Here is a 55,217-nt window from a genome sequence, read left to right on the forward strand (position 1 = left end):
GGCTTCATCGGCAACCGCATGATCGAGCAGTACTCGCGCCAGGCGGGCTTCCTGCTGGACGAAGGCGCGACCCCGCAGCAGGTCGACAAGGCGATCGAGAAGTTCGGCTTCGCGATGGGCCCGTTCCGCATGGGCGACCTCGCGGGCAACGACATCGGCTGGGCGATCCGCAAGCGCCGCGCCACCGAGATCGCCGACATGAAGTACAGCCGCACGGCCGACAAGCTGTGCGAGCTGGGCCGCTTCGGCCAGAAGACCGGGGCAGGGTGGTACGACTACCAGGCCGGAAAGCGCGACGCGATCCCTTCGGACCTCGTGAACAAGATGATCGAGGACCATCGCAAGGAAATCGGCATCACGCCGCGCAAGATCTCCGACGAGGAAATCGTGCAGCGACTGGTGTATGCGCTGGTCAACGAAGGCGCGCACATCCTCGAAGACGGCATTGCATCGAAGTCCGGCGACATCGACATGGTGTACCTGACGGGCTATGGCTTCCCGATCTGGCGTGGCGGACCGATGCACTACGCATCGCAGGTGGGCCTGTACAACGTGGCCGAATCGATGAAGCGTTTTGCGAAGAACCCGCATGACGACGCGAAGTTCTGGCAGCCTGCGGCGCTGATCCAGAAGCTGGTGGCCGAAGGCAAGTCTTTCAGCTGATGAAGGCCACCCCCGTTGCTCGATGGCTTCCATGCTGAAACGTGTGTTCCTTGCGTTGGTGCTGGTGCTCGCCGCACTGGTGGCAGCGGTAGCGTTCAATACCTGGCGCACGCCGTCGCGGCAGATTGCCGTGGCGCCGGCGCCGGCGTTGCCGATCGACTTGCCCGCAGCCGCCAAGCGGCTTTCCAGCGCGATCCAGTTCCGCACAGTGTCCAGCTTGGACGATCCCGCCGGCAACGCGGCTGAATTCGACAAGCTGCACGCCTATCTCGAACAGCAATACCCCAAGGTCCATGCCACCCTGAAGAAGGAAGTCGTGGGCCAGCATGCGCTGCTGTATACATGGACGGGCTCCGACCCCGCGGCCAAGCCCGTCGCGCTGATGGCGCACCAGGACATGGTGCCCATCGCACCCGGCACCGAGAAGGCGTGGTCGGTCGACCCGTTCAGCGGCGAGATCAAGGACGGCTTCGTCTGGGGCCGTGGCGCGCTCGACAACAAAGGCAATCTGTTCGCGCAGATGGAAGCCATCGAGATGCTGATCGGCAGCGGCTTCAAGCCACGCCAGACGATCTATCTGGTGATGGGCGACGACGAGGAAGTCAGCGGCTTGCGCGGCGCGCTCCCCGTCGCGGAGCTGCTCAAGTCGCGCGGCGTGCGGCTCGACTGGGTGCTCGACGAAGGCTTGCTGGTGCTCGACGGCGTGCTGCCCGGCTTGTCGAAGCCGGCGGCGCTGATCGGTCTTGCCGAAAAGGGCTATGGCACTTTCTTCCTTTCGCTGGACACGGCGCCGGGCCACTCGTCGATGCCTCCAACGCACAGTGCCATTGGCATGATGAGCACGGCCTTGTCCAAGCTGGAAGCCTCTCCGATGCCCGGCGGCATCAAAGGCGTGGCGGGCCAGATGTTCGGCACGCTCGCGCCGGAGATGAGCGGCATCAATCGCGTCATGCTGTCCAACCTGTGGCTCACCGGACCGCTGGTCGAAAGCCAGCTCGAAAAAAGCCCGAGCAGCAATGCGATGCTGCGCACCACCACGGCGCTGACCATCGTGCGGGCCGGCAACAAGGACAACGTGCTGCCCGGCCGCGCCGAAGCGGCCGTGAACTTCCGCATCCTTCCGGGCGACACCATCGACAGTGTCGAAGCGCATCTGAAGAAAGCGCTCGGCAATGACGCGATCCAGGTCAAGCGTTATCCCGGCAACTCGGAGCCATCGCCCGTCTCGCCGACCAACGGCGACGGTTACCGCTCCATCGAACAAGCAGTGCGGCAGACCTTCCCCGATGCGATCGTCGCACCGGGCCTGATGACTGCCGCCACCGATTCGCGCCACTTCAGCCTCGTAAGCGATTCGGTCTATCGTTTCTCCCCGTTTCGCGTGAAGAGCGAAGACCTCGCGCGCTTCCACGGCACCAACGAGCGCATCGCAATCGCCAACTATGGCGAAGCGATCCAGTTCTATCACCAGCTGCTGCAGAACACGGCACAGCCCCAGTAATCGTCCCAGTAATCGTCATTCCTCTTTTTCAAAGGACCACATCATGACCAGCGCCGTCATCGTTTCCACCGCCCGCACGCCGCTCGCCAAGAGCTGGAAGGGTGCCTTCAACATGACGCACGGCGCCACGCTCGGCGGGCATGCGGTGCAGCACGCGGTGCAGCGTGCCGGCATCGATCCCGCCACGGTGGATGACGTGATCATGGGCTGCGCCACGCCGGAAGGCGCGACGGGTTCGAACATCGCTCGCCAGATCGCACTGCGCGCGGGCCTGCCGATCACGACGTCGGGCATGACCATCAACCGCTTCTGCTCGTCGGGACTGCAAACCATCGCGACCGCGGCGCAACGCATCATCGCGGGCGAAGGCGAGGTCTATGTGGCGGGCGGGGTGGAAAGCATCTCGTGTGTGCAGAATGAAGCGAACAAGCACATGCTGGCCGATCCATGGCTCGTCAAGCACAAGCCCGAGATCTACTGGAACATGCTGCAGACGGCCGAGCAGGTCGCCAAGCGCTACAACATCGGCCGTGATGCGATGGACGAATACGGCGCCGCCAGCCAGCAGAAGGCGACCGCCGCGCTCGAAGCTGGCCGCTTCAAGGACGAGATCGCACCGATCACCGTGCTGGCCGGCGTGGCCGATCCGGTGATGGGTCTGCGCACCAAGGAAGTCACCGTCGAGAACGACGAAGGCATCCGCCCTGGAACGACCAAGGAAGGCATCAGCGGCATCCGTCCAGCCATCCCCGGCGGGGTGATTTCCGCTGGCAATGCGAGCCAGTTCTCCGATGGCGGCGGCGCTTGTGTGATCGTCGACGAGAAGTACGCCGAGCAAAAGGGCCTGAAGCCCCTCGGCCGTTTCCTCGGATTCGCAGTCGCGGGTTGCGAGCCCGACGAGATGGGCATCGGCCCGGTCTTCGCGATCCCGAAGGTGCTCAAGCGCCTCGGCCTCAAGGTCAGCGACATCGATCTGTGGGAACTCAACGAAGCCTTCGCCGTGCAGGTCATCTACTGCCGCGACAAGCTCGGCATCCCGGCGGATCGGCTGAATGTCGATGGCGGCGCCATCGCCGTGGGCCATCCTTACGGTGTGAGCGGCCAGCGCCTGACCGGCCACGCGCTGATCGAAGGCAAGCGTCGCGGTGCCAAGAAGGTCGTCGTGACGATGTGCATCGGCGGCGGCATGGGCGCAGCCGGCGTCTTCGAGGTTCTCTGATTTCGAAGGAGAAGGCTGTGTCATCGCCCGAACGGGCCTCGCCCGAAGAGTTTCTGGCCATGGGCCGGAAGGTGCTGGCGACACAGCCATTCAGCGCGTTGATCGGCACGGAGATGCACGCACTGTCGCCAGGTCTGGTCGACATGCAATTGCCGGTGACCGACAAGGTCCTGCAGCAGGACGGCTTCGTGCACGGCGGTGTCGTCAGCTATCTGGCCGACAACGCGCTGACCTTCGCCGGCGGCACGGCCATGCAGGTGCCTGTGCTCACTGCCGAGTACAAGATCAACTACGTCCGCCCGGCCACTGGCGAGCGCCTTATCGCGCGCGCCAAGGCCGTGCACGTGGGCAAATCGCAGTCCGTCTGCACTTGCGAGGTCTTCGCGATCAGCAACGGCAAAGAAAAGCTCTGCGCCATCGCGCAGGGCACCATTGCCCGATTGCCCGAGCGGTAATTCCGGGGACGTCGAGCCCCATCCCCCACTGAGCGCACTGCGTTTCGAATCATGAGCCTTCGTCCCACCCTCGACTTCCTCCTCTACGACTGGCTTCACGCCGAGTCGCTCAACGAGCGCGAGCGCTTCGCCGATCATTCGCGCGAGACCTTTGACGCCGTGCTCGACACCTGCGAGCGCATCGCCCGCGAGAAGTACGCGCCGTTCAATCGCACCGTCGACACGCAGGAACCGCACTTCGATGGTGAGAAGGTGATTCTTCCGCAGGCCACGCATGATGCGCAAAAGGCCTTTGCCGAATCCGGCATGCTCAGCGCCGCGCAGGACTATGACATCGGCGGCATGCAGTTGCCCTACACGGTGCAGGCGGCGGCCAATAGCTTCTTCGCGATGGCTTCGGTGAGCATCGGCTCAGGCATGCTGACCAGCGGCAACGCCAATCTGCTGATGGTTCATGGCACGCCGATGCAGCAGACGGTGTTTGCGAAGAATGAGTTTTCCGGGCGCTGGTCGGGCACGATGTGCCTGTCCGAACCGCAGGCCGGTTCGAGCCTCAGCGACGTCGCCACGCGCGCCGTGCCGGATGGCCCCGATTTCCAGGACGATCCACTCGGACCGCGCTACCGCCTGACGGGCAACAAGATGTGGATTTCGGCGGGCGACCACGAGCTGACCGAGAACATCGTGCACATCGTGCTGGCAAAGATCCCCGACGCGGACGGCAAGCTGATTCCCGGCACGCGCGGCATCTCGCTCTTCATCGTGCCCAAGCGCATGGTCGATACCGAAGGGCAACTGACCGGCGAACGCAACGACGTGGCGCTGGCAGGGCTCAATCACAAGCTCGGCTGGCGCGGAACGACGAACACGCTGCTCAACTTCGGTGAGGGCAAGTATCCCGTGGGCGGCAAGCCCGGTGCGGTGGGCTATCTCGTCGGGCAGCCCGGAAAGGGCCTGCACTGCATGTTCCACATGATGAATGAGGCTCGCATCGGCGTCGGCACGGCAGCGACGATGCTCGGCATGGCCGGCTACTACGCATCGCTGGATTACGCCAAGACCCGCCCGCAAGGCCGCCCCGCCGGCCCGGCGGGCAAGGATTCGGCCAAGCCGCAAGTGCGCATCATCGAGCACTCCGATGTGCGCCGCATGCTGCTCGCGCAGAAGGCCTACTGCGAAGGCGCGCTGGCGCTCGAGCTGTATTGCGCGCGCCTCGTCGATGAACAGAAGACCGGCAGCCCACAGGCCGCCGACGATGCCCGCCTGCTTCTCGAAGTGCTGACGCCGATCGCCAAGAGCTGGCCCAGCGAATGGTGTCTGGAGGCGAATTCGCTCGCGATCCAGATCCACGGTGGCTACGGCTACACGCGCGACTTTCCGGTGGAGCAGTACTGGCGCGACAACCGGCTCAACATGATCCACGAGGGCACGCACGGCATCCAGGCGGCCGACCTGCTCGGGCGCAAGGTGCTGATGGAAGACGGTCGCGGCCTGACGCTGCTGGGTGGACGCATCGCCGAAACGATCGCCCGCGCCGGCAAGGTGCCCGCGCTCGCTGGCCATGCGAAGGCGCTCGGTGCGGCGTTGCAACGCATCGGCAGCGCGACCAAGGCCGCTTGGTCCACGGGCAACCCGCAAGACGCGCTCGCCAACGCAGTGCCCTACATGCAGGCATTCGGGCACGTGGTGCTGGCGTGGATCTGGCTGGACGTCGCGCAGCGCGCACTCGAGCAGGACGCAGCCAAGTCGGCTCCCGCGACTGCGGGACGCGTCGGCGCGACCGACTACTTCTTCAACTACGAACTGCCCAAAATCGGCGCCTGGCTGAACGTGGTCGAAAGCCGCGATCCGACCTGCGCGGCGCTGCCCGAGGAGGCTTTCTGATGGCCGAAGCCAAACCCCATGCCACGCTCGAAAAGTGGATATGGATCCTGATCTACGGTGGCCTCTTCCTCGTCATCCTTGGCATCGCGACGGGGCGAACGGAGGAGGGTCTTGGCTGGACCATGGCCGTGCCGGGCGCGATCATTGCGCTGGTGGGCGTCGTGCTCATCTACGTGCGCTCGCGCCTGGACGACCCGAAGGAATCACGATAACGGAGCCCACATGACTGCACGCAACATCCAGAAGCTTTTTGACCTCACCGGCAAGGTGGCGCTCGTCACCGGCGGCTCTCGCGGCCTCGGCTTGCAGATGGCCCACGCACTCGGCGAAGCCGGCGCCAAGATCATGCTGAGCTCGCGCAAGGCCGATGACCTCGAGCAGGCGGCCGCCGAACTCCAGAGCGCTGGCATCGATGCCCGCTGGATCGCAGCCGACTGTTCCAGGGAAGACGACACGCGGCGCCTCGCCGATGAAACCCTGGAGCGGCTCGGCGCGGTCGACATCCTCGTCAACAACGCCGGCGCAAGCTGGGGCGCACCGGCCGAGAACCATCCCATCGAGGCTTGGGACAAGGTCATGAATCTCAACGTGCGCGGATATTTCGTGCTGGCGCAGCAGATCGCGCGCGGCTACATGATCCCGAAGAAGAGCGGCCGCATCATCAATATCGCGTCGATCGCCGGCCTGAACGGCAATCCGCCGGAGATGCAGACCATTGCCTACAACACATCCAAGAGCGCGGTGATCGGCTTCACGCACACGCTGGCCGCCGAATGGGGCAAGTACGGCATCAACGTCAACGCGATCTGCCCCGGCTTCTTCATGACCAAGCTGGCGGCCGGCCTGATCAAGGCGGTGGGAGAAGAAAAGATGGCTGCCCACGCACCGCTCGGCCGCCTTGGCGACGACGAAGACCTGAAGGGCATCACGCTGCTCTATGCCAGCGAAGCCGGCAAGCACATCACCGGCCAATGGCTGGCAGTCGACGGCGGCGTCAGCGTCGTCCTTGGCGCATGATCCGCTGACATGACTTTGACCAAAGACAACATTCACCTTCGCTCCTACATCGACCGCATTCCCTTCGCGATGTATCTCGGCATCGAGATCGCGAAGTTCGAAGGCGGCGAGTCCGAATTGCACTACACCGCCAAGCCCGAGCACCTGAACACCTTCGACGTGACGCACGGCGGCGCCGTGATGACGATGCTCGACATCGCGCAGGCCGCGGCTGCGCGCAGCGACACGCCGGAGATCGGCGTGGTCACCATCGAGATGAAGACCACCTTCATGGCGCCTTCCGTCGGACCGCTGATCGCGCGCGGCAAGCTGCTGCATCGAACCGCGACCATGGCCTTCACCGAAGCCAAGATCTACGACGCCCAGGAGCGTGTCTGCGCGCACGCCACCGGCACCTTCAAGTACGTGAAGCGACGCCTGCCGATCGGCCCGGCGAGCGCCAACGAAATGCGACCCCCTTCCACAGACTAAACGACACACCCCCAGGCTTTCCCACTTCGTGTGGCCTCCACCCCCTTGCAGGGGGCAACACCAGCGGCCCGGCAAAGCCGGTTCCGCGGTATTTCCCAATGAATACGTAGACAGAAAGGTACGCCATGCCGATCAATCGCCAGCAACTTCTCGACAACCGCCCCGAAGGCGAGGCCGTCGCCAGCAACTTCAAGCTGGTCAGCACCGAAACGCCCGCGCTCAAGGACAACCAGGTGCTGGTTCGCCATCACTACATGAGCCTGGACCCCTACATGCGCGGCCGCATGAACGAGTCGAAGAGCTACGCGCAGCCGCAGCCGCTCGGGCAGGTCATGCAGGGCGGCACCGTGGGCGAAGTCGTCGAGAGCAAGCACCCGAAGTACGCCGTGGGCGACAAGGTCGTCGGCTTCGGCGGCTGGCAGGAATACAGCGTGGTCGATGCCTCGCAGCCGGGCGCGCTCAAGAAGGTCGACACGACGCACGTTCCGCTGTCGCATTACCTCGGCGCCGTGGGCATGCCGGGTGTGACGGCCTGGTACGGGCTCGTGAAGATCATCAATCCGAAGGCCGGCGAAACCATGGTCGTCACCGCCGCCAGCGGTGCCGTGGGCAGCGCTTTCGGCGCGCTTGCCAAGGCGCGGGGCTGCAGGGTGGTCGGCATTGCCGGCGGCCCGGACAAGTGCAAATACGTGACGGACGAACTCGGCTTCGATGCCTGCATCGACTACCGCGAGCACCCGGACATCAAGAGCATGAGCGCCGCACTGAAGGAAGCCTGCCCGAACGGCATTGATGGCTACTTCGAGAACGTCGGCGGCTACATTTTCGATGCGGTGCTGCTGCGCACGAACAGCTTTGCGCGTGTCGCGCTGTGCGGAATGATCGCGGGCTACGACGGCCAGCCGCTGCCGCTGGCCAACCCTGCGCTGTTTCTCATCAATCGCATCAAGCTCGAAGGCTTCATCGTCAGCGAGCACATGGAAGTGTGGCCGGAAGCGCTGGCCGAACTCGGCGCCCTGGTCGCGAGCGGCAAGCTGCGTCCGCGCGAGTCGATCGCGCAAGGCATCGAGTCGGCACCTGAGGCTTTCCTTGGCCTGCTGAAAGGCAGAAACTTCGGCAAGCAACTCGTCAAGCTGATCTGATTCGCCTCGGAAGGAGACTGGCAATGGATACGACTCACGAGGTCTTCAACCAGCCGGCTCCGCTGACCGGCTACAACCTCTTCGAAACCAACCGGCCGTTGCGCGATGCGTTGAAGTTCAATGCGCCGGACCTTCATCCGGCAGCGCTCAGCCATTTGGGGGCCGCCGTCGGATCGGCGGAGATGCAGACGCATGCGCGTCTCGCCAACATCCATCCGCCGGTGCTGCATACGCACGACCGCTTCGGCCGGCGAGTCGACGAGGTGGAGTTCCATCCGAGCTATCACGCGCTGATGTCCGCGGCCGTGGGCGCCGGGCTGCACGGCTCGCCGTGGGCGGCTTCGGGGCCGTCGGCGCATGTGCATCGCGCTGCGGGCTTCATGCTCTTCACCGAGCTGGAGGCGTCGATTCTCTGCCCCATCTCGATGACCTATGCCGCAACGCCCGCGCTGCGCGGCAATGCGGCCATTCATGCCGACTGGGGTCCGAAGCTCGCAAGCCTCTGGTATGACCCCGCCCTCAAACACTGGAGCGAGAAGCCGGGCCTGACCATGGGCATGGGCATGACCGAGAAGCAGGGCGGATCGGATGTGCGGGCCAACACGACGCGCGCGGTTCGGGTCGGCAGCGACGACTGGGGCGAGCGCTACGAGATCACCGGACACAAGTGGTTCTTCTCCGCGCCGATGTGCGATGCCTTCCTGGTGCTTGCGCAGGCGCCGGCCGGATTGACGTGTTTCTTTTTGCCGCGAGTGCTTTCAGACGGGAGCCTCAACGCCATCCACATCCAGCGCCTGAAGGACAAGCTCGGCAACAAGGCCAATGCGAGTTCTGAGGTGGAGTTTCACGGCGCGAGCGCATGGCTGGTCGGCGAAGAGGGGCGCGGCATTCCGCAGATTCTCGAAATGGGCACCATGACGCGGCTCGACTGCGCGCTCGGCACCAGCGGGTTGATGCGCCAGGCCCTGAGCCTCGCGCTCAATCACACGACGCAGCGCCAGGCTTTCGGTAAGCCGTTGATCGAGCAGCCCTTGATGAAGAACGTGCTGGCCGATCTCGCGCTCGAAAGCGAGGCTGCGACCGCGCTCGCGGTTCGTCTTGCGCGCGCCTTCGATCGTCAGGATGATGCGCACGAGCGCTTCATGGCCCGGCTTCTCACGCCCGTGGCCAAGTTCTGGATCTGCAAGCGAGGCAGTCACTTCGCCCAGGAGGCCATGGAGTGCCTTGGCGGCAACGGCTACGTGGAAGAGGGCGGCGAAGGCACGATGGCGCGCGTCTACCGCGAGATGCCGCTCAATTCAATCTGGGAAGGCGCGGGCAACATCATGGCGCTCGACCTGCTTCGCGGCCTGCGCAAGGGCGATGCCATTGCAGCGCTCACGGATGAGCTGGCGCCCGCACGCGGCACCGATGCGGCGCTCGACCGCCTCGCCGACGCCCTGCCTGCGCGCATCGAGGCCATGGCGACCGAGGCCGAAGCGCGCCGCCTCGCGCAGGACGTGGCGCTGGCGGTGCAGGGTGCCTTGCTCGCCCAGACCGCGCCGGGGGCCGTCGTCGGTGCGTTCTGCGCATCGCGCATCGGCGGCGACTGGGGGCAAGCCTTCGGCACCCTGGGCGCAGGCATCGATTTCGATTCGATCATTGCGCGTGCGCAGCCCCACTGACCAGCAAGAACTCAAAAGCAAAAAGGACTCTCATGGCCGACCTGATCCTGCATCACTACGCGACCTCGCCGTTTTCCGAGAAGATCCGCCTGATCCTTGGCTACAAGAAGCTGGCGTGGAAGTCGGTGATCATTCCGGCCATCATGCCCAAGCCCGACCTCGTGGCGCTCACCGGGGGCTATCGCAAGACGCCAGTGCTTCAGATCGGGGCCGACATCTACTGCGACACCGCATTGATCTGCGATGTGCTCGAGCACCTGTCGCCGCTGCCTTCGATCTACCCGGAGCCGGGCAAGGGCCTGTCGCGTCTTGTTGCCCAGTGGGCCGACAGCACGATGTTCTGGGCCGCCATGGCCTACAGCCTCAGCGGCAAGGGCCTCGCTGACGCATTCGCGAAGGCGCCGCCCGAAGTCGCCAAGGCTTTCAGCGACGATCGCAAGGCGATGAGTGGCAATTTGGTGCGGCTGCGCCCCAGTGATGCCGCGTCGGCCTACAAGTCGTATCTGCGGCGGCTGTCCGACATGCTGGACGACACCGACTACCTGCTGGGCGGTTTTCCCACGGTGGCGGATTTCTCGTGCTACCACGCGCTCTGGTTCACGCGCAAGCGCACGCCTTCCATGGCGGGCATCCTGCACCTCACGCCCGCGGTGGTGGATTGGATGGACCGCATGGCAGCTATCGGCCACGGGTCCATGGAGACCTTCGATGCCGCGCAAGCCATCGAAATCGCCGCCGCCTCGACGCCGCACACGCTGCTGTCCGACAGCACCTTCCAGGACGACCATGGCATCGCGCTCGGCTCGCGCGTCACCGTCACTGCCGAGAGCTTCGGCCCGGAGTCGACCGAAGGCGAACTGATCGCCGCCACGCGCACGCACTACACGTTGCGCCGCACCGGAGAGCGCACGGGCACCGTGCACGTTCACTTTCCGCGCGTCGGATTCGTGCTGCGGCAGGCCGAGGGCTGAGCGGATCGCGCAGCAGATGGCCGAGCCTGTCCAGAATGGCCTGCATTGCCCGTTCGGCCGTGCGCCGGCTTGAAGGCCGCGTGGACGAGCACCTTTGCGACTGCGGCGTCGCTGATTCCGTATTTCAATAGCGGTTTATTCCAAGACAAGAGACGAAAGGATTGGCGCAAATGATTCAGGATTTCAAGGGCACCACGGCCGTTCTCACTGGCGCGGGTTCGGGCTTCGGGCTTGAATGCGCGCGCATCGGCGCCCAGCGCGGCATGAACCTCGTGCTGGTCGACGTGCAGCAGGACGCGCTCGATCGCGCACAGGCCGAGATGGAAGCCGCCGGGGCGCAAGTTCTGGCGCGCAAGGTCGACGTCTCCGACGCCGGGCAGATGGAGGATCTCGCCAAGGCCGTGCAGAAGCGTTTCGGCGCGCCGCACTTCGTCTTCAACAACGCGGGCGTCGGCGCCGGCGGCCTCGTCTGGGAAAACACCGTCGCCGATTGGGAATGGGTACTCGGCGTCGATCTCTGGGGCGTGGTGCACGGTGTGCGCCTGTTCACGCCGATGATGCTGGAAGCGGCGGCGAAGGACCCGGCCTACCGTGGCCACATCGTCAACACGTCGAGCATGGCCGGCCTGCTCACGCCGCCCAACATGGGCATCTACAACACCGCGAAGGCCGCAGTGGTGAGCCTGACCGAGACGCTCTACCAGGACCTGAAGCTCGTGACGGACCAGGTCGGCGCCAGCCTCTTGTGCCCGTACTTCGTGCCCACCGGCATCACCCAGAGCGATCGCAATCGGCCGAGCTCACTGCCCGCCGGCCAACTCACCAAGAGCCAACTGATCGGGCAGGCGATGAGCAACAAGGCCGTCAGCAGCGGCAAGGTGACGGCAGCCGAAGTGGCGCAAAAGGTTTTCGAAGCGATCACCGCCAACCAGTTCTATGTGTTCAGCCACCCCAAGGCCCTGGGCAACGTGAAGAGCCGGATGGAAAACATCGTCTCCATCACCAATCCGGCGGATCCTTTCCTGGAGAGGCCGGACATCGGCGCGCAACTGCGGGCACAGCTTCGCGAGGGCTGAATCGCGCTTTCCGAGGGATACTGACGCCGCAGAAATGTTCGGCATCAGATCGATGGAGTGCGATAGATGTTCATCGAGCGCGAGGTTGTCGCGACGCTCAAGCGGCGCATTGCCCGGCAAGGATGGGCCATGGCGGCCGTCGGGACCCGAAGCACGGCCCTGACCTACGTCTATACGGTGGGGCTTCAGAAGACCTTCGCGCATCCTGACCTGATCATCTTCGGCATCGCACCGCCGGAGGCCGAGGGCATTCTGGAAGCCATTGCGCAGCGGGTGAAGGCCGGGGAGCCGCTGTACGAGGGCGTCATGATCGTCGGCGCGGCACCAGCCCCTTTGATGCCTCGGGCCGCCGACGCCGAGCGCCTCGAGCTGTTGATTCCGCCGCAGCTCGCGCGCGGCCGGCATCGATATTTTCAGATCGTCTGGCCCGATGCGAAGGAGCGGTTTCCATGGGAGAGCGGATTCGACAGGAGAAGGCTTCGGGGCCAGTCGTTTCTCTTCGACCTCGATGGAGCGGCGGCAGCGGACCTCACCTCAGGTTGAACGGCGCGTCCCAGTCTTGAACGTCGACCAGTTCCCACTCCTGGTTGGCAGCGTTGGGTGCGCTGAACCTGGCGACGCATTCGCGCGCTTGCAGCCCCGAGCCTTGTTCCGGCAGGCCCGTGATGTGGCCGTTCGCGGCATCCAGGCATCGGCGGCCACGGTCATGATAGTTTTCCAGCACCGTCCGGCGCCCCATGACACATCGGCTTCGGGGCGCGCATTCAGCCGCCGTCATTGCCACAGCGCGCAGCCGCCACAACTGCGAAGCGTCTCCGCTGCATGTCTCCTGGACCACCGGCGCGCCGGCCTGGAAACCCGTGGTGCCCAGACACTTCGCTGAATGTCGCGCCCTCAACAGGAACCACTGTTCTTGCAAGGGCTCGGTATCGCCTGATCGAGGCAGCCGCTGGATGCTGAACTGCTGGCTCGGGCTGCCGTAGTTCGGCCAAAGCACGACCGGGGCCCCATCGTCCGTGCGGTGTGCGAGCACCTCGGCCATCATCAGCGTGCCGGCGTTCACGACGTAGAAGTACGGGACTTGCGCAACCGCGGGGTCAGGCGGGGCGGCGAGCGCGGACGTGGCTGCAAGCATGAGGGCAGCAAAGAGGCGGCCCTTGGGTGCTTTGGGTGCTTTGATTTTGCGAAGCGCGATCGGGTCAGCGTGCATGACAACCTCCGTCCGGCGGGACATGACAAGAGTGAACCATCCGGGCGAATGCGTCAACAGCACGCGGAGAGCAGGCGCGTTGGCGTGCGGTTAGAGATCCTCAATGTCCACCTCGACAGCCTGCGACTTCTCGGCCAGCCGGGCGACTGCTTTGCGGTACAGCTCTTGGTCTGCAAGCTCCTCCATCATTGCTTCGAACAGGCAAGGTTCGACCACGAAGAACGCGGCGCGGCTGTGGTTGTGGTTGAACACCGCTACGGGACGGTTGCCCGCCTTTCTCAGAACGGCCGCGGGGTTCATCTTGAATTCGGACACGTTTACGGCGAGTTCAGCAGGAATGGCCTTCATAAATAGTCCATATTTTGCGTGCAGTGATCAACCCGGCTTTGCGAATGCCCCGAGACTCCGCTACTGTTGACGCTCCAGCCCCAAAGGAGACACTTGCATGGCCTACGTCGACGCATACGTCCTCCCCGTTCCCAAGCGCAACATCGAGCAGTACCGCGAGATGGCGACGCGCGCGGGAAAAATCTGGCGCGAACATGGCGCCCTCTCATACCGCGAGTGCATTGCCGAAGACGTGCAGTCCGGCGAACTGACGTCCTTCCCGCAAAGCGTGCACTTGAAGGATGACGAAGTCGTCGTGTTCTCCTACGTCACCTTCGAGTCGCGCGACCGGCGGGATGAGGTCAACGCGCTGGTGATGACCGACCCACGTCTCGCCAACATGATGGATCCCCAGCGCCTGCCTTTCGACGGCAAGCGGATGTTCTGGGGCGGCTTCGACGTGCTGCTCGATGCCTGATCGAGCCGGCTTCGCGTCAGGGCCTTGTTCCTCCTATGCGCGTGCGACGTCGATCACGGCCTTCGTGAAGGCTTGCGGCGCTTCCTGCGGCAGGTTGTGGCCGATGCCGCCGGTCACCAGCCGATGCTCGTAGGGGCCGGAGAACTTCTTCGCGTAGGCACTGGGTTCCGGATGCGGCGCGCCATTGGCATCGCCTTCGAGCGTGATGGTCGGCACGCCGATCACGGGCGCCTTGGCGAGCTTGTCTTCGAGCGCCTGGTACTTCGGCTCGCCCTCGGCGAGACCGAGGCGCCAGCGGTAGTTGTGGATGGTGATGGCTACGTGGTCGGGGTTGTCTAGTGCCACGGCGCTGCGTTCGAAGGTGGCGGCATCGAAGTTCCACTTGGGCGACGCGGTTTGCCAGATGAGCTTGGCGAAGTCGTGGCGGTTCTTCTCGTAGCCCGCGCGGCCGCGCTCGGTCGCGAAGTAGAACTGGTACCACCACTGCAGTTCGGCCTGTGGTGGCAGAGGCGCCTTGCCGGCCTCCTGGCTACCGATCAGATAGCCGCTGACAGAGACCAGCGCCTTGACCCGTTCCGGCCAAAGCGCGGCCATGATGCAGGCGGTGCGCGCACCCCAGTCGCAGCCGGCAACGGTGGCTGACTGGATCTTCAGCGCGTCCATGAGCGCAATGATGTCCGCGGCCACCACGGACTGTTGCCCGTTGCGCGGCGTGTCGGCGGACAGGAAGCGAGTGGTGCCGTAGCCACGCAGGTGCGGCACGATCACGCGGAAGCCTGACGCCGCCAGCGCCGGCGCCACGTCCACGAACATGTGGATGTCATATGGCCAGCCGTGCAACAGGATCACAGGCGTTCCGCTGGCCGGGCCTGCTTCGTAATAGCCGATGTTGAGAGTGCCCGCGTCGATGCTCTTGAGCGGTTCGAGGCGCTTGAGCGCGCCGGTGGACTGGGCGAAGGCAGGCGTGACAGCCGCCACTTGAACGGCAGCAGCACTCAGTGCAGTTGCGGTGAGAAAGGCTCTGCGGGGCAGTTGGAAAGAGGTTGTCATCGGGTTCTCCTGGGGAAAGACAGTGGCGTGAAGAGCGAAGGGAGGACTGGCAGGACCTCATGTTGCCGGCGGCGCCGCGCTTCATCCGCCATTGCGTATCGCTCTGTATCCCGCGCTCTTTCTTAGACATTACTTTTCACAGGCGGCGCGTCGATGGCCGTCCGCAAGTGGAGCCGTCTCGATTGAGAAACGTAATGTGTGCAATGGGAGGGCTGGACACAAAGGCATACGCAATGCCCGCCGCAAGAGAGGAGCGCGGCAAACAATCCGTTCACTCGATCCATACGTTCTTCAAGGAAACCGCCATGACCATGAAATCCAATGTGCTTCTCGGCCTCGCAGCCGTTGCGGCGGCCATCGGCATCCTCACAGCTGCGGCGCCGGCATCTGGCGGCGACGTCGCATCCAGCACCGCGCGGACGGCACCCGAATTCCAGAACATCGACCATTGGCTCAACTCACAGCCGTTGAAGCTGCAAGACCTGCGCGGCAAAGTGGTGCTCGTCGACTTCTGGACCTACACCTGCATCAACTGTCTCAACCACCTGCCCTACATCAAGGAGTGGAACGCGAAGTACAAGGACCAGGGCCTCGTCGTCGTGGGCGTGCATACGCCGGAGTTCGCCTACGAGAAGTCCACCAGGAATGTGCAGGAAGCAATCAGCCGCTTGCAGATCACGCACGCGGTCGCGCAGGACAACCACTACGCCACCTGGAAGGCTTTCGACAACCAGTACTGGCCGGCGGTCTACCTGATCGACAAGCAGGGAAAGATCGTCTATTCGCACTTCGGCGAAGGCAGCTATGGCGCCACGGAGAAAAAAATCCGGACGCTGTTGGCCGAACAGGGTCCGGCAACGGGCGGCTGAGATGAAGAAGCTCTGGGAGAGGACGCTCAGTCGTCCCTTGCTTCGACAGACGAGGCGAAGACATAGCCTTCGCTGCGTACCGTCTTGATGTAGCGCGGCTCGCGGGCATCTTCGCGCAGCCGCTGGCGCAGGCGGCTCACCAGCAGATCGATCGAGCGCTCGAAAAGCTCGGCTTCCCGGCCCTGCGTCAGGCTCAGAAGCTGGTCGCGGCTCAGCACCTTTTGCGGATGGTCCAGGAACACGCGCAGCAGGCGGTATTCGGCGCCGCTGAGCGCCACCATCGTGCCGCTGTCGTCCAGGAGGTGGCGCGCCACCGTGTCCACGTGCCAGTCTCCAAAGGCCAGTTTTTGCGAGGGTTCTACCGTGCCCATGTTCGGCGGCAGCATGCGCGTGCGCCGCATCACGGCGCGAATGCGCGCGAGCAGTTCGCGCGCGGAAAAAGGTTTGGCCAGGTAGTCGTCAGCGCCCATCTCGAGGCCGAGGATGCGATCGGCCTCTTCGCTGCGCGCGGTGAGCATCAGGATCGGCGTCGCCTTGAATTTGCCTGTGCGCAGGTCGCGGCAGAGCGTGAGTCCGTCTTCGCCCGGCAGCATCAGGTCGAGAATGATCAGGTCGAAGGGGCCCGATTCCTCCAGCGCCGCACGCATGTGCCGCCCGGTGGGCACCGCCACCACGCGCAGCCCGTTCTTGACGAGATAGGTCGTGAGCAGTTCGCGGATTTCCCGGTCGTCATCGACGATGAGGATGTGGTCGGAGGGTCTGGAGGTCATGGCATGGATGGGTTTGATATGCGCCGCAGCCGCAATGTAGCGGGCCGAAGCGCCGCTGCGACCCCGTTTGTATTCGCAAGTATCCGGCAGGGGCAGCGCGACACTATGTTGCCGACGCCAGCAGTGAAGCGCCTTCCCCGTTCTATAAACAGCCCCATGGTCACACCCTCCAGCTCCATCGTCCCACCGGCACAGACCGCAACCGGCCTGCGCCGCCTGGTGCCGCGCTCGCTGTTCTCCCGGGTGACGCTGATCATCGTGGTGGGGCTTGCGATTGCGCAACTGCTGACCTTCGCCGTCATCGGCTACGAGCGCGGCATGGCGATGCGCGAGCTGATGATGATGGGCATCGAGCGTGACATCGCCAGCTCGGTGGCGATCCTCGACCGCTTGCCCGCCGGGGAAAGGCCCGCATGGCTCAAGCGGCTGGAGCGGCGCAACTACCGCTTTGTGCTTGGCGGCACGGCGGAGGGCGGCGCTCCGCAATCGAAGCTGTCGCAGCAGTTCGCCACGGCCATCGTCGACGCGATGCGTCCCTTCCAGATCGTCAAGGTAGGGGAAGTGGCCCAGCCGCCCGAGGGTTTGGAGATCGAGGTGCGGCTGACCGATGGGTCCTCCGTGGTGGTTCATGCCATGCGCGTGGGCATGCCTGTGTCGCCGTGGGTGATGTGGGTGCTCGTCATTCAACTGCTGGTGCTGGCTATCTGCGCATGGTCGGCCGTGCGGCTGGTCACGCGGCCGCTGGCCGACTTGGCGGCTGCGGCCGACGAACTGGGGCCCGATCTGAAGGCACAGAAGCTGACGGAAGAAGGTCCGACCGAGGTCGCGCACGCCGCGCGCGCCTTCAACGCCATGCAGGAGCGCATCAGCGGCTATATGTCAGAGCGCGTGGAGATCCTCGCGGCCATCTCGCACGATCTGCAGACGCCGATCACGCGGATGCGCCTGCGCACGGAGATGATGGACGACCTCCACGACCGCACCAAGTTCCGGCAGGACCTCGATGCGATGAATTCGCTGGTGCGCGAAGGCGTGACCTATGCCCGCACGCTGCACGGTGCCACAGAGCCGCCGATGCGCATGGATGCCGACGCGCTGCTCGAAAGCATGCTGGCCGACTACGAAGATGCCGGCAAGCGAGTCCACCTGGAAGGCCGTGCCGGTGCGCCCATCGTGAGCCGGCCGAACGCGCTGCGCCGAATCGTCATGAACCTGATCGACAACGCGCTGATCTTCGGCAGCGACGTTCGCGTGCGTGTGTCCCCGAGTGAAGGCCAGCTGGCGATCGCCGTGATCGACAACGGCCCCGGCATTCCGCCCGACGAACTGGACGCCGTGCTCAAGCCGTTCTACCGCGTCGAGAGCTCCCGCAATCGCAGCACTGGCGGCACGGGACTTGGCTTGGCGATCGCGCACCAGCTCGCGATGGCTATGGGCGCCGAGCTGACGCTGAAGAACCGCCCCGAAGGCGGCCTGGAGGCACTCCTCACCATCCACCTCACCATGAACACCTCAAAGGCTCTCCACGCTTCCATGCCGAGGTCCGAACCATGTTGATTCCTCTCATTGCCTACCTGGGCGGGGTGCTCACGATCCTGAGCCCCTGCATTCTCCCGGTGCTGCCCTTCGTGTTCGCGCGGGCTGACCGGCCATTCCGCTCGCACGGGCTGCCGATGTTGCTGGGCATGGCCGTGGCCTTTACCGCCGTCGCCACGCTCGCGGCCGTCGGTGGCGGTTGGGTGGTCGCGGCGAATGAAGGCGGGCGGTATGTCGCGATTGCAATGCTCGCGCTGTTCGGCCTGACGCTGCTGTTCCCCGGCCTTGCCGATCGCATGAGCCGACCGCTGGTGATGCTGGGCATCCGCCTGGCCGAACCGCAACCAGAGGGCAGGGCAGCCAAGGCGTCCATGTTCTCGCCGCTGCTGCTGGGCGTCGGCACCGGCCTTCTGTGGGCGCCGTGCGCAGGGCCGATCCTTGGGCTCATCTTGACCGGGGCGGCGCTCAACGGTGCGAGCGCCGGCACCTCGCTGCTGTTGCTGGCGTATGCGGCTGGCGCCTGCACATCGCTGGCGGCAGCGCTGCTGTTCGGCGGACGCATGTTCGCGCTCATGAAGCGTTCGCTGCACACGGGCGAGTGGGTTCGCCGCGCTGCCGGCGCCGCCGTGCTGGTGGGTGTGGGCGCGATTGCGCTGGGGCTCGATACCGGGTTGCTGGCGGGCCTCTCGATTGGCACCACGTCGGCGCTGGAGCAGGCACTCGTGGAGCGGATCGACAGGCCCAGACCTCCAACGCCGCAAGACAAGGACGTGGCGTTCATGCCCGCAGCCGACATCACTCCGGCGCCGCTGTCCCTGCGCAAGCTTGGCGTCGAAGGCGATTTCCCGTCACTTTCAGGCGCGACCGAATGGATCAATTCGCCACCCCTGACGCCCCAGGCCCTGCGCGGAAAGGTCGTGCTGGTCGACTTCTGGACTTATTCATGCATCAACTGCCTGCGCACGCTGCCTTATGTTCGTGCGTGGGCCGAGAAGTACAAGGACACGGGCCTTGTCGTCATCGGCGTGCATTCGCCCGAATTCGCGTTCGAGAAGCGCTCGGCCAACGTGCGCAAGGCGACCAAGGATCTGGACATCGGCTTTCCGGTGGCGCAGGACAACGACTTCAAGATCTGGCGTGGCTTCGACAACGAATCCTGGCCCGCGTTCTATTTCATCGATGCCCAGGGCCGCATCCGGCATCACCAGTTCGGCGAAAGCGGCTACGGCAGGGCCGAGCAGGTCATCCAGCAGTTGCTCGCCGAAGCGGGACAGCGCAACGTGCCTTCGGGTCTGGTCGCGCCGAAGGGGCAGGGCACGCAAGCTGCGCCCGGCCCTGAGCTCGCGATGTCCGGCGAGACCTATGTGGGCGCCGAGCGTGCCAGTGGCTTCGCGTCGCCCGGTGGCCTCGTGAGCGGTCGCGCGCATGCCTACCAGCGCCCCGCAATGCTGCGCGCCAACCAATGGGCGCTCGATGGCGATTGGACCGTGGAGGCCGAACGTGCCGTGTCGAATCGCTCGAACAGCCACATCGTCTATCGCTTTCAGGCCCGCGACCTGCATCTGGTGCTCGGCCCGACTGCCGATGGCAAGGCGGTGCGCTTCCGTGTGCTGGTGGACGGCAAACCTCCGCTGGCCGACCACGGCGCGGACACCGACGAACAGGGCTACGGCACCATCGAGGCGCAGAAGCTCTATCAGCTCGTGCGCCAGCAGACGAACGGGAAGGATCGCTTGTTCGACATCGAATTTCTCGATAGCGGGGTGCAGGCTTATGCGTTCACCTTTGGTTGAAGCAGCTTGCGGCGCGTCCGGTTCGCCTCAGGCGCCGGCAACCGCGCAAGCGGGTAGCGCTTCGCGACGGTCCAGCGCGCGGCTCCAGAGTGCAATCGCCAAGCCTGCGAGCGTGATCAGCGCCGCTGCCCAGCCGAGCGCCGAAAGTCCAGGCCCGCGATCGATCACCACGCCGCCCACCCACGCGCCGAGCGCATTGCCAAGATTGAAGGCAGCGATGTTGAGGCTGGACGCGAGGTTCTGTCCCGCGCCGGAAGCCTTCTCCAGAACGCGCATCTGAAGCGGCGCAACCGTGGCGAAGGACACGATGCCGAGCAGCAGCACGAACGCGATGGCGGTGACGGGCGTGTGGATGAGCCACTGCATCGCGCCGAGCACCACGACCAATGCGAGCAGCGATCCCAGTAGCGCCGGCATCAGCGCACGGTCCGCGAGCTTGCCGCCGAGCAGATTGCCGATCGCAAGGCCGCCACCGAACACCAGCAGGATGGGCGACACCGCCGCTTCGGAGACGCCGGTGATTTGCGTCAGCAGCGGCTGGATGTAAGTGAACACGAGAAACACCCCCGCAAAGCCGAGCACGGTCATGGCGAGCCCCAGCAGTACCTGTGGCCGGGCCAGCACAGCGATCTCGTCGCGCAGCGGGGCGTGCCGGGTTTCAGCCTTGCCGCGCGGCACGAAAACAGCCAGCACGATAAAGGCGATGACGCCGATCAGCGCCACGGCCCAGAAAGTGGCGCGCCAGCCGAAGTGCAGGCCGAGCCATGCGCCAGCCGGCACGCCAAGCAGTGTGGCGGCAGTGAGGCCCGTGAACATGATCGAAATCGCCGAAGCGCGGCGCTCGGGCGGCACGAGCCCCGTCGCGACCACCGAGCCGACGCCGAAGAAGGTGCCGTGCGCGAGCGACGTGACGACGCGTGCGGCCATCAGCATCTCGTAGTTGGCCGCGAGGGCACAGGCGATGTTGCCGATCGTGAACACTGCCATCAGCGCGAGCAGCACGGTCTTGCGGGGCAATCGGCGAGTGGCGATGGTCAGCAACGGCGCACCGACTGCAACGCCGATCGCGTAGCCGGAAATCAGCAGACCGGCAGAGGCGATGGAGACATGAAGATCCGACGAAACCTGCATCAGCAGGCCCATGATGACGAATTCGGTGGTGCCTATTCCGAAGGCGCCGGCGGTGAGGGCAAGTAGAGCGATGGGCATGATGTTCCGTACTGTGCCGTCGCCTGCCTTCAATGACTAGAATGCCGCTCGGAATTGCAACTGTGAGTTCAAGTCACATATACCGACCGCCCCATCCATGCCACGCATCGAGGTAAATCGTTCCGGTGAAATGGAAGCCTTCGTCCAGATCGTGGAGCGAGGCAGCTTTTCCGCAGGCGCTCGCGTGCTGGGGATGACTCCATCGGCGATCAGCAAGCTCATTGCCCGGCTGGAGGCGCGGCTCGCAACCCAATTGGTGCATCGTTCCACCCGCAAGCTGCAACTCACGCCGGAGGGCCGGAATTTCTACGAGCGCAGCGTGCGCGTGCTGGCCGATATGGACGAGGCCGAACGCTCCGCCGCGGCCGGGGCGCTGCCGCGCGGCCGAGTCAGCATCAACGCCAGTGTTTCGTTCGGTCAGCACGTGCTTGTGCCGCTCGTTCCGCGCTTTCTGGAGCAATACCCGGAAGTGACGCTGGACATCGTGGTCACCGACCGCGTGGTCGACCTCATCGACGAGCGCACCGACGTGGCGATTCGCTGGGGCGAATTGCCCGCATCCGATCTCGTCGCGCGCCGTCTTGGTGCAACCCGGCAGGCCATCGTCGCCTCGCCCGCCTATCTGGAACGCTACGGCACGCCGCGTACCCCGCAGGAACTGGAGGCGCACAACCGCCTCGGCTTCAGCTACCGGCGCACGATTCCTGATTGGCCCTTGCGTGTCGACGGCAAGGCGATCGACATGCCCATTGCAGGCAACGTGCGGGCCGGCGATGGCGAAACGCTTCGCGCGCTGCTGATTGCTGGCGTCGGGCTGGGCCGGCTGTCGCTCTATCACGTGCAGTCGGACATCGACGAAGGCAGACTGACGCCCGTGATGGAAGAGTTCAATCCGGGCGACATCGCACCCATTCACGCGGTCTATCTCGGCAAGGCGGGCCGTCTGCCGGCGCGGGTGCGCGCATTGCTTGACTTTCTGGTCGCCAACGTCGCGGACAATGGGCGGCCGAAGCCATGAAAGAAGTACCCGACGCCATCGTCTGCGAAGGCTGCGACGCCATCTACCGGCGCGTGCCGCTGGCTGCGCGCGAGGTCTCGCGCTGCCCGCGCTGCGGCACCGAACTCGACCGTTGCTCCGGGGACCTGAATGCGCGCGTGCTGCCGCTGACCGTTGCTTGCCTGATCCTTTTCACCATCGCCAATCTCTTTCCGATCGTCGAGATCCAGCTCCAGGGGCTGACGAGCGAAACGACGCTGGCAGGCGCCGTCATCGCGCTGACGACCGAGGGCATGTCGCCGGTGGCGCTGCTGGTGCTGGCGACCACCATCCTGTTTCCGTTGATGCAGCTTTGCATCCTCTTCTATCTGCTGGTGCCGATGGCGTACGAACGGCGCCCGACCGGATTCACGGTGCTGGTGAACGCGCTGCAGGCGCTTCGGCCCTGGGGAATGATCGAGGTGTTTCTGCTGGGGGTGCTGGTCGCGATCATCAAGCTCGGCAGCATGGCCAAGGTCATACCGGGGCCGGCGCTCTGGGCCTTCGTGGCGCTGACGGTGCTGTTGACTGCAGTGCTGTCGTTCAACCCCCGGTCCTTCTGGGAAATGGCTTTCGAGCCGCGCGCGGGACAGGACGAATGAACGACAACGCTGCGCCGCAGCCCGCCGAGCCCGTCGAGACCGCCGCCGAGCGCGGCCTGATGAGCTGCCATCACTGCAGCGCCGTCTGGGAAGGCGCGCAAGAGGGCGAACGCTGCGGGCGCTGCAGCACGCGCCTGCATACGCGCAAGCCCGACAGCATCAATCGCACCTGGGCGTTGCTGGTCGCGGCGGCCATCCTCTATCTGCCCGCCAACATGCTGCCGGTGATGATCACCAAGAGCCTCTTCGGCACGCAGCAGGACACCATCCTCAGCGGGGTGATCTATTTCTGGGTGTCGGGCGCCTACGGCCTTGCCGCGCTGATCTTCATCGCGAGCTTTCTGGTGCCGCTCTTCAAGCTGACGGCATTGACGCTGCTGAACCTCATGGCGCAGCGCGGCAGCGACTGGCGCCAGCTGGAGCGTGCCAAGCTCTACCGCGTTCTCGAAGTCATCGGGCGATGGTCGATGCTCGACGTCTTTGTGGTGTCGCTGCTGGCCGGGCTGGTGCGCATCCAGGGCTTCGCCGAGATCACCGCGGGCGTCGGCATCGCTGCCTTCGGCGCGGTGGTGGTGCTGACAATGCTGGCGTCGATCAGCTTCGATCCGCGCCTGACGTGGGACATGCGGAAAACTCGCCAGAGCCCGGCGGCGTCGGACGAGGCAATGAAGACAAGTGAAGGAACCCTATGACGACACCTCCGCTGGCGCCACCGGTGGTCGCGAGACGACGAAACTGGCTGCCGTCGCTGGTCTGGCTGATCCCCATCGTGGCCGCGCTGGTCGGCATCACGCTGGTCGCGCGCATTCTGATGGAGCGCGGCCCTGAAATCGTGCTGACCTTCCGCACCGCGGAGGGCCTGGAAGCCGGCAAGACGGCGGTCAAGTACAAGGACGTGCAGATCGGCACGGTGCAGACGATTCGGCTCGCGAACGACCGGTCCCATGTGCGCGTGCTGGTCCAGCTCCGGAAGGAGGCCTCGGCCTTCACCGCCAAGGACACACGCTTCTGGGTGGTCAGGCCGCGGCTCGATACCTCCGGAATCTCCGGGCTGGGGACGCTGCTTTCCGGTGCCTACATCGGCGCCGATGCGGGCACGTCGGAAGACACGGCCGGCGAATTCACCGGGCTGGAGGTCCCGCCCATCGTCACGCGCGATGCCTCGGGGCGGCAGTTCATGCTGCACGCGCGCGACATCGGCTCGCTCGACATCGGCTCGCCGGTGTATTTCAGACGCGTCAAGGTGGGACAGGTCGCTGCCTTCGAACTCGACGGCGACGGGCGCGGCGTGACGATGCGGGTCTTCGTCAACGCGCCTTATGACAAGTTCGTCGGCGTCAACACGCGTTTCTGGCATGCCAGCGGCTTCGACGTCGAGCTGGGCGCCGGCGGGCTGAAGGTGCGCACGCAGTCGCTGGTCACTGTGTTGCTGGGCGGCATCGCCTTCCAGTCCCCCGACGATGTGAGCGGGCCAGTCGCACAAGAGAACGCCGCTTTCACGCTCGCGAGCGACGAGGTCATGGCCATGAAGGAGCCTGACGGTCCGTCGCAGACCTTCCTGCTGTATTTCAACCAGTCGCTCCGCGGGCTTTCGCCGGGTGCGCCGGTCGATTTCCGGGGCGTGGTCATCGGCGAGGTCAAGTCGATCGGTGTCGAGTTCGATGTGGGCGAACGTGCCTTCAGGATGCCGGTGGTGGTGCAGATCTATCCGGACCGCCTGAGGCGCAGGGTCGCCGCGGCCGCTGCAACAGGCGCACCGTCTTCGTCGCGCTTTGCGCAGGCAACGCCGGAAGAGCGCTGGAATTTCCTGATCGGCAAGGGGCTCCGCGCCCAGTTGCGCACCGGCAACCTGCTGACGGGGCAGGTGTATGTCGCAATGGATTTCTTCCCGGAAGCGGCGAAGGTCAAGTTCGATTCGAGGCAGTCGCCGATCGAGTTCCCGACTGTTCCCAACAGCCTCGATGAGCTGCAGTCGCAGGTCACGGACATCATGCGCAAGGTCAACAAGGTGCCGTTCGACGAGCTCAGCGCCGATCTGCGCAAGACGCTGGCGTCGATGAACAGGACGCTCGGCAGCACGGAGCAACTCGCGAAGACGCTCAACAACGATGTGTCGCCAGAGATGGCGGCCGCCATGCGAGATGTGCGGCGCACGCTCAACTCGGCGGAAAAGACCATCTCCGACGATTCGCCGCTGCAACAGGACCTGCGGCAGACGCTGCAGGAAGTCACGCGCGCGGCAGGCTCGCTGCGCGTGCTGACCGACTACCTGGAACGCCATCCCGAATCACTGATCCGCGGCAAGCCGGAGGACAAGCAGAAATGATGACGACGACAACCAAAGCTGCTACGGCAAGACTCCGACTCGCCGCGATGGCATCGGCCCTGGGATTGGCGCTCCTGGGGTCCGGCTGCGGCAGCACCGGTGGGCCCCAGTACTACAGCCTCGCCGAGACTTCGGCTTCGACCAAAGCGCCTGCGGTAAGCGCCGCCGCGCCGGCTTACATCGAGCTGGCGCCCATCGCCATGCCCGAGCGCTTCGCGCGGCCGCAAATGGTCGTCCGCAAGAAGGGTGCCCCGGGCAGCCCCGCCGTCGACATCCTCGAAGATCACCGCTGGTCATCCTCTTTCGAGAACGAAATGCGCGACGCGCTGGGCAGCAGCATCGCCAGCCGTCTCGGCGCCGTGGACGTGACCAAGACGGGCCGCCAGCGCGGCCAGCCGGCAACGCGCATCGCGGTGCAATTGGGTCAGTTCGACGCGGTGGAGGGCAGCGGTGTCGAGGCCAGCTTTACATGGACAGTCCGCCGCACCGACGAAGGACCGGCCACGGGCTGCCAGTTGTCCATTTCGGAGCCGGTCGGCGCCGGATTCGACGCCTTGGCGCAAGGTGCGCAGCGCGTGACCGCCAAGCTGGCCGATTCGATCGCCGGCAGCGTTTCGGCCATCAAGGCCAATCAGGTGCCGGCCTGCGCGGCGGTCTGAAAACTTCAAGGCGGCCATGATCATGAGCCCCGACGGTTTCGCGCTGTTTCCGACCGCCATCGGCGCGTGCGGCATCGCGTGGGGCCCGCGCGGCATCGTCGGCGTGCAACTGCCCGAAGCAGAGGAGGAAGCCACTCGCTCCCACATGGCGCGGCGCTATCCGCAGACGAGCGAGTCCGAGCCGCCTCTGGATGTGCAGCGCGCCATCGCCGCCATTCGTGCGCTGCTGGATGGCGAGCCGCTCGACCTTGCGGACATCCAACTCGATTTCGACGGCATCAGCGATTTTCATCAGCGGGTGTATGCAATTGCGCGCCGGATTCGGCCGGGCCGCACACGAACCTACGGCGACATTGCGGAAGAACTCGGCGACAAGGGCCTTGCACGGGCTGTAGGACAAGCACTCGGGCTCAACCCCTTTGCGCCCGTGGTGCCGTGTCATCGCGTCCTGGCCGCAGGCGGCAAATGGGGCGGCTTTTCGGCGCCGGGCGGCACGGCGTCGAAGCTGCGCATGCTTGCGATCGAAGGCGCACGCCCGGAAAGCGATACGGCGCCCTTGTTCTAGCCCTAGGGGTGCGCCTCGATCTTGCCTTCGCGCACGTACCGCTCGTACTCGGCGATCGGAATGGCGGTGATCTGCGGATTGCCGCCGTCCCCCCAGCTGATCACCGCGCTGTCGAACGAAAGGTTCACTTCGACCGGGCCTTTGGGGATTTGGATCAAGGGGCCGTCACCGGCGCGGTACTCGACTTCGCCAGTGACATTTGCGTTCGCGGACATTGCATCGACTCCTCGGTGTGCGGGGTGGAAGCGAGTCAGTGTATCGGGGGCGCGACGAGCGTGCCTTGCTGCGGGGTTTCACCAAGAGCCCTGTTTGCCGCGCGCGGCGCATACTGGCGAAAACCCGCGTCGGCCCCATCCCCGGGGCCGCGAGCGGCAGCCAGGAGACCGCATTGCAGCGAACCGATATTGCCAACCCGGCCTATTTCCACAAGGTCGTCGATTGCCAGTACGCCTGTCCGGCGCACACCCCCGTCCCCGAATACATCCGACTGATCGCGCAGCGCCGCTACGGCGATGCCTACATGATCAATTGGGTCTCCAATGTGTTTCCGGGAATCCTCGGGCGCACCTGCGATCGCCCGTGCGAGCCGGCCTGCCGCCGGGGGCGCGTGGAAGAAAGCAACGCCAAGGACCCGGAACCGGTGGCGATCTGCAGGCTCAAGCGCGTGGCCGCCGACATGAAGGAAGACGTCCGCGCGCGCATGCCGAAGATCGACGCAAAGAACGGCAAGCGCATTGCCTGCGTGGGTGCCGGGCCGGCTTCGCTTACTGTGGCGCGCGACCTCGCACCGTTGGGCTATGAGGTCACGGTGTTCGACAGTGATGCGAAGGCGGGCGGATTCATTCGCACGCAGATCCCGCGCTTTCGGCTGCCCGAGACGGTCATCGACGAGGAGACCGGCTACATCCTGGACCTGGGTGTCGAGTTTCGCGGCGGTGAGCGCATCGAGTCGATGAAGTCGCTGATGGCGCAGGGCTGGGACGCCATCTTCATTGGCTGTGGCGCGCCGCGCGGACGCGACCTCGACCTGCCCGGACGCGCGGAGGCTGCAGCCGGCATCCACATCGGCATCGACTGGCTCAATTCAGTGTCGTTCGGGCACGTCACGAGCATCGGCCAGCGTGTGATCGTGCTGGGCGGCGGCAATACGGCGATGGATTGCTGTCGCTCGGCGCGGCGTCTCGGCGGCGTCGACGTGAAGGTCATCGTCCGCAGCGGCTTCGACGAGATGAAGGCGTCGCCCTGGGAAAAGGAAGACGCGCAGCACGAGGGCATACCGATCATCAACTTCCATGTGCCGAAGGCTTTCGTGCACGAAGACGGCAAGCTGGTGGGCATGCGCTTCGAGATCGTCCGTGCCGCTTATGACGACAAGGGCCGGCGCTCGCTCGTGCCCACGGGCGATCCGGAAGTCTTCTTCGAATGCGACGAAGTGCTCGTGGCGGTCGGTCAGGAGAATGCATTTCCGTGGATCGAGCGCGACTGCGGAATCGCCTTCGACAAGTCTGGCTTGCCCGTGCTGGACGCGAAGACCTTCCGCTCGACCGCGCCCCACGTTTTCTTTGGTGGCGATGCGGCTTTCGGGCCCAAGAACATCATCACGGCCGTCGCGCACGGGCATGAAGCGGCGGTGTCGATCGACCGGATGCTCCATGGCCAGGATGTCGGCGTCCGGCCCGCGCCGATGACCAACCTCGTCTCGCAGAAGATGGGCATCCATGAGTGGAGCTACGACAACGACACGTCGAACGACTTGCGCTTCCGCGTGCCATGGGCCAAGGCGGAGACCGCGCTGGCGAGCATCCGCGTCGAGGTCGAATTGGGCTTCGATGCCGCGACGGCTTTCAAGGAAGCCGAACGCTGCCTCAACTGCGACGTGCAGACGGTCTTTACCGAAGTCGCCTGCATCGAATGCGATGCCTGCGTGGACATCTGCCCGATGGATTGCATCACCTTCACCCAGAACGGCGAGGAGGCGGACTTGCGGCCTCGGCTGAAAGCGCCCGCGCTGAACCTCGCACAGGACCTCTACATTTCCGGCGGACTGAAAACCGGGCGGGTGATGGTCAAGGACGAGGATGTCTGCCTGCACTGCGGCTTGTGCGCCGAGCGTTGCCCCACGGGTGCCTGGGACATGCAGAAGTTCCTGCTGAAGATGACGCCGGCGGGGCCTAAGTCTCGCGATGCGCAGCCCGCGCCGAAGCAGGGAGTGCCCGCATGAGCATGAGCATCAGGCAGATCGAAGCGGTCAACGATTTCGTCATCAAGTTCGCCAACGTCAACGGCTCGGGCTCGGCCTCGGCCAACGAGCTTTTCGCGAAGGCGATCCTGCGAATGGGCGTGCCGGTGAGCCCGCGCAACATCTTTCCGAGCAACATCCAGGGACTGCCGACCTGGTACGAGGTGCGGGTGTCCGAGCAGGGCCACATGGGACGGCGCGGTGGCACGGACATGATGGTCGCGATGAATCCGCAGACCTGGGACGCCGACGTGGCCGAACTGGAGCCGGGCGGCTACCTGTTCTACGACAGCACGCGGGCGCTGCCGCCATCGAAGTTTCGCGATGACATCCGCGTGATCGGCATGCCGCTGACCGAGATCTGCAATGCGGTCTATCACGACCCGAGGCAGCGGCAGCTTTTCAAGAACATCGTCTACGTCGGTGCGCTGGCCGTGCTGCTGGGCATCGAGCCCGAGGTGGTCGAAAAACTGCTCGGCGAGCAATACAAGGGCAAGGAGAAGCTGCTTGCCTCCAACGTGCAGGCGCTGCATCTGGGATGCGACTTCGCGCGCGAGCATTTGCGCGCGGCGGTCGGCCTGCAGGTTCGGCGCGCTGATCGGGTTGGCGACCGGATCTTCGTCGACGGCAACAGTGCCGCGGCGCTCGGCTGCGTCTATGGCGGCGCGACGGTCGCGGCCTGGTATCCGATCACGCCGTCTTCGTCGGTGGCCGAAGCCTTCCAGAAGTACTGCTCCAAGTTTCGTGTCGACCCGGCCACCGGCCAGCATCACTTTGCCATTGTCCAAGCGGAAGACGAGCTTGCCTCCATCGGCATGGTCGTCGGGGCAGGGTGGAACGGCGCGCGCGCCTTCACGGCAACTTCAGGGCCCGGCATCTCGCTGATGACGGAGTTCATCGGGCTGGCGTACTTCGCGGAGATTCCGGTCACGCTCATCAATGTGCAACGCGGAGGGCCTTCCACCGGCATGCCGACGCGCACGCAGCAAGCGGACATCCTCTCGTGCGCCTATGCGTCGCATGGCGACACCAAGCACGTGCTGCTGTTTCCGGAAGACCCGCACGAGTGCTTCGAGCACGCGGCGGCCGCGCTCGACCTGGCCGATCGGCTGCAGACGCCGGTGTTCCTCATGACCGACCTGGACATCGGCATGAACCAGCGCCTGTGCAAGCCCTTTGAGTGGGACGACGCCCGCGATTACGACCGCGGCAAGGTCATGACCGCGGAGGAATTGGAGGCGGGCAGGGACTTCGGCCGCTACAAGGACGTCGATGGCGACGGCATTCCGTGGCGCACCCTGCCGGGGACGCATCCGACCAAGGGCAGCTTCTTCACGCGCGGAACGACGCGCGACGCCTATGCACGGTATTCGGAGCGCGGGCCCGACTACGTCTACAACATGGAGCGTCTGCTGAAGAAGTTCGCGACTGCCGCCACGATGGTGCCGCAGCCGGTGCTTCGACCTGCTGCAGAGAAGACGCGGTTGGGAGTGATCTACTTCGGGTCGACCAGCCCGTCCATGGACGAAGCGCTGGAGGCGCTCGAGCAACGCGGCGTTCATCTGGACGCGATGCGGCTGCGGGCCTTTCCGTTTCCTCAGAGCGTGCCGCAGTTCCTCGCGGACCACGACGAAGTGTTCGTCGTCGAGCAGAACCGCGACGCCCAGATGCGCAGCCTGTTGATCAACGAACTGGACGCCGACCCGCGCAGGCTCATCCGGGTCCTGCATTTCGACGGCACACCCATCACGGCCCGCTTCGTCATCGAGGCCATCGACGCGCACGTGTGCAAGAAGGCCCAAGTCGCCGACAAGAAGGAGATTGCATGACGTATCTCGCGAAGCCCCGTCTGCGCCATCCGACCTTGGCCGTGAACAAGGTCGGCTACACGCGGCGCGACTACGAGGGCAAGATTTCGACGCTGTGCGCCGGCTGCGGACACGACTCGATTTCCGCTGCCATCATCGAAGCCTGCTGGGAGCTGGACATCGAGCCGCATCGTGTCGCGAAGCTGTCGGGCATTGGGTGCAGCTCGAAGACGCCGGACTATTTCCTCGGCGCGTCGCACGGCTTCAACACCGTGCATGGCCGCATGCCCAGCGTGCTGACCGGCGCGAACCTCGCCAACCGCGATCTGCTCTACCTGGGTGTTTCCGGCGACGGCGATTCGGCGTCCATCGGCCTTGGCCAGTTCGCGCATGCGATGCGGCGCGGCGTGCGCATGGCCTACATCGTGGAGAACAACGGCGTCTACGGCCTGACCAAGGGCCAGTTCTCGGCCACGGCGGACACAGGCTCGAAGAGCAAGAAGGGCGTCGTCAACACCGACAGCCCCGTCGATCTGGTCGCGATGGCACTGCAACTGGGCGCCACCTACGTCGGGCGCGGCTTTTCAGGCAACAAGGCGCAACTTGTGCCGTTGATCAAAGGCGCGATCAGCCACGGCGGCGCCGCCTTCATCGACGTGATCAGTCCCTGCGTCGCCTTCAACAACCACCCCGGAAGCACGAAGAGTTACGACTACGTGCGTGAACACAACGAAGCGGTMAGCCGCATCGATTTCATCAGCGAACGCGACGAAATCACCGTCGACCTGGCGCCCGGCGAAGTGATGGACGTTCGCCAGCACGATGGAAGCCTGCTGCGGCTTCGCAGCCTGCATCAGGGCTACAACCCCGGCGATCGGCATGCCGCGATGGCGTATATGCAGCGGCACCACGAGATGGGCGAGGTCGTCACGGGCCTGCTCTACGTCGATCCGCTCGCGACCGACCTGCACACGGCGCTCAACACCAGTGCGCGGCCTCTCAACGCGTTGGGTGCGGCGGAGCTGTGTCCGGGAGCTGGTGCGCTGGAGCGGCTCAACATCTCCTTGCGCTGACCGGAAGCAAGACGCACCATAGCGCCTGGCTGTTGGAGGAAACACCATGGACGAACGCACCGTCTTCCAGTCCATCTCGCGCAAACACGTGATCAGCCTGAGCCCGCAGGCCACGGTGCGCGATGCCGCCTGCGTGATGACGCGCGCCAGTTGTGGCAGCGTGCTCATCATGGAACCGCCCGATATCCTGCTGGGCATCCTGACCGAGCGCGATCTGATGACGCGGGTGCTGGCCCGGGGGCTCGATCCCGACCGCACGCCGACGCGCGAGGTCATGACGCCCAATCCGATTTGCGTAGCGCCGGAAACACGCGTGTCCGACGCCATCGTGCTGATGCTGGAGCGGGGCTTTCGCCATCTGCCGCTGGTGTCGGGCAAGAAGATCCTTGGCGTGTTCTCGGTCCGCGACGCCCTGCCGCGGGAGCTTGGCGCGGCGATCAGCCAGACGGAATTCCATGAGCAGGTGAACGACGTTCTTGGCTAGACGCGGCCGGAATCTTGCCCGGCTAAGGCGACCGGTGCAGCCTTGGCGCGGAGAGCGCCTCCAGGCTTTCTGTCACGGCGATGTCGACATTGCTCCAGCGGCCCGTCAGGTGCGCAGCCGTGAGCGCTTTTTGCAGCGCGCGCAGTTCACGAACGCCTGGAGCCACCTTGATCTGCGCGATGGCCGCGTCGGGATTGCCGGCGCGAAGCAACGCCATGATCTTGTCGGGCCAGGGGGAAGAGGATGCCAAAGCGATCTTCACTTTCAGGTGGGGGCGAGGAGCACGCATTGTGTACCGGTGCCCCGGCTGGCGCCACAAACAAGAAGGCCTCGTGCATTGCTGTACGAGGCCATGGGAAGAGAGCTGAAGAGAGCTTGCAGAGAGATTTGCCGGCTCAGCTTTGGCTCAGCTTTCGTCGACGATCTTGGAGGTCTTGACGCCGTGAAAAACGAGGGCGCCGGCTGCGCCGAGAACGATCAAAAGGGTCAGCATGAAATCACTTCGCTTCAAGGGGTGGTCACAAGGAAGGGATTTTGGGGTAAACCCTAATCTACTGCCTCGGACCCCTCGCTTGACCACAATGCGCGTAGGCACGTGCATCAAGTGACTTGCAAAACCTGCTGATCGCGGTCGCTATTTGGCTTCGCGGCTTCCCTTTTCATGGTCCTGGGGTGAAGGAAGTCATCATCACGGCAGGAAATTGAGTGATTCAGGCAGCGGCGGATTCACCGGCATCTCGAACACCGGACCGGCGCCGTCCGGATCGATGATCTGCGCGCCATCGGTCGCGAAGAACACGGCCATCTGCGTCTGTGCAGCGACAGCGAATGGTGCGGCCGCGGGAACGGCGATATTGGTGAGGAAGGTGTGCGGGTTCTTGCCGACGGCACCTGACGTGGCGGCAAAGGCCAGATCGTTGCGATAGAACAAGGCGCGATCCGCCAATTGCCCAGCCCGAATCAGGGCAGTGGTCGTCGGATTCGGAACTGTCTCGTCGCCCTTCGCAAACTGCACGATCACCGGCTTGGGGCCGTTGCCCGGCAGCGGCTGCTTGCGGATGTATGGCGCGTAAGACACCGGATTGCCCGTCTGCTGAGCCCACGTGCTGTGTTCGAGAACCTCCTGGATCGCCGTGGACCCCGGGACGTCGTTCACCAGCGGAGGCAGGTCTCGCAGCGGAACGTTCTCGTTGAAGTTGAGGTTGTAGGGCGCGGGAACATTCGGCGTCGGCGGCAGATTGAGCAATTGCGGCTGGCGCGTTGCGAGCGCAACCGCCGTCAGCACCCGGAAACCGCCAAGCCGTGCGACTTCGGGAATCGAGCCGCCAGGCACGTTCGGAATACCCGCTCTCACCGCGCCCTCGACCCCGAGAAAGATGGTGCCGTAGATGCCGCCGAAGGACTGACCTGCGTAGTAGATGCGGCTCTTGTCGATGTCGACCGAGCCGTCGCCGTCAATGTCGATGCCGGCCTGGATCTGCCGCACCAGTTGCATCAGGTCGACGACCGTCTGGCGCAGGCCGTCGCGGCTGGACACCAGCGACAGCGCGCCGACTGCGCTCACCCCTTCGGTCGAATCGATGATGCCGTTGCCGTCCTGATCGAAACCGCGGCCGCCCGAGGCCACCACGACTGGCGCACCGGCCTTGGGCACGACATTGAGCGTGCCCGATGCGCCGCCGCCATGTCCCACGACACTGATCGCCATGGTTGCGATTCCCCTGGAGGCGAACACCGACGCCACGGTCCATGGCGCGCCATACATGCTGTCGGTGAAGCCGTGCCCGAAGATCGCCACCGGCCAACCACCCGGCGGACGCGCGCCGCTCGGCAGGAAGACTTCGACCACCAAGTCATTGGTGGACTGCGGCGCTGGATGCCCGAGCAAGGTGCCCGTCGGCGGAATGACCTGGGCGGCATTCTCATAGTTGGGCGAGCGGAACTTGCCGAACGCGATGCGCCCGACCGCGCCCGGCACAACATTCAATGCGGTGGTCGGGACGGTCGAAGTCGTGAACGCAGGCGCGGTGCCCGTCTGCTGCACCCATTGAATGCCAGTCAGGTCGGCCACCGGAAACACGGCGCGCACCGGGCTGCCATTGGCATTGCCGATCACGAAATTCACTGGGCCCGGCGTGGAGCGCCGGATTTGCTCTCGGATCTTCAACAGGTCGGCGCTGATGCTTTGCGTGGTGAACAGGCTCAGCGCGACCAGCCGGTTGCGGCCGGGCTGGACCCAGCGTTGGGCGCCCTGAAGAGCTCCGCGGTAATCCATGCTGTCGCGGTCTTGCGCTTCGCCGCGGCCGAGGGGCAGGCCCAGCCGCGCAAAGGCGCCTCCTTCGATGGGGTCGCCTGCCTTGTCGCGAATCCCGCTGGTCACCACCAGCAAATAGCGCGAGTGCTCCTGCAGGAGTTGGTCGGATTCGACGACCAGCGTCTTCGCGGCGGTATCCCACGACACCTGGTTGATGCCGACCTTGTGGCCGAACCCTGCGCCGGAGAGCGTGTCGCCCAGGTTCAACAGGTACATCGTGTCGCTGTTGACCGTCGACAAGTCGATGTCGCCCGTGAAAGGCACGGTGATCCGCGGCTGCGTATTGAAGCCGTCGAGCGTATTGAGGACGTCGATGTCCTGGCAATCGGACACTCGCACGGCGCAATTGGGCTTCGGAAGATTGACGCGCTTGAATGTGTTCTGCGTCCAGTCCGGCTGCGTGAACCGGTCACTCGGAAATGGGCTGGTGCTCGGACTGGAAAAATCAAGCTTGACGCTGACTCCCGCGGCGAATGAAAGGATCGGAGCCGAGAACGTGAGCGCGAGGGCCATTGCCGCGAGGCGGAGCGATCGAACCGGGAATCCAGATTGCAGAACCTGCATATTGTCTCCTTACCGAACTGTCGTTGGTGCAGCAAGGAAGCCGAGGACGGGTCGGCCGCGAAATACCCGCCGACGGTTCTTATATCTTCTGCGCGGGCTGGTGACCAGTTGGGGATAGTCCGCCCCTGGGGTCGCCGCTGGCCGGCATGATCTGGCGATCGCTTGCCGCTGGCTCTAGCACAGCACGCCGCTTCATGCTGCCGATGGCCCATCGACTCCTTGGCGACAATGCGTGGATGAATTGCTTGTGCTCCCCGTGCTCCTCGAAGATCGCCATCGCCCCCAAGACCTCCAAACACAAGGCGACCGCGTATGCAGCAAGCTGAAACGATGCCGACGTCGCACCTTTCCGCCTCCGTCGTGCGCGACGGGTTGCCCCAGCCGCAGCGCTGGCAAGCGATGCTGGTCATCATCCTGGGCATCGCCGTGGCGGTGCTCGACGGCACCATCGTGAACCTCGCCCTGCCGGGCATCGCGCACCAACTCAACGCCAACGCATCGCATGCGATCTGGGTGATCAACGCCTACCAGATCGCCACCTTGGTCATGTTGCTGCCATTGGCATCGCTCGGTGACCTGTTCGGCTACCGGCGGGTGTATTTGCTGGGCATGGTGTTGTTCGCGGTCGCCTCGCTTTTCGCGACGCTGGCGGATTCGCTGGGCACGCTGATTGCCGCACGCGCCCTGCAGGGCCTGGGCGCCGCCGGGATCATGAGTGTCAATGCGGCCTTGGTCCGACTGATCTTTCCGCGCGACCAGCTGGGGCGCGGAATGGCGATCAACTCGATGGTCGTGGCGACGGCATCGGTGGCCGGGCCTTCGGTTGCCGCAGGGATCCTGTCCGTGGCGTCATGGCCTTGGCTCTTTGCGCTGAACGTGCCGCTGGGCGCGCTGGTGTTGGTGCTGGGCTACCGATCTCTGCCGGCGAGCGAAAGCGCTTCGGCTTCGGGCTCGAGATTCTCCGTCGTGGACGTGCTGCTCAACATATTGATGTTCGCGCTGATCTTCATCGGCGCCGACCGGCTGGGCGTGCGCGAAGGCGCCGTGGGGCAGGCGGGCACCACTGCCGGCGCATGGGCGCTGCTGATCGGCGGCGTGGCGGTGGGCTTCATTTATGTGCGCCGACAGCTCAAGCTGACGCTGCCGCTCTTTCCGGTCGATCTGCTGCGGATTCCGGTGTTCGCGCTGTCGATGGGCACCTCGGTTGGCGCCTTCTGCGCGCAGATGCTTTCTTTCATCGCGTTGCCTTTCCTGCTGCTCGAAACCTATGGCAAGTCGCATTTCGAAGCGGGCCTGTTGATCACCGCCTGGCCGCTGGCGATCGTTTTCATGGCGCCGATCGCGGGCCGGCTGATCGGCAAGTACCCGGACGGATTGCTCGGCGGCATCGGCTTGGCGCTGCTCGCCACAGGGCTGGCCCTGCTCGCCGCCTTGCCCGCGCATCCAACCAACGTGGACATCGCATGGCGCATGGTTCTGTGCGGCCTTGGCTTCGGCTTGTTCCAGTCGCCGAACAACCACACCATCGTGACCTCGCCGCCGCCGCATCGCAGCGGTGCCGCGAGCGGCATGCTGGGTACCGCACGGCTCACGGGCCAGACGCTCGGTGCGGCGGCGCTGGCTGGCATCTTCAGCGTCTGGAGCCCGCACGAGGGCAGGGGACAGGTCATCGCGCTGGCGCTGGCCGCCACTTGCGCCGCGGTGGCGGCGGTTTGCAGCACGCTGCGCACTCGCCAGCCTGCGCCTCGGCACGCCTGAGGCGGCGTTCTTCGTTCTTATTTGGCGGGGATGACTTCGGCGATCCGCTCCGCCATGTAAGGAAAGAACGGGTTCGAAGACAGCCGCGACAGCGAGTCCAGGCTGATGATGAGCGCACCGCGCTCGCCGCGAACCGCCAGCGCGCCGAGATTGACGCCGAACTCGTCGTTGTTCCCGGGCCGCATGCCGTAGAGCGGATCGTCCATGGGGAAGGGGAGCGCGAGGTGCGACAACGAGAACACCTCCAGCGGAAACTCCAGGTCGAGGCTGCGCGTCTGCTCCGTCGTGGCGCCGGCTTCGGTGACGCGCTCCACCACCTGGCGGCTGTCCGGTCCCCGGTTGGTGATCACCGTCGAGCGGAAATTCCTCGGCGCCGGCGGCAACACCCGGTCGAGCCGCAGGTCGCTGCCCGACCGCAGCAGTGGGCCAAACTTGATGCTGCGGTTCAGGTCGAAGAGCACCAGTTCGCTCCCATTGCTGGGCAGGCGCGCATACATGCCGGTGACGATCGCGCGGGTGCTGACGGTGAAGTCGATCAGCGACTGGAAGGTGAGGATCGGCGGCAGCTTGGCAAGATTGCCCGCGCTTTCTTCGCGGGCGAGGTGCGCACGCAGGTCGCGCGTGAGCAGTGACGACTGCCGTGCGCCGTTCACCGGGAAGGAGTTGTACTTGAACGGATTGAACTCCGGAACGATGCCCAGCCACGCTGCCTTGGCGAAGGCAGGAAAAATAGCCGGCCAGCCGAACACGCCTGCAAAGCGCGACAGTTCGGTGATGCCGATCATCGGCGCGATGAGGATCAGCCGATCAGGCCGCGCCAGGTTCGAATCGTCCAGCCCGTCGAGCGCGAACTTCATCGCCAGCGCGCCGCCATTCGAGAAGCCGACGACGTGCAGAGGCAAGGGCGCCGCCACGCGCCGGCGCGCTTCCCTGACAGCGAGGCGCGTTGCCTCGGACCAATCTTCCCAATCGACATGCGTCAGGCCCGAAGGCACTGTGCCGTGGCCCGGCAAGCGAATTGCCACGACCACAAATCCGCGATCCCGGTACATGCCCGCGATGTGCCGAAGGCTGTATGGCGAATCGGTCAATCCGTGCAGAAGCACGACGGCCCCGCGCGGCGTGCCTTGCGGTTCGAGGATGTATGAGCGGTTCCAGTCCTGCGCGAAGTGGCCCGGATAGATCGGGCTTCCAGTGAAGTAACGATTGCTCGGAACCTGCGCCTCGGGTGGCAGCTGTTCGGTCACGTGGGTGCGAACCTCTTCGAGCGCCTTGTTCTCGGCCGCGATGTAGGTGGCCCAGTCAGCCTTGCGAAGCTCGTCGCGCGAGAGTTCGTGCGGCACGTAGGTGTGCCAGAGTTCGAGCGGCGGCCCACGCTGAATGTCGTAGGTGCGCAGTGCGACTGCGGTCACGATGACGATGCCCACCACCAACGCAGTCCATTTCAGAAGCCTCGCCAACCGGGATACCATGATTGCCCTTCTCGTGCATGCAGCGGGCAAGCGACACGTCGTCGGCACCCGCGCGCAATCTATCACGAGGTTCTGCTCGGCATTGAGGTTCATCCCATGAGTCAGATCGGCAAGCCACCGGGCAACGACGCTCTCATTCGCGTCGGCTGCGAGCCGACAGGTTGCCCGCCGGCATCCAAGCCATGGGTGCTGGCCGCGGCGATCGTCGGTTCGAGCATGGCCTTCATCGATGGCACGGTGGTCAACGTGGCCTTGCCCGCCATACAGGCGGACCTGCACGCGACCGCATTCCAGGCGCAATGGGTCGTGGAGTCGTACGCGTTGTTTCTTGCGGCGCTCTTGCTTGTCGGCGGATCGCTGGGCGATCATTTCGGACGGCGCAGAATTTTTGCCATTGGCGTCGGGCTCTTCGCACTGGCCTCCATCGGCTGCGCAATGGCGGGGAGCGTGCAGCAGCTCATCGTTGCGCGTGCCGTGCAGGGGATTGGCGGTGCGATGCTGGTGCCCGGCAGTCTCGCGCTCATCAGTGCGTCCTTTCCCGAAAAGGAACGCGGGCGCGCTATCGGAACATGGTCCGGGTTCAGCGGCATCACTGCAGCGATTGGTCCGGTGGCAGGCGGATTCCTTGTCGATCACTATTCGTGGATCTGGGCGTTCCTGGTGAATGTGCCCATGGCGGCGATCGTGCTGCTGATCGTGTGGCGCCATGTGCCTGAAAGCCGCGGCGGAGATTCGGCGGCGCCCCTCGATCTATGGGGCGCGGCGCTTGCAACGATCGCGCTGGGCGGCGTCGTGTACGCATTCATCGAGGCGCCGACGCAAGGCTGGTCGTCAGTGCCGGTGATTTCAGCATTGGTCATCGGGGTTGGGGCGAGCATTGCGTTCGTCATCGTCGAGCTGCGGGTGCGTTCGCCGATGCTGCCGTTGTCGCTGCTGCGCATTGCCAACTTCGGCGGCGCGAATCTGCTGACTTTGCTGTTGTATGCAGCGCTGGGTGGCGGCTTGTATTTTTTCCCCCTCAATCTCATTCAGGTGCAAGGCTATTCGGCCACAGCGGCGGGCGCTGCATTCTTGCCGTTCATCCTCATCATGTTCGCGCTGTCTGGCTGGGCAGGGCAGTTGGTCGATCGGTTCGGCTCGCGATTGCCCTTGGTGATCGGGCCGAGCATTGCGGCCGTGGGCTTCGCGCTCTTTGCGCTGCCGGGGGTTGGTGTCAACTATTGGACGGCCTTCTTTCCGGCTGTGGTGGTGCTGGGTTTCGGCATGACGATCACGGTCGCGCCATTGACGACCACGGTGATGAATGCAGTGGGGCCGGATCTTGCGGGAATCGCATCGGGGGTGAACAACGCTGTGTCGCGCACGGCCTCTGTGTTGGCGATTGCGGTGTTCGGCGTCGTCATGGCCTGGGCCTTCGATGCGCGCCTTGCCGAAGGGCTGCGCGAGGTCGGTGCATCCGCACAAGCGGCTGCGTTCGTTGAAGCGCAGCGCAGTCAGTTGGCCGGCGCGAGGTTGCCCGAGGGGATCGACGCCGCGGCGGCTGCGGCTTTGAGACAGACGGTGAATGCGTCGTTTGTATCGGGGTTTCGATGGGTGATGGTGTTGTGTTCGGGGTTGGCGCTGATGAGTGCCTTGAGTGCGTGGGTGATGATCGGGCGCGGGCCGCGTGCGGTGACTGCGCCCGGTGTCGGCTGACAGGTGCGACTCCCGCTTGCGCCTTCCGCCTAGCCGCGCTGCCCCATGTCTGTCGCGATCATCAACGGCACCGCCGCGACAGCGACGACGCAGATGATCACGAAGTACAGCCAGCCGAGCATTTGAATGAAGCCGGAGTTGGCATGTTGGCCCATGCGTGTGCGGTCGCCCGCCAGCTTGAGAATAGGGTAGTAGCTGAACGGCAGCACCACTACGGCGAAGATGACCGAATACTCCACGATGTCCACCGGATTGAGCACGGTCGAGGCGATCGCCGCGCCGGCCACGATGCAGGTCACCCACGCGAGCGTGAAGCGTGGCACTTCGCGCGGCCGTTTGCTCTTGCCCCAGGGCCACCCGAAAAACTGTGCGATGTTGTAGCCCGCCGCCAAGGCCGTTTCCACCGCAGCGCCCCCCACAGCAAAGAAAACGCCGCAGAGCGCCAGTACGAAGCCGTTGCGGCCCAGCGTCGCTCCGGCAGACAGCAGCGCGGTACCGAGGTGTTGCGGATCAATCCCTTGAGGCAGAAACATGGCTGCACCCACCACCATGAGCGACATGGTCAGCACGCCGCCGAGAGCGAAGCCCACGCCAGCCGTGACCTTGTTGACCGTCAGGTCCTTCGGCGTCCAGCCGTCCTCGAGCCCGCCCGACGAGTAGAAGTAAACCTCGTATGGCATCAGCAGCGAACTGAGCACACCCACGGCGTAATAGGCGTACAACGCCAAGCCCGGCTGCCCCGGGCCCGGCGGCCCGGGCAGCAGCCCGCGCGCAGCGGCATGCCAGTCGGGGCCGAGGCGCCATGCAGCGGCTACGTAGACAAGCAATGTCAGTCCGAGAATGCCGAACAACCGCTCGATCCAGCGAAAGGGAAGAACAAAGACGGTCAACAACAGCAAGCCGCTGGCGGCCAGCAGCATGAGCCGAAAATCCAATCCGAACAGGACCTGCAGGATGATCGCCATGCCGCCGATTTCGGCCGCGCAGGTGAGCAGGTTCACCAAGTTGGAGGCGACCAGAATCACGAGAGCCGGCCGAAAACGGAAGTGCTCGCGCACGATCTCGAAGGTCGGCTTCTTGATGACGGCGGCGATGCGGCCGGACATCTCACAGTACAACGCGATGCCAATCGTGCCAAGCAGCACCGCCCATAGCAGCGCATATTCGAACTTCGCGCCTCCCGCGATCGCGAATACCAATTCGCCGATGTCGACGAAGCCGCCCAGAGCGGTCATCACGCCCAATATCAGTTCCAGCCACTGGCTCACTGGGGCTCCTCGAGCGATTGGGCACGGCGCCCGAGTTCGCCGAAGGTCGAAACGAGCGCGATGAGCTGCTCCTGATCGTCACGCGACGGCCCGATGCGCGCAAGCGCAGATTCCACGAGCCCGTCGACAGCGGCCACCTGCTCAACGCGGGCCTGAAGCGCGGGCGGCACGTGCCGGTGCAGGTCGCGCCGGATCTGCAACGCATGCTCCTGGAGTGCACGCTGGTGCGTCCACACGAAGTTCTCGTTCACGTGGCCCTCTGCAAACAACTTTGCCATCAGCGCTGATTCGGCGGCGAGGCTTGAGACAGCGCGGGCAGCCTGGCGCAGATCTGCGGGATCGAGTTCAGCGCGTGGTGCGTTGCAGCCTCCCGCCAGCATCGCGGTGGCGGCCACGACGGCGACGGTGATGCGCAGGCCTCCATTGAATGAAGCTCCAATTGCAGGGAACAGGCGCGGGCGCGTTCGCATGAGAGGAGGGTATGGGTCGCGTCTCATCCCGTGGTGTAGGCCCACAGCCCGGAAAACTGCATGCCCTTGTCGGGTTCGTTCAGGGAAGGATATGGAGCGGTGCGAACGACTTCACCAGGTCGTCCAAAGCCTTCAACTGCGCGAGGAAAGGCTCCAACTGATCCAGCGGCAGAGCGCTGGGACCGTCGCATTTGGCCTGCGTTGGGTCAGGATGAGCTTCAAGAAAAAGGCCCGCCAAGCCCACGGCCAAGCCGGCACGCGCCAGTTCAACCACTTGCTCGCGTCGCCCGCCAGAGACAGCGGCATTCGCCTCGCGTTGCTGGAGGGCATGGGTAACGTCGAAGATGACGGGCAAGTTCCCGGTGACCTTCTTCATGGCACCGAAGCCAAGCATGTCCACGACCAGGTTGTCGTAGCCGAAGCAGGTTCCTCGGTCGCACAGGATGACGGGAGAATTCCCGGCCTCCCTGATTTTTTCGACAATGTTGAGCACCTGCGGCGGACTCAGGAACTGAGGCTTCTTGACGTTGATGACCTTGCCCGTCCTGGCAAGAGCGACGACCAGATCAGTCTGGCGGGCGAGAAATGCAGGTAGCTGTAGAACGTCCGCCACTTCGGCGACGGGATTCGCCTGCCATGGCTCGTGCACGTCGGTGAGGACGGGAACGCCGAACTCTGCCTTGACGGCCTCGAAGATCCTCAGGCCCTCTTGTAAACCGGGACCTCGATACGAATGGATAGACGAGCGATTTGCTTTGTCGAAACTTGCCTTGAAGACGTAGGGGATGCCAAGCTTCCGCGTGACGCGGACGTATTCCTGCGCGGCACGCAGTGCCATGTCTTTCGACTCGAGTACGTTGACGCCGCCAAACAGCACAAAGGCATTGGTGTTGCAGACATTGATTGCGGAGGTGATGGCGACGGTCGACACGGCGAGTTCTCCTGGAGTGTTCCTCATATTCTCGCGCTCCCTTCGGCCAAGAAATCGTGCTCTTGAGAACGGGAGAGCGGTCAGCAGAGCCATGAAGGTTTAGCATGCTCCGGCGGTCGCGACTGGCTGTAGCCGGCCCAAAATTGATAGCCTGGAAGTCCCGATCGAAACATAGAAAAAGGAGAATCCGAATGAGTGATGTCTACCGCCCCAAAGGGCTTTCAAGCGCAGTGACCTATCAAGATCCAAAGGCTGCTTACCGCTGGCTCGAAACCGCATTCGGGTTTGAGCCGCTTTTCGTGATTCTTGATGGCGACGGCAATCTTGTTCATTCTGAAATGTCATTCGGCAATTCGGTCGTCATGATTGGTAGCCAATGGAGCGACGACCACAAGAGTCCTCGCGCCATCGGCGGCAAGAATACCCAGTCTGTCCATGTGCAACTCGCGCAAGGCGAGGATCTCGACGCGCACTGCGCGCGTGCACGGGGGGCCGGCGCCATCATCTTGCAGGAGCCTGCAACTCAGTTTTACGGCGATCGGACCTATCGCGCGAAAGATCCCGAGGGCCATATCTGGACTTTCGGCGTGACCGTTCAAAAGCTGACGCCTGAACAATGGGACAAGGCGAGCGGACTCACAACCCGGGCGCGGCTCGACTGACAGCAAAAGGTGTGGTATTTCGCGCTCGACCGCAATTGTGGAGAGACAAGGCTGCCTGTGAGGCGGTTTCACCGATCGTTGCCGATAGGATCACCACACCCACTTCAAAGTCAACATGACCAAGCGCAATACTGAAACCATCCTGCGCACCTACGGCTTCTGGATCCTGTCGTCACTGCGCGATGAATGTCGCGAGTTCCTCGAAGCAAACACGCTCAAGGAATTGATCGAGAGCCCTGGCAACCTGCGGTCGACGGCGCTGTTTCGCGATCAGGCGGATGGAACGGTCGAGGTGGTCATCCTGGCGTTGTGGGACTCGATGGACAGCGTCAAAGCGTTCCTCGGCAAGCAGGACTTGCGCAAGCCCAGGATCGATCCGACAGTTCACGCCAAGCTTTTCGACCGTGAGCCCTACGTGCGGCAGTACGCGCTTTCCGACCCGGACGCGCTTTCGCTGATCCCGCCGGGCTGGAGGTAGGACTGCCACTCGTTATTGGGGAGCCACCACCGCCTCATCGACCGCACGGATCGGCGTCCCCACCCAAGCCAGCACCGCGGCCACCACCAACAGCAACCCCGAGCCCGCGAACAACTGCGGCAACGACACCACCCGCAACAGCCACCCTGCAGCCGCCGAAGCCACGGGCACGAGCCCCATGAAGATGAACATGAACAGGCTCATCGAGCGGCCCAGCATGGCGGGCGGCACGCGCTTCTGCACCCAGGTGAATACCGCCACCTGCATGAAGCCGCCGAGCACACCCACCAGCATCATCAGCAAGGCGCCCTGCCAAGCGGCGGTGATGCCGCCCATGGGCACGAACAGCAGCCCGATGGCAATGTCGGCCAGCAGCACGCTGGTACCCAGAGTGCCGATGCGCAGTCCCGGCCGCAGTCCAGACATCACCATGCCGAGCAAGGCGCCTGCGCCGTGGCCCCCAAGCATCACCCCGAGGGCCGAAGCGCCCAGCGCGGGCCGGCTTTCCGCCAGCACCGGCAGCGCGATTTGCAACGGACCCAGGACCAGCAATGCGACCGCAGCCCAATAGAGATAGAGGGTGCGCAGCTGCGCATCGTCCCAGACGTGCCGCATGCCGCTGACCATGGAGGCCCAGATCGGCGCGTGCCGCGCGGGGTCCGTCGGAAGGGCGCGCATCTTCACCTGGGCGAGTGTCCAGGCGGAGAGGGCGAAGCTGACGGCGTCGAGCGCGAGAGCCGCCGCGACTCCACCTGCGTCCTGCACGCCACCCGAGCCGCCGCCGAACACCGCGATCAGCACGCCCGCCGCGAGTGGCCCGACGAACATGCTCAGCTGGCGCACGCCCATCATCACGCCGTTGGCGGCACCCAGTTGCGCGGGAGGCAAAGCGTGCGGCAGGATCGACGTCCCGGATGGAATGCTGAAGGCACTGCTGATGCCCAGCGCCAGCGACAACGCGTAGATTGCTGGCAGCGTCAGCGCGCCTCGCCACACGCCCAGCGCCAGCAGCGCCAGCAGCACGAAGTTGACGTGCTTGGTGAGCATCAACACGCGCTGCGGCGAGAAGCGGTCGACCACCGCGCCGCCCACCAGGATGAATACGGCGCGCGGAATGCCCACCAGCGCCAGCACGGTACCCAGCGCCACGGTGTCGCCGGTCAGGCGCAGCACCAGCCAAGGCAGCGCGAGCAGGGTGAATTGGTCGCCCAGCAGCGAGATGGCACTGCCGGTTATCAGCCAGCGGAAGTTTCGGTCCTGGAAAAGGGCCGCGCGCGCGGCCGGGTCTGTCTTCGTCGTCATGTCGGTCCTCTGTAACGGGGCCGACTGTGCGGGCTCACGCTACGTGAGGGTCAAGCACCTTCATCGACGGGCGACAGGAATTCGCGCACTTCGCGCCCGAGCGGCAGGCCGGCGAGCAGCAGGGGGTGCCCAAGGTGCAGGGTGGCGAGCATGGTGAACAGCGCGGCGTTGCCACCGCACGTCTCGTGCAGCAACGCCGCCCAGCGCTTGCGCAGCGCCCGCGCCTTCGCGCCATCGCGCGGCTCGCCCGCCCGGAGCAAAGCCTGGCCCTCGGCATCGATCGTCTGCGCCTCGGTGTCCGGCATGGGCGGCAGGCGGAATTCCACGTCGCCGCAGTGCTCCTGCATCAACCGCACGCGCAGCTGGATGGCCGACTCCATGAACTCCATCATGTCCGTCGGCGGCGCCCCGCCTTGCCCGCGCACCTTCGACTCCTGACGGAACATGGCGCCCCAACGGTTCATCAGCGCGTAGTTGCCGCCCATCCAGCGCACCATCAGCATCGTCCAGCGGCGGGTGAGCACCTGGCACTCCCACGTGTCGATGCCGCCGCCCGTGTCCATGTAGCGCCGTACCTCAACCTGCAGCTGCAGCCAATCCAGCTCGACGCCGGCATAGGCGCCGAGGATCTGCTTCAGCTCGCCCGCTTCGAAGTAGCGGCCGAAGGTGGTCATCATCGAAAGCGTCTGCACCCAGTCTTGCATGCTGGGGTTGCCCCCTTTGCGCAGCATGTCGTGCATCAGCGCCAGCCGCTCGCGCAGTTCGGTGGCCTGGCGGATCTGGTGGTCGAGTGCGTGCATCTGCTGCTCGATGACGCGCTGCGGCGCGGCTTCGCTGCCATCGAGGAGAGGTCCGATCTCGGCGAGGGCCAAGCCCAGGTGCCGCAGCGCCTGGATGGCGTGCAGGCGGGCGACATCGCCTTCGGAGTAGAGACGGTAACCGGAGTCGGATCGGGCGGAGGGCTTGAGCAGTCCGATCTCGTCGTAATGGTGGAGGGTGCGGACGGTAAGACTGGTGGAGCGGGCGAGGTCGCCGACTTTGATGCGCATGGAGGGATTGTGGCGTTGCGGGTTCCTGTCACGGCGGGCAACCGCGAACTTCAGCAGTTCAGGCAGCTCGACGGCATCCGCTTCACGAGCCGTCAAAACCGGTATGAAGCGAAGACGCCGTAAGTGGTTTGGATCTTGTCCTCCGTGATCGGACTGCGTTTGGCATCCCCCTGGAGCCAGGCCGCGACCACGCTTGCGCCGAGGCCCCATTGGGCATTCAACTGGTACTGGGCGCCGACGGAAAAGCGGACCGTATTGACTCCGCTTCCCGCCGAATACTGGGGAACTCCGGCAATCACACTTTGTTCGGCATTGATTCCGAAGAAGGTCTGGGTGTATCTGCCGTTGGCCCAGGTGACGCCGGGCCCAGCGGACAGAGCGAATCTTTCATTGACGGGGTACTTCCCTTCGACGTCAATCGCGATTCGAGTCCCTTGGTCCTTGCCCGAAATGTCGGACACGAGGAAGCCCCGGACAGTCAGCCAATCGTGGGTGTATGCAGCGAATACGCTGCCCAGTGCCGCCTCGGGAATGTCGCCCCAACCCTGAAGGATCGGCGCATCGGAAGCCTTGCGAGGCTTGGTCAGTTCTCCGCCCAATGCCACACCGAAACGCCAGGATTCGTTCTGAATGAGATTGAAGCCCACTCCAAATGGAAAGCCGGCCCCCGGGGTGCCACCGATGAAATAGCGGCCATAGTTGGCGGTGACCAGTGGCAAGGCCACGATCTGGGCATCGCCGCTGCCGGGATACTTGGGTCGACTGAAGACTCCGAGACCAGCGGAGAAGCGCCAGGCATCATCGCCGGCCGTCTGGTCCATTCGGGCCTGGGCCAGCACATCTTGCGATGAGAGTGCGCTGGCGAGGATCGCCCCCATGAGAAAGATTCGACCGCTACTTCCGCGACTGTGCATCATTGGACCTTAAGGAAAGCGAAGAGATGGGGGAGTGCCAAAGGGCAGGGCTCATTTTTGCAGGGCCATCCCTTAGTTCGCCAACAATTGACCAGATTGACTGCGCCTAGTGTTTGACCTAGGGTCTGCTCCCTCAATCCGGCCGTGGCATCCACGAGACTGTATGGGCACCGACGTGAAGGAACGGAAGCAAGCGAAATGAAAGCAGAGCAACCCGAGGTCTTCATCGACGCACTGAAGTTGCGGTTCAGGCAGAACATGCGTAGACACGTTGGAGTCGACTGGGCCGACGTCCATGGCCGTTTGCAAAGCAGCCCCGACAAGCTGAGGTCGCTTCATGAGATGGAGAGGACGGGAGGCGAACCCGATGTCATCGGGACAGCGGACGATAGCGGCGCATACCTTTTTTGCGATTGCGCCGCCGAAAGTCCGCGGGGGCGCAGGAGCTTGTGCTACGACGCACAAGCCTTGAATTCCCGGAAACAGAACAAGCCGCAGAACAACGCCATCGACATGGCTGCGGCTATGGGCGTCTCGCTATTGACGGAGGCGCAATATCGCGAACTTCAGCAGTTCGGGGAGTTCGACTTGAAGACGTCCAGTTGGGTGGCAACACCGTCTGACGTCAGAAAACTCGGTGGCGCTCTGTTCTGCGACAGACGTTACGGCAAGGTCTTCGTTTATCACAACGGGGCCGAGTCTTACTATGCCGCGCGAGGGTTCAGAGGCTCAGTGAGGGTCTGAGCCTGAACGCCGCAGTCGACCCGCAGCGTACACGACGATCAACGGTCCAGCAGCAGCCTCATCGATCCTCCAGGTAGTTGCCGGCGTCAAAGACCACCGGCTCCGCGTCCGGGTCGAAGCTCACTCCGGCTGGGTCTTCGCCTGCTTCAAGAAGCGCCAGTTGCGCCTTCAGGTAGCGACGCAGCATCGCGATGCCGCGGTCGGACGTCGCCAGATGCTCCTCCGAGTGCTGCGTGATCGCGCCCTGGCTCACCATCGCCTCGTAGTCACCCGGCATACGCTGGTGCTCTTCTTCGGTGAGCTCTTCCCAGAGCTTGCCGTTCATGCGCGATCGCATGCGAGTGAGCTCGCCCCTTTCGCTCACGCGGCCGACCACGAAGATGCGGAAGCTGCGATCGTCGATCGGCAGGATCCACCCCAACGACTCCACCCGGCCGTAGCGTCCGACGCGAGGGCTAGGAATGACGCGCAACGTCGGCATGGCCGCTTGGCTGATGCGTCGGAACACCTTGCCATCCGCCAGGCGCCGAACAGAGGTTGTGCGCACCCCGAGTTCGAAGGTGTCCCAACTGACCTCGGGCATCTGAGCCATCTGCTCGACGAACTGGGTGCCGCTGAAGCTCGAATGCAGCACCACCACGTGAAAGGGGTCAACCAGGTTCTCGTAGTGCTGCAGCCAATTGCAAGGGATGACTTGCGGTCCGCCGCCGCCGATGCTCGCATCGTTGGTTTCGATGATCTCGCCTTCGTCCAAGCGCTCCAGCGCGTCGTAGCGCGGCAGCGTCGGCTTCTTTTCCGGCGGCCCCATGTAGGTCCAGACGAGGCCGTAGAGCTCCTGCACCGGGTACCAGGGTTGCCGAATGCGGCCGCGGGCGCGCCCGAGTTCAGGCTCGCAAGGCTGCTCCAGGCAGTGACCCTCCGCATCGAACAACCAGCCGTGGTAGCAGCAGCGGATGCCGCGCTCTTCGACCCGGCCGTAATAGAGCGACGCGCCGCGATGGGCGCAGTTCGGATGCACCAGGCCGGGCCGCCCGCTCTTGTCCCGAAAGAGGATCAGGTCTTCACCGAGCACCCGGACCTTGCGCGGTGTGTCGCTGGCATCGCCTGTCAGCCCGATCGGGTGCCAGTAGCGACGCAGCAGTTCGCCCATCGGCGTGCCTGGGCCCACCTCGGTCAGTGTCGGGTTGTGGGTCCCGGGCTTGCGTCCATATGCAGTGCCAGTATCGACGGCAATCGGGATCACTTTTTCGGCGGTCGTGGAGTTCATCGGTGTTCCTGGTGCTTCAATCGGCGGTCACGCCTGCGGCCTTGATCAGCTCGGCGACCCGCGGAAAGTCGGCCTGATAGCTGGCTCTGAATTCCGCCGGCGTGTTACCGAGCGGCTCGAATCCGAATGCGATCAGCTTCTGCTGTACTTCGGGGATGCGAGTGATCTCGCGAAGCGCCTGCGTCCACTGCTCGATGACGGCAGACGGCGTCTTGGCGGGCGCATAGACGCCGATCCAGCTGTCCAGATCGAAACCAGCGAAGCCCTGCTCGGCGAAGGTGGGCACGTTGGCCATGGTCGAAACGCGGCGGCTTCCCGCAATGCCCAGCACCTTCATGCGCCCGGCCTGTGACTGCGCGCGTGCGGTGGACGGATTGGCCCACGCGAAGTCCAGCACGCCGCCGATCATGTCGTTGTGCGCGGCCGCCTCGGCCTTGTAGGCCACGTGGGTCAGCGCAATGCCACTTTGGCGCTTGAGCAGTTCGCCCATCAGGTGCGCCTGCGAACCGTTGCCCCAGGTGCCATAGGTCAGGCCTGGGTGTTGTTTGGCATAAGCGACGAATTCCTTGAGGTTGGAGTAGGGCGCGTCCGCGCGCGCCACCAGCATCGGCCCGCCGGTGGCGAGCTGCGAGATCGGCTCAAAGTCCTTCACCGGGTCATAGGGGAGCTTGGGCTGCAGGATCGCGTTGTTGATGTGGGTCAGCGGCAGAGTAAACAGCACGGTGTAGCCGTCGGGCGATGCCTTCGCCACGGCGTCGGACGCGAGGATCCCGCTCGCGCCCGGCTTGGCTTCCACGATCACGCTCTGGCCCCAGCGCTGCTGCAGCTTCTCGGCGTAAACGCGCGCGATCACGTCGATCGGCCCGCCCGCCGTGCCGAAGGGCACGATGCGAATCACCTTGGTCGGAAAGGCGGCGCCGGTCTGTGCCGAGGCGAGCGGCGCCGCAGCGGCCAGAGTGAGTGCGATCAGGCCGGTCACCCAGGCGCGCCTGCGCGCCTGGATACCGCCAAGGGGACGGCGAGCGGTCATGGTGTGGTCTCCTTCATCTTGTGAGTACGCATACGATAGGCGTGCTGCCTGGAGCGATCAATTCGAACGTTTGGATAACTGATATGGATCGTGCTGATATTCGCGGCATCGACCTCGCGATGCTTCGAGCCTTCGATGCGCTGCTACGCGAGCGAAGCGTTTCGCGAGCCGCCTCTCGCTTGTTCCTGAGCCAGCCGGCGGTCAGCGCTTCCCTCAAGCGACTGCGCGAGGCCTTCGGCGATCCGCTCTTCACGCGCACGCCCCATGGCATAGCGCCCACGCCGTTCGCGCTCGCGCTCGCGCCGCGCGTCGAAGCCGTATTGAACGATCTGCAGGGGCTGTTGAACATGGACCGCGCATTCGACCCGGCGACATCGGACCGGATCCTGCGCGTCTCGGGCAGCGATCACAGCAGCCGCGCGATGCTGCCGCTGTTGTGCCGGGAACTCACGGCCTGCGGGTCGCACATCCGCCTGGCGTGGGAGCTGGCGGACTACAGTCAATTGCCTGAAAGGCTGCGCAAGGGCGACATCGACCTCGGCCTACTGCCCCGCATGGCGCCGGCGGCAGGTGTGGAATCGGTGCTGCTGTATGAGGATACGTACTTGGCGGTCGCGCGCCGTGGCCATCCTCGATATGCAAACGGAATGGATCTCGAAGGCTTTTGCGCCATGCCGCACGTAGTGCTGGGGCAGAGCCGTTCGATGCTCGACGACACCATCGATCAGATCCTTGCGCGCCGCGGTCTGGTCCGCCATCTGCAGGCCGCCGTCACAACCTTCAGCCAGATGTCGGACCTTGTGGCGAGCACCGATGCAATCGCGGTCTTCCCGCAGCGCGTGGCTAGTCGATACGCAGAGCTGCTGGACGCGTTGCCCTTGCCTTTCGAGTTGCCCAGCTACCGCTTGTACGTTTGCTGGAATGCACGATCGGACGCGGATGGAGCCGTGCGCTGGCTGCGCGAGACCATGGTTCGGCTTGGTCGCATGGAGCACTAGCGGACCTGATGAGTTTGGGGCGCATGCCCGAGAATCTCCGCATGTCCCATGCAGTCTCCCACCTGCGCTCTGCCCGCCTCGCACGCAGCGCCAAACCCTTTCTCGCTCGTGGTGGTTTCAAGCGAGAGCGCTGCATGGACTGCCGGCTGGTGCCCAGCCATTGCATGTGTACCTTGCGCCCTTCGTTGAACACGCGCGCAGGGGTGTGTTTGCTCATGGCGGACATCGAACCACTCAAACCCACCAACACGGGCTGGTTGGTCGCCGATGTGGTGGCCGATACCTTCGCCTTCGGTTGGTCTCGCACCGAAGCCGACCCGGACCTCCTGGCCTTGTTGGGTGACTCGCAATGGCAGCCCTACGTAGTGTTCCCGGGCCAGTACGCAGCGCCGGAGCGGGTGGTGCGCACCGTTCAACCGCCCGAAAGCCTGCCGACTGCGGCCGCGCAGAAGCGCCCGCTCTTCATCCTTCTGGATGGGACCTGGTCCGAGGCGCGCAAGATGTTCCGAAGAAGCCCCTACTTGGACCGACTGCCGGTGCTCAGCCTGGAGCCCGACCGGACATCGCAATACAAGCTGCGCAACTCCGGGCGCACGGACCATTTCTGCACCAGCGAAGTCGCCGCCTTGTGCATGAACCTCGCGGGCGAACGCATCGCCGACCAAACGCTGGAAGCCTACCTGGCGGTGTTTACCCACCACTATCTGCACGCGAAAAGCCAACAGCCCGTCGTGTGGGATGGCGTTGCCCATCAGCGATTGCACGCGTTGTCCCTCCTGTCAATTCCGAGGCGTTCTGCTGCCATCGCCAGTTCAGAATGCGGGCCAACTTCGGACTTTCGCGAAAAGCTCTCAGGATGAAAATCAAAGTCCTGTTCATTGCCATCCCTCTGTGCGTTCTGGCGACGGTTCTTGCCTTTCAGGCGGGAGGAGCGTGCGTCAAGCAACGACGCTATTGGACTGACGCACAGTTGATCGAGGTGGCCGTGACCCATATGGCGGCCCTGTCATACAGTGATCTACAGAGCCTCCGATGGAGGCCTATGTAGATGCGGACGATCACCTGCACATCTTCAAAAGACGCTGCCAGGCGTTGCGCATCTCGTTTTCGAGGGCCGCCATCTGGTCTGCCACCCGTGTCTCGCGCCGGATCGCGAAGATGCTCTGTCCGGCCGCTTCATAGATAAGCCGTGCGTCATCGTGCTCGTGGATCGATGCGAACACATCGCCCGTGAGCGCCTGCTGCAAGGGCATCGGCAAGGGCTCGGGACTATCGGAGGCAGACCACGCGTCGATCCAATCGCTGCGCACGACGCGACATGGCTTGCCGCTGTGGGCGCGCGTGATCACGGTGTCTTCGCTGCTGCTGTCGATCAGTCGGCGCAGCAACGCGGGCGGCGTGTGGTTTTCGGCGGCGGCCATCCACAGGGTGCCCAGCCAGCCGCCCTGCGCGCCCATCGCAATGGCCGCAACGATCTGGTCGCCATTGCCGATTCCGCCCGCCGCGAGCACCGGCGTATCTCCGGCGACAGCAACGATCTGCGGCACCAGTGAGAAGGTGCCCACGGTTCCGGTGTGGCCACCGGCGTCATAGCCCTGTGCCACGAGCACATCCACGCCCATCGCCAACGCCTTCTGCGCATGCCGGACCGAGCCGATGAGCGAGAAGGTCACCTTGCCCGCCGCCTTCGCGCGGGCGATGAGTTCCGGACGCAGGCCGATGGCTGTGGCAACGCCCAGTGCGTTGGAAGCCAGCACCTGCTCGATCTGCTGCTCGAAAAGCGACTCCGAGCGCACCTGCGTGGTGAAGAAACTGGGCTTGACCGGCGGCTGCACCTCGAACCGATCACGCAAGCGTTCGACGAATTCGACGTGCTCCTGTGGCAACGCATCGCGCACATCATCGATGCTGCCGCTCTGCGGCACCTGCGAAGGCAGCATCAGATCCACCCCGTAAGGACGGCCCTGCATGCGTGCATCGACCTCTTGGAGGATGTGCGGGATCTCGTGCGGCATCTCGCGTGCCAGGCCCAGCACCGGAAATCCGCCGGCCTTGGCGATCTCCACCGCCACATCGACCGAATGCGAGAAGCCGAAGATCGGGTGCGTGATGCCCAGCCTGGCGCAGATGGGCGGCCTGAGGGGCGAGGGGGTGGCGACGGTCACGGTCATTGCGGCTCGATCCCCGCTTGCTTGACGACCTTGCTCCATCGGTCGGCCTCGGCCGCGATGAAGGCGTCGAACTCCTTCGGGCTTTGCGGAGCGAGTTCGAGGCCCAGCATCTCGAGCTTGGACTTGGTGTCCGGCATCGCAAGCACCTCGGCCACGTCGGCCGACAGCTTCTGGATCACCGCATCCGGCGTCTTGGCCGGCGCCACGAAGCCGAACCATGTGCCCACGGCATAGTCCGGAAGCTTCAGCGATTCCGCCACCGTCGGCACATCCGGCAAGGCGGCCGAGCGCTTGGCGGTGGTGACCGCCAGCGCCTTGAGCTTGCCGCTCTTGATGTAGGGCGACGCCAATGCGGCCGTCAGCGGCATCATCGTCACGCGCCCGCCGAGCAGGTCGTTCAAAGCATCGGGCTGGCCGCGATAGGGCACGTGCGTGAGCTTCACGCCCGCCATCTGCGAAAGCAGTTCGCCCGACAGATGGTTGGAAGTGCCGACGCCGGCGGTCGCATAGGTCAGGGGCTCGCTGCTGCTCTTTGCGAGCGCGATGAGTTCGGGCATGTTCTTGACGGGCACATTCGGCGGCACCACGAAGACGTTCGAGATGATCCCGAAGCCTTCGATGGCACGGAAGTCCTTCACCGGGTTCCATGTCACGCCCTTGATGAGGCTTGGCGCCACGGCATGGCCGGGGCTCACGGCCAGCAGCGTGTAGCCGTCAGGCGCGGACTTGGCCACGAAGTCGGTTCCGATCGAGCCGCCCGCGCCAGTCTTGTTCTCGACGATGACGGGTTTGCCGTACTTCACGCTCAGCTTCTCGCCAACGATGCGGGCAATCGAATCCACCACGCCGCCCGCCGAGAAAGGGACGATGATCTTGATCTGCTTGGACGGAAAGGCATCGCCCTGCGCAAAGGCGGGCGCGGCTGCCAGGCTCAGCGCTGTGATGCACAAGGCGCTGAAAGCGCGGCGAGTTGAACGATGGGTCATTGGCTTGTCTCCGGTTTTTGAATTGAACGGCCTGCTATTCAGCGGCCTTGCGCGCCTGCGCCAACGCGACCGTGCGCTTGGCGATGTTGACGAGATGGATCTGGCTCGTGCCCTCGTACAGGCGAAACAGCCGCACGTCGCGGTAGAAGCGCTCTGCGACGTTGTCCGCCACGTAGCCACCTCCGCCGAAGACCTGCACCGCACGGTCGGCCACGCGGCCGCACATCTCGGAAGCGAAGAGCTTGCACATCGACGCTTCCATCGTCACGTCCTCGCCGGCATCGCGCTTGCGCGCTGTCTCCAGCACCAGTGCTCGCGCGGCATGCACCTCGACGTTGCTCTCGGCGATCATTTGCTGCACGAGCTGGAACTCGGCAATGGCCTGGCCGAACTGGCGCCGCGACGTGGCGCGATCGACCATCTCGTCGACCAGACGAACCGCCGGCCCCACGCACAAGCCCGCCAGATTGATGCGTTGCTTGTTCAACGCCTTCATCGCCGTGCGAAAGCCCTGGCCCGGCTGCCCGCCGACGATCGCCGAAACCGGAACGCGGCAGTCTTGCAGCACCACTTCGCCCACGGGCGAGCCGTGCTGACCCATCTTGCGATAGGCCGGCGGTGTGCTGAGGCCCGGTGTGCCGCGGGGAATGAGAAAGGCGCTGATGCCTGCCGCTCCCTTGGCGCTGGCATCGGTGCGCGCGAACACGGTGAACAGATCGGCGATCGGCGCATTCGTGATGAAGCACTTGCGACCGTTGATCACGTAGTCGTCACCATCGAGCACCGCGGTCGCCGCCAACGCCGTGGCGTCGGAGCCGGCATCAGGCTCGGTCAGCGCGAAGCAACCGGTGACTTCGCCACTCGCGAGGCGGGGCAGCCACGTCTTCTTCTGCGATTCGGTGCCGTCTACAACCAATGATTCCGAGGCGATGCCGGTGTTACCGCCGAAGCGGGCGCGGAAGGTGGTCGCGCATTGGGACACCTCGATGTTCACGAGCGACAGCTCTTCCGACGTGAGGCCGGCGCCGCCGTACGCCTCGGGAATGC

General features: G+C 64.6%; 54 protein-coding genes (1 of these 54 running past the window's edge). 34 read left to right on the top strand and 20 right to left on the bottom strand.

Annotated features, from left to right (window positions below; genetic code table 11):
* The 13 genes from AC1DSF_RS12285 to AC1DSF_RS12345 form a co-directional block, all read left to right on the top strand.
* Nucleotides 1–663, top strand: a 663-nt coding sequence (locus AC1DSF_RS12285) for a 3-hydroxyacyl-CoA dehydrogenase family protein (protein WP_478123150.1), incomplete at its 5' end; no start/stop codon positions are given.
* A 31-nt stretch (nt 664–694) separates the two neighbouring features.
* Nucleotides 695–2,164 (top strand): M20 family peptidase, encoded by a 1,470-nt coding sequence (locus AC1DSF_RS12290; protein WP_478123151.1) that lies wholly within the window; start codon nt 695–697, stop codon nt 2,162–2,164.
* Between the two features lie 43 nt (nt 2,165–2,207).
* The gene (locus AC1DSF_RS12295) at nt 2,208–3,383 is read left to right on the top strand and encodes an acetyl-CoA C-acyltransferase (RefSeq protein ID WP_478123152.1); all 1,176 of its coding nucleotides are present in this window, start codon (nt 2,208–2,210) and stop codon (nt 3,381–3,383) included.
* 59 nt (nt 3,384–3,442) lie between these two features.
* Complete coding sequence (locus AC1DSF_RS12300; RefSeq protein WP_478123954.1) at nt 3,443–3,838, top strand: PaaI family thioesterase; 396 nt, start codon at nt 3,443–3,445, stop codon at nt 3,836–3,838.
* A 51-nt stretch (nt 3,839–3,889) separates the two neighbouring features.
* Entirely contained in the window at nt 3,890–5,722 is a 1,833-nt protein-coding gene (locus tag AC1DSF_RS12305; protein ID WP_478123153.1) for an acyl-CoA dehydrogenase, read from the top strand.
* Entirely contained in the window at nt 5,722–5,934 is a 213-nt protein-coding gene (locus AC1DSF_RS12310; RefSeq protein ID WP_478123154.1) for a hypothetical protein, read from the top strand. The genes AC1DSF_RS12305 and AC1DSF_RS12310 overlap by 1 nt, the downstream gene beginning before the upstream one ends.
* A gap of 10 nt (nt 5,935–5,944) precedes the next feature.
* Nucleotides 5,945–6,739 (top strand): SDR family oxidoreductase, encoded by a 795-nt coding sequence (locus AC1DSF_RS12315; RefSeq protein WP_478123155.1) that lies wholly within the window; start codon nt 5,945–5,947, stop codon nt 6,737–6,739.
* Nucleotides 6,740–6,748: 9 nt separating this feature from the next.
* On the top strand, nt 6,749–7,210 hold the full coding sequence (locus AC1DSF_RS12320) for a PaaI family thioesterase (protein ID WP_478123156.1): 462 nt from the start codon (nt 6,749–6,751) through the stop codon (nt 7,208–7,210).
* Between the two features lie 125 nt (nt 7,211–7,335).
* Nucleotides 7,336–8,352, top strand: coding sequence for an NADP-dependent oxidoreductase (locus AC1DSF_RS12325; RefSeq protein WP_478123157.1), 1,017 nt, complete (start codon nt 7,336–7,338; stop codon nt 8,350–8,352).
* A 23-nt stretch (nt 8,353–8,375) separates the two neighbouring features.
* Nucleotides 8,376–10,016, top strand: a complete 1,641-nt coding sequence (locus tag AC1DSF_RS12330) for an isovaleryl-CoA dehydrogenase (RefSeq protein ID WP_478182909.1) — start codon at nt 8,376–8,378, stop codon at nt 10,014–10,016.
* A 32-nt stretch (nt 10,017–10,048) separates the two neighbouring features.
* Nucleotides 10,049–10,987: a glutathione S-transferase family protein gene (locus AC1DSF_RS12335; protein WP_478123159.1), complete on the top strand. Its 939-nt coding sequence runs from the start codon at nt 10,049–10,051 to the stop codon at nt 10,985–10,987.
* A gap of 170 nt (nt 10,988–11,157) precedes the next feature.
* Nucleotides 11,158–12,063 (top strand): SDR family oxidoreductase, encoded by a 906-nt coding sequence (locus AC1DSF_RS12340; RefSeq protein WP_478123160.1) that lies wholly within the window; start codon nt 11,158–11,160, stop codon nt 12,061–12,063.
* Nucleotides 12,064–12,129: 66 nt separating this feature from the next.
* Nucleotides 12,130–12,606, top strand: a complete 477-nt coding sequence (locus AC1DSF_RS12345; protein ID WP_478123161.1) for a DUF4262 domain-containing protein — start codon at nt 12,130–12,132, stop codon at nt 12,604–12,606.
* On the opposite strand, the gene AC1DSF_RS12350 is transcribed toward AC1DSF_RS12345, so the two are convergent.
* Nucleotides 12,593–13,273 carry an RICIN domain-containing protein gene (locus tag AC1DSF_RS12350; protein ID WP_478123162.1) on the bottom strand — a complete coding sequence of 227 codons (681 nt, stop codon included), beginning with the start codon at nt 13,271–13,273 and terminating at the stop codon, nt 12,593–12,595. The two genes, AC1DSF_RS12345 and AC1DSF_RS12350, sit on opposite strands and share 14 nt — an antisense overlap.
* Nucleotides 13,274–13,363: 90 nt before the next feature.
* Nucleotides 13,364–13,621, bottom strand: a complete 258-nt coding sequence (locus AC1DSF_RS12355) for a type II toxin-antitoxin system Phd/YefM family antitoxin (RefSeq protein WP_478123163.1) — start codon at nt 13,619–13,621, stop codon at nt 13,364–13,366.
* 97 nt (nt 13,622–13,718) lie between these two features.
* Between AC1DSF_RS12355 and AC1DSF_RS12360 the strand changes: the two genes are divergently transcribed.
* On the top strand, nt 13,719–14,078 hold the full coding sequence (locus tag AC1DSF_RS12360; protein ID WP_478123164.1) for a DUF1428 domain-containing protein: 360 nt from the start codon (nt 13,719–13,721) through the stop codon (nt 14,076–14,078).
* 33 nt (nt 14,079–14,111) lie between these two features.
* On the opposite strand, the gene AC1DSF_RS12365 is transcribed toward AC1DSF_RS12360, so the two are convergent.
* Nucleotides 14,112–15,128, bottom strand: coding sequence for an alpha/beta fold hydrolase (locus AC1DSF_RS12365; RefSeq protein ID WP_478123165.1), 1,017 nt, complete (start codon nt 15,126–15,128; stop codon nt 14,112–14,114).
* A gap of 305 nt (nt 15,129–15,433) precedes the next feature.
* On the opposite strand from AC1DSF_RS12365, the gene AC1DSF_RS12370 reads away from it, so the two are divergent.
* Nucleotides 15,434–15,997 (top strand): thioredoxin family protein, encoded by a 564-nt coding sequence (locus tag AC1DSF_RS12370; RefSeq protein WP_478123166.1) that lies wholly within the window; start codon nt 15,434–15,436, stop codon nt 15,995–15,997.
* Nucleotides 15,998–16,023: 26 nt separating this feature from the next.
* On the opposite strand, the gene AC1DSF_RS12375 is transcribed toward AC1DSF_RS12370, so the two are convergent.
* Nucleotides 16,024–16,767, bottom strand: coding sequence for a response regulator (locus tag AC1DSF_RS12375; RefSeq protein ID WP_478123167.1), 744 nt, complete (start codon nt 16,765–16,767; stop codon nt 16,024–16,026).
* A gap of 156 nt (nt 16,768–16,923) precedes the next feature.
* On the opposite strand from AC1DSF_RS12375, the gene AC1DSF_RS12380 reads away from it, so the two are divergent.
* Nucleotides 16,924–18,324 carry a sensor histidine kinase gene (locus AC1DSF_RS12380; RefSeq protein WP_478123168.1) on the top strand — a complete coding sequence of 467 codons (1,401 nt, stop codon included), beginning with the start codon at nt 16,924–16,926 and terminating at the stop codon, nt 18,322–18,324.
* Complete coding sequence (locus tag AC1DSF_RS12385; RefSeq protein ID WP_478182910.1) at nt 18,318–20,096, top strand: cytochrome c biogenesis protein DipZ; 1,779 nt, start codon at nt 18,318–18,320, stop codon at nt 20,094–20,096. Before AC1DSF_RS12380 ends, AC1DSF_RS12385 begins: the two co-directional genes overlap by 7 nt.
* A gap of 27 nt (nt 20,097–20,123) precedes the next feature.
* Here the strand turns inward: AC1DSF_RS12385 and AC1DSF_RS12390 are convergent, their stop codons facing one another.
* Nucleotides 20,124–21,305: an MFS transporter gene (locus AC1DSF_RS12390; RefSeq protein WP_478123170.1), complete on the bottom strand. Its 1,182-nt coding sequence runs from the start codon at nt 21,303–21,305 to the stop codon at nt 20,124–20,126.
* Nucleotides 21,306–21,402: 97 nt separating this feature from the next.
* Between AC1DSF_RS12390 and AC1DSF_RS12395 the strand changes: the two genes are divergently transcribed.
* From AC1DSF_RS12395 to AC1DSF_RS12420, 6 genes are read left to right on the top strand one after another with little or no spacing between them, the layout of a single operon-like run.
* Nucleotides 21,403–22,323 carry a LysR family transcriptional regulator gene (locus tag AC1DSF_RS12395; protein WP_478123171.1) on the top strand — a complete coding sequence of 307 codons (921 nt, stop codon included), beginning with the start codon at nt 21,403–21,405 and terminating at the stop codon, nt 22,321–22,323.
* On the top strand, nt 22,320–22,943 hold the full coding sequence (locus tag AC1DSF_RS12400) for a paraquat-inducible protein A (RefSeq protein WP_478123172.1): 624 nt from the start codon (nt 22,320–22,322) through the stop codon (nt 22,941–22,943). Before AC1DSF_RS12395 ends, AC1DSF_RS12400 begins: the two co-directional genes overlap by 4 nt.
* Nucleotides 22,940–23,635, top strand: coding sequence for a paraquat-inducible protein A (locus tag AC1DSF_RS12405; protein WP_478182911.1), 696 nt, complete (start codon nt 22,940–22,942; stop codon nt 23,633–23,635). The genes AC1DSF_RS12400 and AC1DSF_RS12405 overlap by 4 nt, the downstream gene beginning before the upstream one ends.
* Entirely contained in the window at nt 23,632–25,269 is a 1,638-nt protein-coding gene (locus tag AC1DSF_RS12410; RefSeq protein ID WP_478182912.1) for a PqiB family protein, read from the top strand. Before AC1DSF_RS12405 ends, AC1DSF_RS12410 begins: the two co-directional genes overlap by 4 nt.
* Complete coding sequence (locus AC1DSF_RS12415; RefSeq protein ID WP_478182913.1) at nt 25,266–25,928, top strand: PqiC family protein; 663 nt, start codon at nt 25,266–25,268, stop codon at nt 25,926–25,928. Before AC1DSF_RS12410 ends, AC1DSF_RS12415 begins: the two co-directional genes overlap by 4 nt.
* A gap of 22 nt (nt 25,929–25,950) precedes the next feature.
* Nucleotides 25,951–26,493 (top strand): methylated-DNA--[protein]-cysteine S-methyltransferase, encoded by a 543-nt coding sequence (locus tag AC1DSF_RS12420; RefSeq protein ID WP_478182914.1) that lies wholly within the window; start codon nt 25,951–25,953, stop codon nt 26,491–26,493.
* A gap of 2 nt (nt 26,494–26,495) precedes the next feature.
* On the opposite strand, the gene AC1DSF_RS12425 is transcribed toward AC1DSF_RS12420, so the two are convergent.
* Nucleotides 26,496–26,708 (bottom strand): hypothetical protein, encoded by a 213-nt coding sequence (locus AC1DSF_RS12425; protein WP_478123177.1) that lies wholly within the window; start codon nt 26,706–26,708, stop codon nt 26,496–26,498.
* 173 nt (nt 26,709–26,881) lie between these two features.
* Between AC1DSF_RS12425 and AC1DSF_RS12430 the strand changes: the two genes are divergently transcribed.
* From AC1DSF_RS12430 to AC1DSF_RS12445, 4 genes are read left to right on the top strand one after another with little or no spacing between them, the layout of a single operon-like run.
* The gene (locus AC1DSF_RS12430) at nt 26,882–28,714 is read left to right on the top strand and encodes an FAD-dependent oxidoreductase (RefSeq protein ID WP_478123178.1); all 1,833 of its coding nucleotides are present in this window, start codon (nt 26,882–26,884) and stop codon (nt 28,712–28,714) included.
* Nucleotides 28,715–28,716: 2 nt separating this feature from the next.
* Nucleotides 28,717–30,561, top strand: coding sequence for a 2-oxoacid:acceptor oxidoreductase subunit alpha (locus tag AC1DSF_RS12435; RefSeq protein ID WP_478182950.1), 1,845 nt, complete (start codon nt 28,717–28,719; stop codon nt 30,559–30,561).
* Nucleotides 30,558–31,613 (top strand): 2-oxoacid:ferredoxin oxidoreductase subunit beta, encoded by a 1,056-nt coding sequence (locus tag AC1DSF_RS12440; RefSeq protein ID WP_478182915.1) that lies wholly within the window; start codon nt 30,558–30,560, stop codon nt 31,611–31,613. The genes AC1DSF_RS12435 and AC1DSF_RS12440 overlap by 4 nt, the downstream gene beginning before the upstream one ends.
* Before the next feature lie 46 nt (nt 31,614–31,659).
* Nucleotides 31,660–32,097, top strand: a complete 438-nt coding sequence (locus tag AC1DSF_RS12445) for a CBS domain-containing protein (protein WP_478123180.1) — start codon at nt 31,660–31,662, stop codon at nt 32,095–32,097.
* Nucleotides 32,098–32,119: 22 nt separating this feature from the next.
* Here AC1DSF_RS12445 and AC1DSF_RS12450 read toward each other — a convergent pair whose 3' ends face one another.
* Entirely contained in the window at nt 32,120–32,347 is a 228-nt protein-coding gene (locus tag AC1DSF_RS12450; RefSeq protein WP_478123181.1) for a hypothetical protein, read from the bottom strand.
* A gap of 438 nt (nt 32,348–32,785) precedes the next feature.
* Nucleotides 32,786–34,975, bottom strand: coding sequence for an Ig-like domain-containing protein (locus AC1DSF_RS12455; RefSeq protein ID WP_478182916.1), 2,190 nt, complete (start codon nt 34,973–34,975; stop codon nt 32,786–32,788).
* A gap of 312 nt (nt 34,976–35,287) precedes the next feature.
* Here AC1DSF_RS12455 and AC1DSF_RS12460 point away from each other — a divergent pair, with 312 nt between their 5' ends.
* Complete coding sequence (locus AC1DSF_RS12460) at nt 35,288–36,733, top strand: MFS transporter (protein WP_478123183.1); 1,446 nt, start codon at nt 35,288–35,290, stop codon at nt 36,731–36,733.
* A gap of 17 nt (nt 36,734–36,750) precedes the next feature.
* On the opposite strand, the gene AC1DSF_RS12465 is transcribed toward AC1DSF_RS12460, so the two are convergent.
* Complete coding sequence (locus AC1DSF_RS12465) at nt 36,751–38,205, bottom strand: alpha/beta hydrolase (protein ID WP_478123184.1); 1,455 nt, start codon at nt 38,203–38,205, stop codon at nt 36,751–36,753.
* A gap of 96 nt (nt 38,206–38,301) precedes the next feature.
* Between AC1DSF_RS12465 and AC1DSF_RS12470 the strand changes: the two genes are divergently transcribed.
* Nucleotides 38,302–39,900 (top strand): MFS transporter, encoded by a 1,599-nt coding sequence (locus AC1DSF_RS12470; RefSeq protein ID WP_478143060.1) that lies wholly within the window; start codon nt 38,302–38,304, stop codon nt 39,898–39,900.
* 29 nt (nt 39,901–39,929) lie between these two features.
* Here AC1DSF_RS12470 and AC1DSF_RS12475 read toward each other — a convergent pair whose 3' ends face one another.
* From AC1DSF_RS12475 to kdsA, 3 genes are all read right to left on the bottom strand, one after another.
* Nucleotides 39,930–41,168, bottom strand: a complete 1,239-nt coding sequence (locus AC1DSF_RS12475) for an NRAMP family divalent metal transporter (protein ID WP_478182917.1) — start codon at nt 41,166–41,168, stop codon at nt 39,930–39,932.
* On the bottom strand, nt 41,165–41,638 hold the full coding sequence (locus AC1DSF_RS12480; protein ID WP_478182918.1) for a hypothetical protein: 474 nt from the start codon (nt 41,636–41,638) through the stop codon (nt 41,165–41,167). Before AC1DSF_RS12480 ends, AC1DSF_RS12475 begins: the two co-directional genes overlap by 4 nt.
* Nucleotides 41,639–41,717: 79 nt before the next feature.
* Nucleotides 41,718–42,569 carry a 3-deoxy-8-phosphooctulonate synthase gene (gene kdsA / locus AC1DSF_RS12485; RefSeq protein WP_478123188.1) on the bottom strand — a complete coding sequence of 284 codons (852 nt, stop codon included), beginning with the start codon at nt 42,567–42,569 and terminating at the stop codon, nt 41,718–41,720.
* 191 nt (nt 42,570–42,760) lie between these two features.
* Here kdsA and AC1DSF_RS12490 point away from each other — a divergent pair, with 191 nt between their 5' ends.
* Nucleotides 42,761–43,231, top strand: a complete 471-nt coding sequence (locus AC1DSF_RS12490) for a VOC family protein (protein WP_478123189.1) — start codon at nt 42,761–42,763, stop codon at nt 43,229–43,231.
* Between the two features lie 115 nt (nt 43,232–43,346).
* A complete protein-coding gene (locus AC1DSF_RS12495) occupies nt 43,347–43,709 on the top strand; it encodes a hypothetical protein (RefSeq protein ID WP_478123190.1) in 363 nt (120 codons plus the stop codon).
* Between the two features lie 12 nt (nt 43,710–43,721).
* On the opposite strand, the gene AC1DSF_RS12500 is transcribed toward AC1DSF_RS12495, so the two are convergent.
* The 3 genes from AC1DSF_RS12500 to AC1DSF_RS12510 are packed head-to-tail and all read right to left on the bottom strand — an operon-like array spanning nt 43,722 to nt 46,938.
* Entirely contained in the window at nt 43,722–45,011 is a 1,290-nt protein-coding gene (locus AC1DSF_RS12500) for an MFS transporter (protein WP_478123191.1), read from the bottom strand.
* Nucleotides 45,012–45,061: 50 nt separating this feature from the next.
* Nucleotides 45,062–46,156 carry a MerR family transcriptional regulator gene (locus tag AC1DSF_RS12505; RefSeq protein WP_478182919.1) on the bottom strand — a complete coding sequence of 365 codons (1,095 nt, stop codon included), beginning with the start codon at nt 46,154–46,156 and terminating at the stop codon, nt 45,062–45,064.
* On the bottom strand, nt 46,153–46,938 hold the full coding sequence (locus tag AC1DSF_RS12510; protein WP_478123193.1) for a MipA/OmpV family protein: 786 nt from the start codon (nt 46,936–46,938) through the stop codon (nt 46,153–46,155). Before AC1DSF_RS12510 ends, AC1DSF_RS12505 begins: the two co-directional genes overlap by 4 nt.
* Before the next feature lie 234 nt (nt 46,939–47,172).
* Between AC1DSF_RS12510 and AC1DSF_RS12515 the strand changes: the two genes are divergently transcribed.
* Nucleotides 47,173–47,718, top strand: coding sequence for a DUF4256 domain-containing protein (locus AC1DSF_RS12515; protein WP_478143054.1), 546 nt, complete (start codon nt 47,173–47,175; stop codon nt 47,716–47,718).
* 58 nt (nt 47,719–47,776) lie between these two features.
* Here AC1DSF_RS12515 and AC1DSF_RS12520 read toward each other — a convergent pair whose 3' ends face one another.
* On the bottom strand, nt 47,777–48,985 hold the full coding sequence (locus AC1DSF_RS12520; protein WP_478182920.1) for a Rieske 2Fe-2S domain-containing protein: 1,209 nt from the start codon (nt 48,983–48,985) through the stop codon (nt 47,777–47,779).
* A 16-nt stretch (nt 48,986–49,001) separates the two neighbouring features.
* Nucleotides 49,002–50,015: a Bug family tripartite tricarboxylate transporter substrate binding protein gene (locus tag AC1DSF_RS12525; protein ID WP_478123196.1), complete on the bottom strand. Its 1,014-nt coding sequence runs from the start codon at nt 50,013–50,015 to the stop codon at nt 49,002–49,004.
* A gap of 83 nt (nt 50,016–50,098) precedes the next feature.
* Here AC1DSF_RS12525 and AC1DSF_RS12530 point away from each other — a divergent pair, with 83 nt between their 5' ends.
* Both AC1DSF_RS12530 and AC1DSF_RS12535 read left to right on the top strand, forming a co-directional pair.
* A complete protein-coding gene (locus AC1DSF_RS12530; RefSeq protein WP_478123197.1) occupies nt 50,099–51,013 on the top strand; it encodes a LysR family transcriptional regulator in 915 nt (304 codons plus the stop codon).
* Between the two features lie 41 nt (nt 51,014–51,054).
* Nucleotides 51,055–51,873, top strand: coding sequence for a tRNA-uridine aminocarboxypropyltransferase (locus AC1DSF_RS12535; protein ID WP_478123198.1), 819 nt, complete (start codon nt 51,055–51,057; stop codon nt 51,871–51,873).
* Between the two features lie 198 nt (nt 51,874–52,071).
* Here the strand turns inward: AC1DSF_RS12535 and AC1DSF_RS12540 are convergent, their stop codons facing one another.
* The 3 genes in view from AC1DSF_RS12540 to AC1DSF_RS12550 are tightly spaced (at most 34 nt apart) and all read right to left on the bottom strand, a layout consistent with a single transcriptional unit that may run on beyond the window.
* A complete protein-coding gene (locus AC1DSF_RS12540; protein ID WP_478123199.1) occupies nt 52,072–53,184 on the bottom strand; it encodes an NAD(P)H-dependent flavin oxidoreductase in 1,113 nt (370 codons plus the stop codon).
* Nucleotides 53,181–54,170, bottom strand: coding sequence for a Bug family tripartite tricarboxylate transporter substrate binding protein (locus AC1DSF_RS12545; RefSeq protein ID WP_478182921.1), 990 nt, complete (start codon nt 54,168–54,170; stop codon nt 53,181–53,183). Before AC1DSF_RS12545 ends, AC1DSF_RS12540 begins: the two co-directional genes overlap by 4 nt.
* 34 nt (nt 54,171–54,204) lie before the next feature.
* A protein-coding gene (locus AC1DSF_RS12550) for an acyl-CoA dehydrogenase family protein (RefSeq protein ID WP_478182922.1) crosses the window boundary here: on the bottom strand, nt 54,205–55,217 show its 3' portion. The gene runs 157 nt beyond the window's last position; the window shows 1,013 of its 1,170 coding nt (coding positions 158–1,170); its start codon lies off the right edge, out of view — the gene reads right to left on this strand; it ends in the stop codon at nt 54,205–54,207.

This window comes from Variovorax sp. 01N429, assembly GCF_056399425.1.

What these genes read in the sequence shown, in the direction of transcription:
- AC1DSF_RS12525 (WP_478123196.1), bottom strand. Translation starts at nt 50,015, where the DNA reads ATGACCGCTCGCCGTCCCCTTGGCGGTATCCAGGCGCGCAGGCGCGCC.
- AC1DSF_RS12340 (WP_478123160.1), top strand. Translation starts at nt 11,158, where the DNA reads ATGATTCAGGATTTCAAGGGCACCACGGCCGTTCTCACTGGCGCGGGT.
- AC1DSF_RS12335 (WP_478123159.1), top strand. Translation starts at nt 10,049, where the DNA reads ATGGCCGACCTGATCCTGCATCACTACGCGACCTCGCCGTTTTCCGAG.
- AC1DSF_RS12435 (WP_478182950.1), top strand. Translation starts at nt 28,717, where the DNA reads ATGAGCATCAGGCAGATCGAAGCGGTCAACGATTTCGTCATCAAGTTC.
- AC1DSF_RS12520 (WP_478182920.1), bottom strand. Translation starts at nt 48,985, where the DNA reads ATGAACTCCACGACCGCCGAAAAAGTGATCCCGATTGCCGTCGATACT.
- AC1DSF_RS12465 (WP_478123184.1), bottom strand. Translation starts at nt 38,205, where the DNA reads ATGGTATCCCGGTTGGCGAGGCTTCTGAAATGGACTGCGTTGGTGGTG.
- AC1DSF_RS12380 (WP_478123168.1), top strand. Translation starts at nt 16,924, where the DNA reads ATGGTCACACCCTCCAGCTCCATCGTCCCACCGGCACAGACCGCAACC.
- AC1DSF_RS12390 (WP_478123170.1), bottom strand. Translation starts at nt 21,305, where the DNA reads ATGCCCATCGCTCTACTTGCCCTCACCGCCGGCGCCTTCGGAATAGGC.
- AC1DSF_RS12365 (WP_478123165.1), bottom strand. Translation starts at nt 15,128, where the DNA reads ATGACAACCTCTTTCCAACTGCCCCGCAGAGCCTTTCTCACCGCAACT.
- AC1DSF_RS12420 (WP_478182914.1), top strand. Translation starts at nt 25,951, where the DNA reads ATGAGCCCCGACGGTTTCGCGCTGTTTCCGACCGCCATCGGCGCGTGC.
- AC1DSF_RS12385 (WP_478182910.1), top strand. Translation starts at nt 18,318, where the DNA reads ATGTTGATTCCTCTCATTGCCTACCTGGGCGGGGTGCTCACGATCCTG.
- AC1DSF_RS12375 (WP_478123167.1), bottom strand. Translation starts at nt 16,767, where the DNA reads ATGACCTCCAGACCCTCCGACCACATCCTCATCGTCGATGACGACCGG.
- AC1DSF_RS12295 (WP_478123152.1), top strand. Translation starts at nt 2,208, where the DNA reads ATGACCAGCGCCGTCATCGTTTCCACCGCCCGCACGCCGCTCGCCAAG.
- AC1DSF_RS12305 (WP_478123153.1), top strand. Translation starts at nt 3,890, where the DNA reads ATGAGCCTTCGTCCCACCCTCGACTTCCTCCTCTACGACTGGCTTCAC.
- AC1DSF_RS12515 (WP_478143054.1), top strand. Translation starts at nt 47,173, where the DNA reads ATGAAAGCAGAGCAACCCGAGGTCTTCATCGACGCACTGAAGTTGCGG.
- AC1DSF_RS12310 (WP_478123154.1), top strand. Translation starts at nt 5,722, where the DNA reads ATGGCCGAAGCCAAACCCCATGCCACGCTCGAAAAGTGGATATGGATC.
- AC1DSF_RS12300 (WP_478123954.1), top strand. Translation starts at nt 3,443, where the DNA reads ATGGGCCGGAAGGTGCTGGCGACACAGCCATTCAGCGCGTTGATCGGC.
- AC1DSF_RS12415 (WP_478182913.1), top strand. Translation starts at nt 25,266, where the DNA reads ATGATGACGACGACAACCAAAGCTGCTACGGCAAGACTCCGACTCGCC.
- AC1DSF_RS12405 (WP_478182911.1), top strand. Translation starts at nt 22,940, where the DNA reads ATGAACGACAACGCTGCGCCGCAGCCCGCCGAGCCCGTCGAGACCGCC.
- AC1DSF_RS12400 (WP_478123172.1), top strand. Translation starts at nt 22,320, where the DNA reads ATGAAAGAAGTACCCGACGCCATCGTCTGCGAAGGCTGCGACGCCATC.
- AC1DSF_RS12290 (WP_478123151.1), top strand. Translation starts at nt 695, where the DNA reads ATGCTGAAACGTGTGTTCCTTGCGTTGGTGCTGGTGCTCGCCGCACTG.
- AC1DSF_RS12315 (WP_478123155.1), top strand. Translation starts at nt 5,945, where the DNA reads ATGACTGCACGCAACATCCAGAAGCTTTTTGACCTCACCGGCAAGGTG.
- AC1DSF_RS12425 (WP_478123177.1), bottom strand. Translation starts at nt 26,708, where the DNA reads ATGTCCGCGAACGCAAATGTCACTGGCGAAGTCGAGTACCGCGCCGGT.
- AC1DSF_RS12500 (WP_478123191.1), bottom strand. Translation starts at nt 45,011, where the DNA reads ATGACGACGAAGACAGACCCGGCCGCGCGCGCGGCCCTTTTCCAGGAC.
- AC1DSF_RS12395 (WP_478123171.1), top strand. Translation starts at nt 21,403, where the DNA reads ATGCCACGCATCGAGGTAAATCGTTCCGGTGAAATGGAAGCCTTCGTC.
- AC1DSF_RS12350 (WP_478123162.1), bottom strand. Translation starts at nt 13,273, where the DNA reads ATGCACGCTGACCCGATCGCGCTTCGCAAAATCAAAGCACCCAAAGCA.
- AC1DSF_RS12510 (WP_478123193.1), bottom strand. Translation starts at nt 46,938, where the DNA reads ATGGGGGCGATCCTCGCCAGCGCACTCTCATCGCAAGATGTGCTGGCC.
- AC1DSF_RS12360 (WP_478123164.1), top strand. Translation starts at nt 13,719, where the DNA reads ATGGCCTACGTCGACGCATACGTCCTCCCCGTTCCCAAGCGCAACATC.
- AC1DSF_RS12460 (WP_478123183.1), top strand. Translation starts at nt 35,288, where the DNA reads ATGCAGCAAGCTGAAACGATGCCGACGTCGCACCTTTCCGCCTCCGTC.
- AC1DSF_RS12410 (WP_478182912.1), top strand. Translation starts at nt 23,632, where the DNA reads ATGACGACACCTCCGCTGGCGCCACCGGTGGTCGCGAGACGACGAAAC.
- AC1DSF_RS12495 (WP_478123190.1), top strand. Translation starts at nt 43,347, where the DNA reads ATGACCAAGCGCAATACTGAAACCATCCTGCGCACCTACGGCTTCTGG.
- AC1DSF_RS12325 (WP_478123157.1), top strand. Translation starts at nt 7,336, where the DNA reads ATGCCGATCAATCGCCAGCAACTTCTCGACAACCGCCCCGAAGGCGAG.
- AC1DSF_RS12455 (WP_478182916.1), bottom strand. Translation starts at nt 34,975, where the DNA reads ATGCAGGTTCTGCAATCTGGATTCCCGGTTCGATCGCTCCGCCTCGCG.
- AC1DSF_RS12530 (WP_478123197.1), top strand. Translation starts at nt 50,099, where the DNA reads ATGGATCGTGCTGATATTCGCGGCATCGACCTCGCGATGCTTCGAGCC.
- AC1DSF_RS12540 (WP_478123199.1), bottom strand. Translation starts at nt 53,184, where the DNA reads ATGACCGTGACCGTCGCCACCCCCTCGCCCCTCAGGCCGCCCATCTGC.
- AC1DSF_RS12320 (WP_478123156.1), top strand. Translation starts at nt 6,749, where the DNA reads ATGACTTTGACCAAAGACAACATTCACCTTCGCTCCTACATCGACCGC.
- AC1DSF_RS12490 (WP_478123189.1), top strand. Translation starts at nt 42,761, where the DNA reads ATGAGTGATGTCTACCGCCCCAAAGGGCTTTCAAGCGCAGTGACCTAT.
- AC1DSF_RS12345 (WP_478123161.1), top strand. Translation starts at nt 12,130, where the DNA reads ATGTTCATCGAGCGCGAGGTTGTCGCGACGCTCAAGCGGCGCATTGCC.
- AC1DSF_RS12330 (WP_478182909.1), top strand. Translation starts at nt 8,376, where the DNA reads ATGGATACGACTCACGAGGTCTTCAACCAGCCGGCTCCGCTGACCGGC.
- AC1DSF_RS12470 (WP_478143060.1), top strand. Translation starts at nt 38,302, where the DNA reads ATGAGTCAGATCGGCAAGCCACCGGGCAACGACGCTCTCATTCGCGTC.
- AC1DSF_RS12355 (WP_478123163.1), bottom strand. Translation starts at nt 13,621, where the DNA reads ATGAAGGCCATTCCTGCTGAACTCGCCGTAAACGTGTCCGAATTCAAG.
- AC1DSF_RS12480 (WP_478182918.1), bottom strand. Translation starts at nt 41,638, where the DNA reads ATGCGAACGCGCCCGCGCCTGTTCCCTGCAATTGGAGCTTCATTCAAT.
- AC1DSF_RS12370 (WP_478123166.1), top strand. Translation starts at nt 15,434, where the DNA reads ATGACCATGAAATCCAATGTGCTTCTCGGCCTCGCAGCCGTTGCGGCG.
- AC1DSF_RS12545 (WP_478182921.1), bottom strand. Translation starts at nt 54,170, where the DNA reads ATGACCCATCGTTCAACTCGCCGCGCTTTCAGCGCCTTGTGCATCACA.
- AC1DSF_RS12535 (WP_478123198.1), top strand. Translation starts at nt 51,055, where the DNA reads ATGTCCCATGCAGTCTCCCACCTGCGCTCTGCCCGCCTCGCACGCAGC.
- AC1DSF_RS12445 (WP_478123180.1), top strand. Translation starts at nt 31,660, where the DNA reads ATGGACGAACGCACCGTCTTCCAGTCCATCTCGCGCAAACACGTGATC.